General features: G+C 56.3%; 44 protein-coding genes (1 of these 44 running past the window's edge). 16 read left to right on the top strand and 28 right to left on the bottom strand.

Annotation, left to right across the window (positions count from 1 at the left end):
- Together CAUR_RS16255 and CAUR_RS16250 are read left to right on the top strand one after the other, a co-directional pair.
- A protein-coding gene (locus CAUR_RS16255; RefSeq protein ID WP_044233703.1) for an SDR family oxidoreductase crosses the window boundary here: on the top strand, positions 1-379 show its final stretch. The gene continues 473 nt to the left of window position 1, outside the view; only the last 379 of its 852 coding nucleotides appear in the window; the start codon falls outside the window, past its left edge; its stop codon occupies positions 377-379.
- Positions 380-1200: 821 nt separating this feature from the next.
- Complete coding sequence (locus CAUR_RS16250) at positions 1201-2274, top strand: HD domain-containing phosphohydrolase (RefSeq protein ID WP_012258942.1); 1074 nt, start codon at positions 1201-1203, stop codon at positions 2272-2274.
- Positions 2275-2598: 324 nt separating this feature from the next.
- Here the strand turns inward: CAUR_RS16250 and CAUR_RS16245 are convergent, their stop codons facing one another.
- The 6 genes from CAUR_RS16245 to CAUR_RS16220 all read right to left on the bottom strand — a co-directional run bounded on the left by CAUR_RS16245 (position 2599) and on the right by CAUR_RS16220 (position 9497).
- Positions 2599-3210: an SH3 domain-containing protein gene (locus CAUR_RS16245; protein ID WP_012258941.1), complete on the bottom strand. Its 612-nt coding sequence runs from the start codon at positions 3208-3210 to the stop codon at positions 2599-2601.
- Between the two features lie 91 nt (positions 3211-3301).
- Positions 3302-4240, bottom strand: a complete 939-nt coding sequence (locus tag CAUR_RS16240) for a heme-dependent oxidative N-demethylase family protein (RefSeq protein ID WP_012258940.1) — start codon at positions 4238-4240, stop codon at positions 3302-3304.
- Positions 4233-5192 (bottom strand): homocysteine S-methyltransferase, encoded by a 960-nt coding sequence (mmuM, locus tag CAUR_RS16235; protein WP_015909348.1) that lies wholly within the window; start codon positions 5190-5192, stop codon positions 4233-4235. Before mmuM ends, CAUR_RS16240 begins: the two co-directional genes overlap by 8 nt.
- Positions 5193-5793: 601 nt before the next feature.
- Positions 5794-6573 carry a glycosyltransferase family 2 protein gene (locus tag CAUR_RS16230; protein WP_012258938.1) on the bottom strand — a complete coding sequence of 260 codons (780 nt, stop codon included), beginning with the start codon at positions 6571-6573 and terminating at the stop codon, positions 5794-5796.
- 2 nt (positions 6574-6575) lie between these two features.
- Positions 6576-7628, bottom strand: coding sequence for a Holliday junction branch migration DNA helicase RuvB (gene ruvB, locus CAUR_RS16225; RefSeq protein WP_012258937.1), 1053 nt, complete (start codon positions 7626-7628; stop codon positions 6576-6578).
- A gap of 210 nt (positions 7629-7838) precedes the next feature.
- Complete coding sequence (locus CAUR_RS16220; protein ID WP_012258936.1) at positions 7839-9497, bottom strand: DEAD/DEAH box helicase; 1659 nt, start codon at positions 9495-9497, stop codon at positions 7839-7841.
- A gap of 239 nt (positions 9498-9736) precedes the next feature.
- Between CAUR_RS16220 and CAUR_RS16215 the strand changes: the two genes are divergently transcribed.
- Positions 9737-11050 (top strand): GGDEF domain-containing response regulator, encoded by a 1314-nt coding sequence (locus tag CAUR_RS16215; RefSeq protein ID WP_012258935.1) that lies wholly within the window; start codon positions 9737-9739, stop codon positions 11048-11050.
- A gap of 34 nt (positions 11051-11084) precedes the next feature.
- On the opposite strand, the gene CAUR_RS16210 is transcribed toward CAUR_RS16215, so the two are convergent.
- The 4 genes from CAUR_RS16210 to CAUR_RS16195 all read right to left on the bottom strand — a co-directional run bounded on the left by CAUR_RS16210 (position 11085) and on the right by CAUR_RS16195 (position 19894).
- Positions 11085-11282 (bottom strand): hypothetical protein, encoded by a 198-nt coding sequence (locus tag CAUR_RS16210; protein WP_157866468.1) that lies wholly within the window; start codon positions 11280-11282, stop codon positions 11085-11087.
- 18 nt (positions 11283-11300) lie between these two features.
- Entirely contained in the window at positions 11301-11630 is a 330-nt protein-coding gene (locus CAUR_RS16205) for a hypothetical protein (RefSeq protein ID WP_015909346.1), read from the bottom strand.
- 583 nt (positions 11631-12213) lie between these two features.
- Positions 12214-15993, bottom strand: coding sequence for an Ig-like domain-containing protein (locus tag CAUR_RS16200; RefSeq protein WP_012258932.1), 3780 nt, complete (start codon positions 15991-15993; stop codon positions 12214-12216).
- Between the two features lie 373 nt (positions 15994-16366).
- Positions 16367-19894, bottom strand: coding sequence for an ATP-binding protein (locus tag CAUR_RS16195; protein ID WP_012258931.1), 3528 nt, complete (start codon positions 19892-19894; stop codon positions 16367-16369).
- A 282-nt stretch (positions 19895-20176) separates the two neighbouring features.
- On the opposite strand from CAUR_RS16195, the gene tyrS reads away from it, so the two are divergent.
- Positions 20177-21349 (top strand): tyrosine--tRNA ligase, encoded by a 1173-nt coding sequence (tyrS, locus tag CAUR_RS16190; RefSeq protein ID WP_012258930.1) that lies wholly within the window; start codon positions 20177-20179, stop codon positions 21347-21349.
- An 11-nt stretch (positions 21350-21360) separates the two neighbouring features.
- On the opposite strand, the gene CAUR_RS16185 is transcribed toward tyrS, so the two are convergent.
- The 4 genes from CAUR_RS16185 to CAUR_RS16170 all read right to left on the bottom strand — a co-directional run bounded on the left by CAUR_RS16185 (position 21361) and on the right by CAUR_RS16170 (position 23457).
- Positions 21361-21705 (bottom strand): nucleotidyltransferase family protein, encoded by a 345-nt coding sequence (locus CAUR_RS16185; RefSeq protein ID WP_012258929.1) that lies wholly within the window; start codon positions 21703-21705, stop codon positions 21361-21363.
- Positions 21686-22123 carry an HI0074 family nucleotidyltransferase substrate-binding subunit gene (locus CAUR_RS16180; RefSeq protein WP_012258928.1) on the bottom strand — a complete coding sequence of 146 codons (438 nt, stop codon included), beginning with the start codon at positions 22121-22123 and terminating at the stop codon, positions 21686-21688. Before CAUR_RS16180 ends, CAUR_RS16185 begins: the two co-directional genes overlap by 20 nt.
- A gap of 66 nt (positions 22124-22189) precedes the next feature.
- Positions 22190-22840 (bottom strand): thiamine diphosphokinase, encoded by a 651-nt coding sequence (locus CAUR_RS16175; RefSeq protein ID WP_012258927.1) that lies wholly within the window; start codon positions 22838-22840, stop codon positions 22190-22192.
- Positions 22840-23457, bottom strand: coding sequence for a LysE/ArgO family amino acid transporter (locus CAUR_RS16170; protein WP_012258926.1), 618 nt, complete (start codon positions 23455-23457; stop codon positions 22840-22842). Before CAUR_RS16170 ends, CAUR_RS16175 begins: the two co-directional genes overlap by 1 nt.
- Positions 23458-23572: 115 nt before the next feature.
- On the opposite strand from CAUR_RS16170, the gene glgA reads away from it, so the two are divergent.
- Positions 23573-24799, top strand: coding sequence for a glycogen synthase (glgA, locus tag CAUR_RS16165; RefSeq protein WP_012258925.1), 1227 nt, complete (start codon positions 23573-23575; stop codon positions 24797-24799).
- A 661-nt stretch (positions 24800-25460) separates the two neighbouring features.
- On the opposite strand, the gene CAUR_RS16160 is transcribed toward glgA, so the two are convergent.
- Together CAUR_RS16160 and CAUR_RS16155 are read right to left on the bottom strand one after the other, a co-directional pair.
- Entirely contained in the window at positions 25461-27143 is a 1683-nt protein-coding gene (locus CAUR_RS16160; RefSeq protein WP_012258924.1) for a glycoside hydrolase 5 family protein, read from the bottom strand.
- Between the two features lie 95 nt (positions 27144-27238).
- A complete protein-coding gene (locus tag CAUR_RS16155; RefSeq protein ID WP_012258923.1) occupies positions 27239-29116 on the bottom strand; it encodes a sigma-54-dependent Fis family transcriptional regulator in 1878 nt (625 codons plus the stop codon).
- A gap of 342 nt (positions 29117-29458) precedes the next feature.
- On the opposite strand from CAUR_RS16155, the gene CAUR_RS16150 reads away from it, so the two are divergent.
- The 4 genes from CAUR_RS16150 (at position 29459) to CAUR_RS16135 (ending at position 34055) form a co-directional block, all read left to right on the top strand.
- Entirely contained in the window at positions 29459-30709 is a 1251-nt protein-coding gene (locus CAUR_RS16150) for an SH3 domain-containing protein (RefSeq protein WP_012258922.1), read from the top strand.
- A complete protein-coding gene (locus CAUR_RS16145) occupies positions 30706-31542 on the top strand; it encodes a 3'-5' exonuclease (RefSeq protein ID WP_012258921.1) in 837 nt (278 codons plus the stop codon). Before CAUR_RS16150 ends, CAUR_RS16145 begins: the two co-directional genes overlap by 4 nt.
- A 396-nt stretch (positions 31543-31938) precedes the next feature.
- Positions 31939-33084: an RNA polymerase sigma factor RpoD gene (gene rpoD, locus CAUR_RS16140; protein ID WP_012258920.1), complete on the top strand. Its 1146-nt coding sequence runs from the start codon at positions 31939-31941 to the stop codon at positions 33082-33084.
- 77 nt (positions 33085-33161) lie between these two features.
- On the top strand, positions 33162-34055 hold the full coding sequence (locus tag CAUR_RS16135) for a DMT family transporter (protein ID WP_012258919.1): 894 nt from the start codon (positions 33162-33164) through the stop codon (positions 34053-34055).
- 35 nt (positions 34056-34090) lie between these two features.
- On the opposite strand, the gene CAUR_RS16130 is transcribed toward CAUR_RS16135, so the two are convergent.
- The 11 genes from CAUR_RS16130 to CAUR_RS16080 form a co-directional block, all read right to left on the bottom strand.
- On the bottom strand, positions 34091-34903 hold the full coding sequence (locus CAUR_RS16130; RefSeq protein ID WP_012258918.1) for a slipin family protein: 813 nt from the start codon (positions 34901-34903) through the stop codon (positions 34091-34093).
- A gap of 53 nt (positions 34904-34956) precedes the next feature.
- Positions 34957-36288, bottom strand: a complete 1332-nt coding sequence (locus CAUR_RS16125; protein ID WP_242604946.1) for an NfeD family protein — start codon at positions 36286-36288, stop codon at positions 34957-34959.
- 432 nt (positions 36289-36720) lie between these two features.
- Positions 36721-36933 (bottom strand): DUF951 domain-containing protein, encoded by a 213-nt coding sequence (locus CAUR_RS16120; protein WP_015909342.1) that lies wholly within the window; start codon positions 36931-36933, stop codon positions 36721-36723.
- A 1-nt stretch (position 36934) separates the two neighbouring features.
- Positions 36935-38131 (bottom strand): nucleoside triphosphate pyrophosphohydrolase, encoded by a 1197-nt coding sequence (gene mazG / locus CAUR_RS16115; protein WP_012258915.1) that lies wholly within the window; start codon positions 38129-38131, stop codon positions 36935-36937.
- Positions 38128-39036: a peptidylprolyl isomerase gene (locus CAUR_RS16110; RefSeq protein WP_012258914.1), complete on the bottom strand. Its 909-nt coding sequence runs from the start codon at positions 39034-39036 to the stop codon at positions 38128-38130. Before CAUR_RS16110 ends, mazG begins: the two co-directional genes overlap by 4 nt.
- A 115-nt stretch (positions 39037-39151) precedes the next feature.
- Positions 39152-40975 carry a translation elongation factor 4 gene (gene lepA, locus CAUR_RS16105; RefSeq protein ID WP_012258913.1) on the bottom strand — a complete coding sequence of 608 codons (1824 nt, stop codon included), beginning with the start codon at positions 40973-40975 and terminating at the stop codon, positions 39152-39154.
- Positions 40976-41165: 190 nt separating this feature from the next.
- The gene (locus CAUR_RS16100; RefSeq protein ID WP_012258912.1) at positions 41166-42002 is read right to left on the bottom strand and encodes an ABC transporter permease; all 837 of its coding nucleotides are present in this window, start codon (positions 42000-42002) and stop codon (positions 41166-41168) included.
- On the bottom strand, positions 41980-42903 hold the full coding sequence (locus tag CAUR_RS16095) for an ABC transporter ATP-binding protein (protein WP_012258911.1): 924 nt from the start codon (positions 42901-42903) through the stop codon (positions 41980-41982). Before CAUR_RS16095 ends, CAUR_RS16100 begins: the two co-directional genes overlap by 23 nt.
- Positions 42904-42964: 61 nt before the next feature.
- Entirely contained in the window at positions 42965-43903 is a 939-nt protein-coding gene (locus CAUR_RS16090) for a diguanylate cyclase (protein WP_242604945.1), read from the bottom strand.
- Positions 43904-43942: 39 nt separating this feature from the next.
- A complete protein-coding gene (locus CAUR_RS16085) occupies positions 43943-46801 on the bottom strand; it encodes a PAS domain-containing hybrid sensor histidine kinase/response regulator (protein WP_012258909.1) in 2859 nt (952 codons plus the stop codon).
- 87 nt (positions 46802-46888) lie between these two features.
- Complete coding sequence (locus CAUR_RS16080; RefSeq protein WP_012258908.1) at positions 46889-48106, bottom strand: MFS transporter; 1218 nt, start codon at positions 48104-48106, stop codon at positions 46889-46891.
- Between the two features lie 190 nt (positions 48107-48296).
- Here CAUR_RS16080 and CAUR_RS16075 point away from each other — a divergent pair, with 190 nt between their 5' ends.
- The 4 genes from CAUR_RS16075 (at position 48297) to CAUR_RS16060 (ending at position 51887) form a co-directional block, all read left to right on the top strand.
- A complete protein-coding gene (locus tag CAUR_RS16075; RefSeq protein ID WP_012258907.1) occupies positions 48297-49874 on the top strand; it encodes an acyl-CoA carboxylase subunit beta in 1578 nt (525 codons plus the stop codon).
- Between the two features lie 17 nt (positions 49875-49891).
- A complete protein-coding gene (locus CAUR_RS16070; RefSeq protein ID WP_012258906.1) occupies positions 49892-50251 on the top strand; it encodes an OadG family protein in 360 nt (119 codons plus the stop codon).
- A 77-nt stretch (positions 50252-50328) separates the two neighbouring features.
- Complete coding sequence (locus CAUR_RS16065) at positions 50329-50718, top strand: biotin/lipoyl-containing protein (protein WP_012258905.1); 390 nt, start codon at positions 50329-50331, stop codon at positions 50716-50718.
- Complete coding sequence (locus CAUR_RS16060; protein ID WP_012258904.1) at positions 50718-51887, top strand: sodium ion-translocating decarboxylase subunit beta; 1170 nt, start codon at positions 50718-50720, stop codon at positions 51885-51887. The genes CAUR_RS16065 and CAUR_RS16060 overlap by 1 nt, the downstream gene beginning before the upstream one ends.
- On the opposite strand, the gene CAUR_RS16055 is transcribed toward CAUR_RS16060, so the two are convergent.
- On the bottom strand, positions 51874-52779 hold the full coding sequence (locus tag CAUR_RS16055) for an oxidoreductase (RefSeq protein WP_012258903.1): 906 nt from the start codon (positions 52777-52779) through the stop codon (positions 51874-51876). The genes CAUR_RS16060 and CAUR_RS16055 overlap by 14 nt on opposite strands.
- A 771-nt stretch (positions 52780-53550) precedes the next feature.
- Between CAUR_RS16055 and CAUR_RS16050 the strand changes: the two genes are divergently transcribed.
- The 3 genes from CAUR_RS16050 (at position 53551) to CAUR_RS16040 (ending at position 57380) form a co-directional block, all read left to right on the top strand.
- Positions 53551-54669, top strand: a complete 1119-nt coding sequence (locus CAUR_RS16050) for a L,D-transpeptidase (protein WP_012258902.1) — start codon at positions 53551-53553, stop codon at positions 54667-54669.
- A 277-nt stretch (positions 54670-54946) separates the two neighbouring features.
- A complete protein-coding gene (locus CAUR_RS16045) occupies positions 54947-56080 on the top strand; it encodes a hypothetical protein (RefSeq protein ID WP_012258901.1) in 1134 nt (377 codons plus the stop codon).
- A gap of 109 nt (positions 56081-56189) precedes the next feature.
- On the top strand, positions 56190-57380 hold the full coding sequence (locus CAUR_RS16040; RefSeq protein WP_012258900.1) for a response regulator: 1191 nt from the start codon (positions 56190-56192) through the stop codon (positions 57378-57380).
- The last annotated feature ends 291 nt before the right edge of the window (positions 57381-57671 follow it).

Here is a 57671-nt window from a genome sequence, read left to right as displayed (position 1 = left end):
CCCCAACATTGCCCAGGCTTACAGTGACTCCAAGCTGTGCAACATTCTGTTCACAAACGAACTGGCCCGTCGCTTGCAGGGCAGTGGGGTGACTGCAAACAGCCTGCACCCCGGCGCAGTCGCTACCAATTTTGCCGCCGACTCCCGTGGCCTGTTTGCCTTCTTCTTCCGCCTTGCTCGCCCCTTCATGCTCTCGCCGGAACATGGAGCAGCGACCTCGATTTACCTGGCTTCATCACCAGAAGTTGCTGAGATCAGTGGGCAGTATTTTGTGCGCAAGAAGCCTGTCAAACCATCAGCCGCAGCGCAAGGTGCAGCCCTGGCGAAGAGGTTATGGGAGTTTAGCGAACAACTGGTGCGCGAGAAGGTAGCAGCCTGATGGGATCGCATTAGACCGCACGATATTGCGCAGATTACCAGATCGCGGCAATAGCGCACAGAATAACGGGTGGGTGAAGGATTGCCTTCACTCATACGAATGTTGTTCACCTTAGCCCAGACGCCCGACGATCAGGCGATTCAACGACGTTTCAACAATTGGGGCAACGGTACACCCTGCGACCCACGCCTGCCAGTGCGTGCGGCGGATGGGGAAGCGTGGCTTCCCCACGCCAAACGATGCGTCACGGGCAATCCGACCTGAACACCGTATCCACGCCGGCACGTGATACCACGGTGTGTATAGGGGCGATGCTGTTCTCCGTCGTCGCGATCACTGCCAGCGTGATGGGGCACTCACAAGCGATGGCTTTTAGCAAACCAGATTTGATATTACACAGAGCGGCAGTGGTGTATGGATGAGCGTAGGCCACCCGTTTTCGGTACACAGCCTGAAGCGGGAGTTACGCTGTTGTCTGCCTGTTGATGCGATGGTGTCTAATATCGCAGTCTTCCCCCTTACACTCCGCTTGCAAACTGTTTGATATGGAACTATCAACAAAAAGCGTGATGGCTTTGGTAATATGATAGTAATTGTACTGGTCTAAAATGAGTAAAGGATTTTTACCGTGAAGTTCAAAATGTGTGATGATCGAGCAATCGCTTTACGATGTCGTCACTGAACACAGCCAGGCTATATATATTTACAGATGTGGTTGTGCCGAAATTTTATCAGTACGATTTGAACCCGATATACCACGTCACGCCATGCTACAATAAACATCGCAGCGACATCCGTTAAGCCGGAAAGCATCATAGCCTATGCAAAATCAACCCTATAATGTGTTGGTCATCGACGATGACCCTAACGTGCGTGATATTCTAAGTAGCCTGCTCAAACGTGAACGCTGTGTCGTCCGCACCGCAGCATCAGGGCAAATCGGCATTGCGGCTGCCAGGTCCGAGTTACCCGATCTCATCCTGCTTGATGTCATGATGCCCGATCTCGATGGGTTCAGTGTCTGCCGCATGTTGCGTGAAGATCCGCTGACGGCTGAAGTTCCCATTATTATGATTACTGCGCTTGATGATCGGGCTTCGCGGCTGGAAGGGGTAAAAGCCGGGGCTGATGAGTTTTTATCCAAGCCGGTCGAATTGAGCGAGTTGCGCCTGCGGGTGCGCACGATGCAGCGGATCAACCGCTACCGCCGATTAATTGAAGAGCGCGAGCGCGCAGCAGCTCAGGAGCGTCTCCTGACCGAGCAAGCCCGGCAGGCAGCCCAGGCGATTGCCGAAGCGTATGATCAAACGCTGATCGGCTGGTCACGTGCCCTCGATCTCCGGGACAAAGAGACAGAGGGACATTCACAACGAGTCGCTCAACTTACGCTGGCTGTGGCGCAGGCACTCAATATTCCTCCAGAAGAGCAGATCAATATGTGGCGCGGGGCGATGCTCCATGATATTGGCAAAATTGGCGTACCAGACGCCATTTTGCACAAACCAGGACCACTAACCGAAGAAGAATGGGAGATTATGCGTCGCCACACAACCTATGCCTACGAGTTACTCTACCCAATCGCTTACCTGCGCCCCGCCCTGGACATTCCATATTGCCATCATGAAAAATGGGATGGTACCGGCTACCCACGAGGCTTGCGCGGTGAACAGATTCCACTCGCGGCCCGTATCTTTGCCCTGGTTGATGTTTGGGATGCGCTGACCAATGATCGACCCTACCGCAAGGCTTGGAGTCGTGAGCAAGCCTGGCAATACATTCACGATCAAAAGGGTAAACATTTTGATCCGCAACTGGTTGATCTTTTTCTCTCCATTGCTGCACCTGACCTGACGAAGGTGATGGAACGCCAGGTTTCTGGAGGGAAAGAAGATTAGCGGTTAGCTCTTGTTTTCAGGACAGATCACACCACTGATAGCGGGTCACGTCTTCTCTACTTCCAGATATGATGTGAAATACCCCCCACCCTTCCCGCCCTGCCGGGGGCGGGAATTACCGGTGTGGGGACTCTCGCGTATGTACGAGTTTGTTCAGGGTTGCACTGCTCTACCGGAAGCAGGAAAGGCGTGCGGTTTCAGGTGGTGGACAAGCCGGCGGCGTGCACTTTCGGGGTGTCTACCGGCACCTCACAGGGACACCACCAGGGTTGATAGTTGCCGGTAAGGGCACGGCGTACCGTGCCCTTACGAACTGACATTGTTTTACTGAGCCGGGGCAAGAAAATCGACAGCGACGTACCCTTCCAGGCCATCGGGGGTGCGTACCGGTCGCCAGACAAAATCAGCACCGACAACATCATCGCCGATCTGCTCAACGCGGGTGCCATCAGGAAGCGTAGCAATTGGCTGGTTGTTGCGATTGGGTTGAGGGCGGAGGAAGAGACCCTGACCGCCAGTATTGATGACCACAAAGAAGCGCGGAGCGGGTGTTGGGGCTGCGGTGGGAGCTAAGGTGCCGGTACCACTTTGGATATCAGTAGCAGTTGTGGGTTGTTCAAGCATGGGGGCAGTAGGAACACCTAATGGTGCTTCTCGACGATCACCCCGTAGGAGAGACAGCGACAGAATAAAAATCAGGACGATGAGCACAAGGCCACCAATCAGGTACATCCAACCCCGTTGTTGTAACCACCGAATCAAAATCTGGGAAAAATTGCCGCTGTATGTAGTACCACTGACAGCAGATGTCGGTCGCCAGTGCGGCGCAGACGCTGTGGCGTCAAGACGTTCAGTACGTGCTGTGTCACGTCGCTGAGCCGCATCACCTGGTCGGGGATCGGTACCTCTAGTCTGCCGTTCTGGATTCTCTCTCATGAACGTCTCCTCCATTCGCCTCATCGCCGACATATGATAGCACATCTTTGTCTGGCAACTCAGCCTGTATGGCTAAGCGATGTGCGGCAGACTATGACACCAGATCGTACAGTCGACGATCCAGATGCTCTAGAAGCGGACGCAAGTAGGGGGTAATTCCTTTATAGTCGAGAATTGCCGGATCGAGCTGGCGGAGAAGCTGAGCCATGGCAGCCGTCCACTGCGGATTGCTGGTCAGTTGTGCCAGCGGGGCCACGTAGGTGCGCACCGTAAACAAGACGACCGGATGGCGGGCCATACGCACAAGTGTCTGTCGCTCCACACGGTAGAAGACACGTTCACCGGCATTGTCTGCGGTTACTGTGCTCTTTTGCTGATCGAGGGGACCGAGGCGCGGAGAGAGATCAAGATCGGGTAACACAACCAGTGACCAGTTACGCCGCCAGACGGGACGCTGCGGCTGCAATCGACTTATCAATTGATCAGTTGATCGGGCCAGTTGCGCGATGAAACCGGGCACCGGCCCGTGGATAGCGGCCAGCGGTAACCCCATCTTATCGGAGAGGCACCAGCGGTTGGGAAAGCAGAGCTGACCGGCAATGAGCGGATGCCCGGACGCTTCATCAACCGCCATCAGCAGCAAATCTTCCTGCACCTGGCGACCGAGCCAGTCGATTGGCAACAGACCGAGATCATCACCAATCCGAATTGTTGACACCTGGTTGGTCAGCCGATTTTCCCACTCCAGTTCTGCCCCACGCTGTCGCAGCACGAACCAATCAGGGTAGGAACGGTGTAGCTCAGCCAATCCCCATTCCAGCAGTTCCCACTGTGCCGGCAGACTCTCAGGGTATGCCTGCACATAGTACGAGTGGTCGGCAGCCAACAATGCCCGTTTCAGCATCAATTCGGCGTAATAGTGATCAGGATCGACGTGAAAAACCGGCGCGCCGTGCAGTGGGTATGCACCGACTCGTAATACCTGCGGCGAGGGAATAACGAAAGGATCGAACGGCCATGCCTCAATCATGATTCACCCCGGCAGCGGCCCAGGCAGCCAACGCTCGAATGTGGTCAGGAGTAGTCCGGCAGCAACCACCGATCAGCCGTGCCCCCATAGCGTACCATTGCCTGGCCTGGGCTACAAAATCGTCAATCTCAGTCGTACCAATCCAACATTGCCCAACCGGGTCATAGACTTCTCCCGAATTAGGGTAGACCACAATCGGCTTGTCGGTAACAGCCTGTACAGCGCGAATGAGATCGGGAAGGAAGCGAGGAGCTGTACAGTTAACTCCAATTGCGGCCACCTGGGGATGAGCAGCAATCTCAGCAGCACATTCGGCAATTGGTTCACCCTGAGCGGTGTGAGCACCATCGCGAGCACTGAAACTAATCCATGCGGTCAGGTGCGGAAATTCGGGCAGGAGCGCAACTAATGCCCGTGCTTCGTCGAGACAGGGGATCGTTTCACAGGCAAAGAGATCAGGCCGGGCAGCCGCCAGAGCAGCCATGCGAGGTCGATGGAACTCAATCAATTCAGCCACGGATAAGCCGTAGTTGCCGCGATATTCCGAGCCGTCGTGCAAAAATGCACCATACGGGCCTACCGAGGCTGCAACCAGTGGTCGTAGACGCCCTTCGCGATTCGCCGGGTCAGCCCAAAATTGATCACGCGCAGCCTGCGCCAATGCGACCGAGCGCTGTAAGAGCAGAATTGCCTGATCAGGAGCGATTCCACGCGCCATAAAACCGGGAATCGTTGCCTGATAACTCGCAGTAATGGCAACATCAGCACCAGCCGCAAAATAGTCGGCGTGCACAGCCTGGATCAACGATGGATTTTCGATCAACACCTTCGCCGACCAGAGCGGATCGGCGAGATCGCAACCACGCCGCTCCAGCTCCGTAGCCAATGCCCCGTCGAGGATTAGAAGTGGGCGTTGGGCAAGTGCAGCAGTTATCGGATTTGGCGAACTCATCTTGAGCATCTCTCTTTTCGGCGAGAAATAGGCTTTGCGAATCGCTAACTCCTCCGTGGCTTCGTCGCAGGAGTGGTACCGGCTCCAACCTGAGCCAGATGTTCTGCCTGGTCAGTCAGACCGGCCCCGTGCCGATAGCAAGCACCTGGTTCAGACGTCAGTTCGGATTACAGTTCCTGCACAACCGAACAGCGAATGGTGAGTGTCCTCTTATCTTACCTGTGTCATACCAACTCTTGCTCAACAACATGCACTGTTCAGATGTGATCCTTGTGCTGAAGCGCTACCAGGTCTACCACCGGCAAGTCGCTAGTGGCCGTAGGGGCGACGCATGCGTTGCCCCTACGGGCGTCCAGCAGTACATCGTTCAGGCGTAGCATCGAGATGATAGTCGGCTAGCGGATCATGACCTCTACAAGTTTGACGTTCATCATTCCAGGGTAACTGTTCGACAACAACGGGATAACGTCCGGGCGCCACCGGGGTTTGACTCCTTAACTAATCATACCACAAGTCACCTTCACGGGGTAAAAGTTGTTTTAAGAAGAGCGAGAAATGGCGACAGGTGGTGTGCTGGAATTGTTAGGCAGTGAGTCCAAGGTCACGGTCGTGACATATGCCGTAATCCGTACAGCATACAAAACTTCACCACTTCGTGCCAGGCCAGAGTGGCGCAGAGAAACAGCCCCAGCCAGGCATCCCGCCAACCGCCGAGCTGAACGTAGCGGCGCCAAAACTCACGCGCCGGCGCACCGATCAGATTACGCAGCCGCATCCGTCTACCATGCCGATACAGCGTCATTGCCTCGGCGAGCGCGTAGCGGGCCTGTTTTTGCCACAATTCATCAAGCCGTTCGATGTTGAGATGGAGCAGATGCCCGCGCAGTGTCCCGACGGTGCCATTCAGCGTTGCCACTTCGTGTACTGCGACCTGCTCATCGTAATGAGCCGCATTGCGCCGCAGCAGGCGAAGCTGAAAATCCGGGTACCAGCCACCACCACGCAGACGCCGACCAAAAAACAGGTTGTAGCGGGGAATCCGGTAGCCGGCAAGGTCGGGCGGAGGGGTTGTCTGCTTCCATGTGGCAAGTTCGATGAATAGTTCCGGCGTCAGGCGCTCATCTGCATCAATGAAGAGTACCCAATCGCCTCGACACCGGCGCAGCGCGAGGTTTCGTTGGGCACTAAAGCCACGCCACGGCTCAATCAACACCCGGCAACCGTGATCTGTAGCAATCGCTGCGGTAGCGTCACGAGTCTGGGCATCCACGATAACGACCACATCATCGCTCAGGCCGGCGATGCTGCGCAGACAACCGGCAAGATGACGCTCTTCATCACGGGCAATGATGGCAATCGAAAGCAAGGGATGGTGCGGCATAGTTAAAATAGTGTTGCCTGTTGCGGTCCACTCTCGTCATCAGCCGGTAGGGTGCGTTCGGGGTAGGGCAGGCCAAGATGTTCGTAAGCCCGCCGGGTTGCAATCCGCCCTCGTGGGGTGCGCTGCAAGAAACCGAGTTGCAGCAAAAATGGTTCGTACACGTCTTCGATAGCATCAACCTCTTCGGCCAGGGCTGCGGCGAGGGTACTGAGACCGACCGGGCCACCGTTGAACAGTTCAATGATTGCCCGGAGCAGACGACGGTCATTCTCATCAAGGCCCAATTCGTCGATCTCAAGCTGGGCCAGCGCATCCCGCGCCACCTGAAGCGTGATCGCGCCGTCGGCCACAACCTGAGCATAATCGCGCACCCGGCGCAAAATCCGGTTCGCAATCCGTGGTGTCCCTCTGGCGCGACGACCAATTTCGCGGGCACCTTCGGGGCTGATAGGAACGCCAAGAATGCGCGCTGAACGGCTGACAATTTCGGTCATCGCGTCATCAGAATAGAAGACCAGCCGATGCACGGCGACGAAACGGTCGCGCAGGGGTGAGGTGAGTAACGCCAAACGAGTGGTGGCCCCGATCACGGTAAAGCGGGGCAGGTTAAGGCGCAAGCTACGGGCACCGGGACCTTTGCCAACCACCAGATCGAGCGCAAAATCTTCCATCGCCGGGTACAGCACCTCTTCAACGGCCCGATTCAGGCGATGCACCTCATCGATAAACAATACATCATTGGCCTGGAGATTGGTCAGGATAGCAGCCAGATCGCCGGCCCGTTCAATTGCCGGCCCACTGGTAATCTTGATTTTGGCACCCATTTCGTTGGCCACCACGTTCGCCAGCGATGTTTTGCCCAACCCCGGTGGGCCATAAAAGAGGGTGTGATCGAGCGACTCATTCCGCCCACGAGCCGCGGCGATGGCAATCCGCAGTTGCTCGACAACCTTCTCCTGGCCGATAAACTCGCTGAGGGTGCGGGGACGAAGGCTCTTTTCAACCTGTTGGTCGTCGCTATCTGAATGTGGATTGACCAGCCGCTCGGCGCTCATGCCCATCCTTTCCATCATTGTTCGCACAGGTGTACGCATCTCGCCACTGATTATAGCATAGCCCGGCGAGGCTGAAAGGAAAGAAGCGGGCAAGCGCCCGCTTCTCTCTGCAATTTGGCAGAGCCGTGGTAGAGGCGATGGCAATGCTAGAGCGTTTGGATGATGGACGTGGATTGAAGCTGGTCAATCCCCCCCATCATAGCCAGCCGTTCAGGCTGCCACTGCCGCCTCTGCCAGGAGCACAGCCCGGACACGCTGACCGCGCAACGTTGTCCGATTAAGCGCCTGGAGCACCTGTTGGGCTGCCCGACGCGGTACTTCGACGACGCTTGTCCGTGCCCGAATTTCGATCTCGCCGATGCTGCGTCCGGGCAAACCGGACTCGTTTGCAATGGCGCCGACGATGTCAGCAGGGCGAATCTGATCGTTGCGACCAAGGTTGATCTGCAAGCGCACCATCGTCCGCTCAACACGCTCGCTGCGTGTGTCGGCTTTGGTGCGTGGCGAACGCGCAGATCGTTCCGAGCGTTCGCGCTGCGGACGCTCAGCAGGCGGTGGGTCGAGCCGGGTAATCGTATCCACCTGATCGGTCTGATCTTCGTTCAAGAGCAATTTCAACGCAGCGGCAGCTACCGTGCGCAGATCACCTGTGCCAGCCAGTTCGTCGACCAGGGTGGTGTAGCCGGCAAGCGCAGGATCGGCCATCGCCGTCCGCAATTGATCGACCAGCGCCGAACGACGGCGGGCCGCTACATCGGCCAGCGTCGGCATCTGGCAGCGCTCGATCCGGGTGCGTGTCACCCGCTCGATGATCTGCAACATGCGGCGTTCGCGTGGGGTGATAAAGGTGATCGCCACCCCTTCACGCCCGGCCCGTCCGGTACGACCAATCCGGTGTACGTAGCTTTCGGGGTCGGTAGGCACATCGTAGTTGATAACGTGACTCACCTCGGCGATGTCAAGGCCGCGGGCCGCAACATCGGTTGCCACCAACACGTCAAGTTGCCCTTCGCGGAAACGCCGCATCACCCGATCACGGGCGGCCTGGCTTAAGTCGCCGTGCAGCGACTCGGCAGCGTAGCCCCGGCCTTGCAGCCGTTCACCAATATCATCGGCCTCCTGGCGTGTTCGGCAGAACACAATCGCCAACTGAGGCATCTCGGCGTCGAGCACCCGGCAGAGAGCATCGAGCTTGTCGCGGGCCAGCACTTCGTAGTAGGTTTGCCGGATACGCGGGGTCGTTAATTGCTCGGCAGCAATGCTCACCCGCACCGGCTGGCGGGTATAACGCAGGGTCAGGTTTTGCACTGCCGGCGGCAACGTCGCCGAGAAGAGAGCGGTCTGCCGTTCCGTTGGCGTCAACTGCAAAATCGCCTCCAACTCCTCGGCGAAGCCCATATCGAGCATCTCATCGGCTTCGTCAAGCACCACCATGCGCAGGTGATCAAAGCGCAGACTGCCACGCTTCAGATGATCGAGCACCCGACCTGGAGTCCCGACCACGACCTGCGTCCCCTGAGCCAGCCCGCGCAACTGGCGCTCGATAGGCTGGCCGCCATAAATCGGTAACACGCGCAACGAACGGTGGCGACCATAGCGATGGATCGCCTCTGCCACCTGGACGGCCAGCTCGCGGGTAGGGGCCAGGACAAGCGCCTGCACCACCAGCGCGTCGGTGACACGTTCAATCATCGGCAACGCAAATGCTGCCGTCTTCCCGGTGCCGGTCTGGGCCTGAGCGATCACGTCGCGACCGGCAAGTAACAATGGAATAGCCTGGGCCTGAATGGGTGTTGGTTCGTCGTAGCCAAGCCCGCTCAATGTGCTCACCAGCGCATCACTCAGGCCCAACTCAGCAAAAGTCGTCATGGTATTCCGTTTCACATATCCAGATTACTTCGTGGCAAAGATATGCCACGCAAGATAGTAATTATAGCATACATTTCTGATTTTGAAAGACCCTTTTTAAGTCAAGACGGTATACAATTTTAGGATCAACGTCACCTTCACGGATCACCAGTGTGTGTGGTATCCTATAGTCATCAGAAAGATTTCGCTTTCATTGGGCATCTGCTCATATGATTCATATAATGCGGTAGGAGCGTGACATGACAGCACCGGCTCGCATTCTCGTTGCCGAAGATGAACCAGATGTGGGCATGCTCCTGCGGGAAATTCTAGTAAGCGAAGGGTACGAGGTAGAACTGGTACCTAATGGCCACCTCCTGGTGGAACGCGCCCAGGAACAGCCACCGGATTTGATCCTGGTTGATCTGCTCATGCCGTTGATGGATGGCCTGGAGGCAATCCGCCAACTGCGTAACGACACCCGCACGTCACACCTGCCGATGCTCATCCTCACCGCACTTGGCGAGTCGTCGCGCATTGTTGAAGGATTGGAGACCGGTGCCGATGACTATATTGTCAAACCTTATGAACGCGAAGTATTGCTGGCCCGTGTACGCTCACAATTGCGACGAGCATCGCAATTACCGGCCCGGAATCCGCTCACCGGCTTACCCGGCAATGTCTCCATTCAGGCCGAGATCAATCGTCAACTCCAGCAAGGGGCTAAATTTGCCCTGCTGTATATCGATCTCGATAATTTCAAAGCGTTCAATGATGTTTATGGGTTTGCACGTGGCGACAAGGCGCTACACCTCGTGGCCAGTGTCTTACAGGAACAGTGCCCTTCGGGAGACTTTATCGGTCATATCGGTGGCGACGATTTTGTGGTGATTCACTTCGGTGCTGACCCTGAGACGTTGTGCAAGCGTATTATCCAGGTCTTTGACCAGCGTGTTCGTACCCTGTACGACGAGGCAGATCTCCAACGGGGCTATCTGGTTGCCACAGATCGCTACGGTATTGTGCGTCAGTTTGGAATTATTAGCCTTTCTATCGCAGTGGTAACGACCTACACACGCAGCTTTCGCAATTATGACGAAATAGGGCGGGTTGCGGCGGAATTGAAGCAGGCGGCCAAGCAGATTGCCGGCAGTGCGTATAAGATAGATCGGCGCAGTGATGATGCAATCCCCCCCTCTCTCAACGACCGCCGCAGTGGTTCATCACCCGAAGCGCTTATCGTCTGTCATAATGACATTGTGCGCGCAGCAATTATTGCTACGCTCAATGTACGTGGCTATCGCCTGCTCATTGCCGATAACGAGATCGCAGCCCAGGGATTACTCGCTCACAATCCCCATCCGGCGCTTATTGTTGCTGAGTTTCAGCGATCCACACCAATTCAGATCTGGCAACAAGTGAATCACAATTCCACGCTGATTGCGTTGATCAACGATGACGAGGATGCCACCATCGCCCAGCAGGCTGGGGCGCAGGTTATCATTCGCCTGGACGGCAGTCCCCTCAATCTCTCTGATCAGTTGCAGGCGGCGCTGGCGACACTGGCACGATGAGGCAGTCGTTCCTGGCCGGTGCTGCTCCGGCGGGTTAAAACCCTGCCTCAAGCCACACCAGCCCCGGTGGGCTGGCCTGCCGGCGGAGTGTGGGGGCCTCTAGCCCTGGCGGGGCTGCCACGTCGTGAGGGAGGGCTTCAGCCCACACCAGCCGGTGGGTTGCCAAAGCCGACGGCGATAACGAACGCCTGGCGGCGACGCTGGTCAGGTTGCACGTCGTTGCCTTTGCCATCTTGTTGACTTGTCCCTTTCAGGTTTCAAGGTTCATAACAGTCTCTAAAGTAGCCAACGGGAAGACGGCATTATTAAACTGAGCAGTACGCCCGATGCAATCTATACGAACCGTTAAGTACGGACTGTCTGGGTATTTGCGCAACACCAACTCCACCTCATTTCCATTGAGCCACGTGTGAGATTCTAAAGACCAGCTCCTGGCCGGCTCCCAGACAACGACTCCGCTGCCGTTCTTGACAATACGAAAAGAGTTAATCCAGTGCGACATGCGCACCTCTTCCGACATTACTTCAATCGCGAAGCTGCCGTCAGGTGACTCGAAACGCTCGACATATTCACTATTCATAGGCATACTCTCTTTCATGGGCCTAACGCCAGGCATTAGCTGCTGGCGGATAAATGGTACAGGTGTCATAGACCGGTATAGCCAGCGAGTGAGACAACTTATCAAAAACACCCCGATTACCGCCAGTCAGCTACAGGTGATGTCAGGCTCCGTGATCGCCTATGACGATGTGTGCGGCTCAGATTCCGCAGTGCCTGGTCACATCACGGGCTGTGAATCGTGCATTCCGCTTCTTCCAAAAGCTCTTGTTCTTGATACCATACGATTGCGGTGAAGGCAATCAATAGACTCAAGCCAACCAGACCAGGATGAGGTAAGACAAATCCACTAAGAAGAGGCCAACGATTGTTAAACTCCAGCCATGGAACGAACCTGAACGCACTCTTATCCAGCCCCACCGGGGCTTTTACGTCGTGAGGGATGGCTTCAGCCCGCACAACCCGGTGGGATGGTTCCGGGCGCACTCTTGCCCGCGCTGGAGTGTCCCAATGCGGCAGAGGTTGTGTTAGCCCGGACATGCCGTCCGTCCCTAAGACATCAGCAGGGGAGAGGAACGACGGAACCTCTCCCCTGGAGCATACCTTTACTTGACGACCAACGGCAGGTTCACCCGATAGTTCACCTCTCCCAGCATTGTCACTCCCCAGCGCTGCGGTTCGTAGGCAACGCTTCCCCGCGGCCAGGCTGATCGGGTATCATGGGCAACCAGCATGCGCACAAATCGATCCCAACCCCCAAAGCGGTCAACCGCTATCTGCATTTCCGCACTCCAACTGGTGGTACCGGCACTTACCGCTCCGGTCACGCTCTGCGGGATCGGGTCGAAGACATCGTTCACACTGCCATTACCACGCCCACTGCGGACAACGCCATCGCGTTGGATCAGCATAATCAGGTCGTCCGCCTGTTGCAGTGCATCGGCACTGTTGTTGAGATCGAATTTCAAGATGGCTGCTTCCGTGGCACTTGTGCTGAGCGGTAGGCCGCTGAAGCAGGCATACAGGTACGCTCCTACGCGCACAAACCGCACCTGCGCCGCTGTTGCCGAGGGAGTGCCTTCATTGTAGCGGAGTGATACAGGGTGTGGATCGGCGTTGTAGGCAGCATCTTCACAGAAACCATCGACAACCGGTGCAGTACTATCATCGCTGATCCGTTTGGGTGAAACAGAGAATTGAATAGTATCCTCACCACTACCGCTATCGCTATCAGTTGCCTGGAGGCGAGCCGTGTAGAGGCCGGGCGGCAGGTTGAGCAGGGTTAACTGCCCGCCATCACCGGTAATACTGAGCGGGCCGGTAATTTGCCACTGCAATCGTGAGCCACTCAGAAAACCGTCTTCTGGATCGTAGGCCCGGCTCCGCAGGGTGATCGAGTCGCCCGGCGCAAATACAGGTCCGCCTTCCAGTAAGATCGACACCTCCGGTGTGCGACGTGCCACCGAGAACGCCGCAGATGTGGCAATCGCGGTATTCAAGCCGTCGGTGGTAATAACCTGCACACGTGCCGTGCCACCCGGTAAGCTGGCAATATCTACGTTGAGCGTATTGGCCGTCAGACCCTGAGCAATGACCGTCCAGGTGGTACCATTATCGGCACTGTAGCGCACCATATGATGCAGAACGCCACCATCCGGATCGCTGGCATTCCAGCTTACGGTCAGCGTGCGATTCACAGTACTGCCTGCGGTGGGCGCAGTAATCGACACTGTAGGCGGATTGGGGCTGACATTCAGCCCACCGATACTACTACCTCCCACCTGAACAATCTCGATCCGGGTAGGACGCTGCGTCAGATCGAGACGCTGGAAAAAGCCAATCAGATCCGGTTCCGATGTACCGGGCGCCAGATCACCGTCAGCCTCGGCAACACGCAACGGTCGGTCGGCGAGCAGTGTTGTGCCGTTGAATGCCCGAATACGATACTCAGAGCTTTCTACTGTACTGGCGTTGATCTGAGCAGTGACCTGGCTAAGCAGTGGTTCAGGCAACTGGAACGACTCGCGCATTTCAGCAACCGTCCCTGAAATGAAGCCGGTGACAATGAATGAGACGGTGGACTGAGCAATCGAAACATCTTCTCCGGTATCTGCGACCGCCAGGCTACGATTACTGATCTGGTTGAAGATGCCTTGCCAGGTATAATTCGATGTCCAGCGTGGTCGCGGAATATGATGCGCGTATGACATCAGATCGCCGGTTGTCTCTGGCAAGAGGAGACTCGGCGGTTGACCAAACCTGCGACTCAGACCGGAGTCGAAACCGAGAAACTCATTCGGGCCAGGAGTACCGATCTGGCAGGTCGGATGCGGATAGCTCCCATCAACACCATCAGGGGTTCCCACCGGACAGTTAATATGACCGCGACCATACGCATGAGCAATCTCATGCGCCAGGGTCACGCCACCACCCGGCACATTCTGGGCAAAATTACCATTAGGGTTCCAGAAGGTGAAAAACAGCACCGTGTCTTCAAGATTCATCCCATTGACTTCACGGTCGGGAAAATCCTGCGCCATCACGGTACGCAGCGTCCTGCCGCCATCGCTACACAGATTGCTATCGAAGAGAGTGTTGAGTTTGAGCAGGAAGAGCATCCATCCGCTATCGGCGTTGGTGCGCGACAGACCAAACGGATCGCTCTCAAAGAGATACCAGCGCGGTTTGCGCAATGGATCACCGCCACGCATAAAGACCCGCAGTTCATGCGTAGGTAACAACTGCTCTGCACGAACGAAGAAAGACTGGATGAAGCGCCGTGCCCCTTCATCGCGGGGCCATGCCGAAATGGTTACCCCACGCTCGGTGCTGACCGGTTTGATGTCCAGACAGATCGGGGCTTTCCGCACAAACGAGACCGTCCGTGACACTTCGTTATTAGTATAGTTGGTCTCAGTTTGCACACGGCGGGGATTGACGACAGCACGCAACTGTACTGTCCCATCTGCCCAGGAAGCCGGCAGGCGGAACCAGACCCCACTATTGATGTCGCGCCGATCAATGGTCGATCCCACACTACGCGCATTGCCGACGTAATACACCGGTTCAAGCGGCGAGTCGGGCAGCGGTGTACCACCGCGTGTCCCGTACAGCAGGACATTCGGCCATAGATCGACCGTAGCCCTGGACGGTGAACTACTGAGAATACGTGGGAAGACGCGCACAAACGTCTCCTTGCCACTTACCAGGGGCACATCGTTATTCGGGTTTTGAACTATCTGCACCACTTCCAGGCCCGTCACATCCAGATCAAGCGTCCAGGTCGAAGCATTGACCGGCAAACGGTACATTGTGCCGTTATTCCAGAAGAGGTAGCGGCCATTACTCGCCAGAGCCAGAGCAGCACCCTGGTTATCGGTAATTTGCTCTGGTGTACCACCACTTAACGCCAGCCGAAAGATAGGGCCAGTAGACCCACGCACCTCTTGCCAGTAGACATTCAGGTTGTCGACGGCAATGACCGGTGCTGTGGGGGTACCGGTGTTGCCCCGATTCGCCAGAGTCTCAACAGCGCTGGGATTGCTGCGCGGTGCACGTTTGATGACGAGGTTAGCGAGCCTCTCTGCCCAGTAGATATGAGAACTGCTAAGGGCATAGGAAGCAACACCGGCAATTCCAAGAAAGGTAGAGGTGAAGCCGGCACCGTCTGGAACAGTACGAAACAGGCTGCTGAAGAAGGTAGACACATAATACGCACCGCCAGAACCATCGGCGCGCAATTTCTCAAAATACCCTGCACCGAAGCCACTGATAGTACGTTCCGCCATCAGTTGTACTGCACCACCCGATTTTGGCATGCGAAACAACCGACCCGAAATCGGCGACGCAGTATTGCTCTCTATCCAGAAGATGTAGTTGGCGTCTACATCAATCTCGAAGCGCAGGGTTGAGGTGGTATACGTTGTGCTTCCGATCACCTCTGGCGTCGTCGTGGTTGTAGCGCTACGCGGTAAGCGTTTGATCTGGAAGTCGCTACCGATCCAGTATACATGTGTGTCGTCAACGGCGAGGTTCGATTTGATGAATGGTCCGGTATTGCCGGCATTGTGCAAGAGACGGGCAGTGCTTGTTGAAGGTGCGCCATTCGCAGTACGACTGGAGATTTGACAAGGATCAGGGAACTCTAACGTGGGTGAGCAGGATGGTGGCGATCCAGGCCAGAAGACAACGCTGTTGTGTAACGTTAACGGGAAATAGTATACGTCATCTGCCCAGGCGTCTGGAATGGTGGCAAGCGTGCCATTCACCGAACCGGTTTCCCCTTGTACCCCGTGCGATGCCGGCAGCGTATGCTGAGCAAAAGTCAATGACGCCGAGCTACTGATCAGGCTTATCGCAAGGATAAGATAGATGAGCTGTTTCATAGCAGATTCTCCTGGGTAAAGCAATTGCCGTCTACATCGTGGTTACTCAAGCATACCGAGGGTAGCGTCTACAAAGCGTCTACATGGCCGTGCATTTCATTTCGGCCATCCACTATCGCTTCAACACCCTGATGTAGATCGCTGACATCACCGGCAGATTCAAAATCTGCCTCACTCCATGGAAAGCCGTAAGGGCAGTGGGGCGGAGAGGCGGTAAATGAAAACCCTGACTCAGAACGTGGAAGGCCGGGATGGCCGGCCTGGTGGTGGGGTGTGAGGTCTGCCCTTGCTCTTATGCAATCCTCGCGGGGGCATCGTCAGGGAGAGCTTCAGACTCGTAGACTGAAGCTGGTGCTCTTGTGGAGTGATCATCTCATACTAACAGCGGCGGATCAGGCCAGACATCATTGTCGTAGGCGCACAGGATGGCGCGATTGAAGGTAAACACGGTACAGTACTGTTCCTGGTATTGTGCCGGCAGTTGATGTGTACTGCGCTGGAGACACTCCACCGCTGACTTCAAAGCTGCGACAGCTTCCGTCATGCGGCCCTGAGCACGCAGAATCTGGGCCCGTGCAAACCAGACTTGCTGCGGGTTCTCAATCTGCGGCACCCGAATCAGGTCTTCGACAGCATCCAGGCTATGCCTGTCAGCAGCGTCGATATCGCCGAGACGCAGACAGGCCATTGCCAGAAATGCCCGATCAATACTGACATCGAGATGCCCCTGTTCTGCCCGCAGCGCCAGGCCCTGCTCCATCATCTGGCGAGCTTCCACCAGCCGCCCCTGCTGGAGCAGCGCTGCGCCGAGGTTTGCCAGCGCTGCCGCCTGTTGAGCAGGCAGCGGAACGGCAACGGCCCGTTCATACGATTCACGCAGCCATACTTCAGCATCGGCACCACGACCACCCCATACCAGTGCTGCCCCGATGTTACTGGCGGCAACACACATCCCCCGGCCATCCTGGACACTTGCGAAGAGGTTGTACGCCTCACGGGCCATCGCTTCACCTTCAGCAAATGCGCCCAACCGTAGCAGCAGCGTCGCCATATTTACGCGACTGGCAGCCATACCCTGGCGCAGATCGATGGCGGCATAACCGGCATAGGCCCGTTGATAGGCTGCCAATGCCTCGTCATATTGATGTTGCCGCGCCAGCATCCGGGCAACCAGGACAGCGGCGGCAGCTTCTCGATCAGGCATACCACGTTGAGCAAAGAGGCGCTGTGCTTCCTGGGCGTAGAGCAACGCTTGCGTGAAGTTGTTACGGAGCGCAGCAATTGTCCCCAGTTGAAGCATGACCTGTGGCAGTAAAGGTGATGTCGGCTCAGACAACTGTACTGCCCGTTTGAGCGCACCCTCTACCGCCGCAGTGCGCTCGCGCATCTGTTCAACATCGGCATACGTACACCAGTAGCGAATCTGAGCATCGCGATCCTGGTGCTGCACGATCTGTTCCGTCTGACGGAGAACGTCCTCGGCTTCGCTCCATTTCTGCTGATGAGCGAGGGCACGAGCAAGTGAGCACAGAATAGCGCTATCACGATGCAAGGTGTGAGCCGCAGCCCGTTGCAACGCATCAACTGCTTCCTGCCAGCGATTACACACCAGGGCATAGCGACCACGGCGCTGGTAAACCTCAATCCACCATTCGGGATGATCGGGAGTCTGGCTGACAAGTTGTTCAAGCGCGTCAAGGGCCATCTGTTGTTCTGAACGTAACCCATAGTCGTGCGTTATGGTTTCTTGCTCACACAACAGATCAAACAGTGTCGGCCGCTCTTGGGCCAGGCCCAGACCACGCTGAACCGCATACAACGCTGCGTCGCGCACACAGATCGCGTGGGCACGGCGAGCAGCCTGAAGCCACATCCGGGCAGCTTCTTCCGGTTGAGCAGCCGCTTCCAAATGGTAGGCAATACGTGCCGGTTCTACATTCACCTGACGCAGCCATAATGCGGTTTGCCGATGCAGTTGCTGACGGCGCACCGGATTGAGCTGCGCAAGGATGGCCGCGCGAATTTCTGGATGGGCGATAAAGTAGTGGGTCTCGGTTGTACCAATCCAATTGAGTTGCTGAAAATATGTACAGGCTTCCTCAACCTCATCGCCGGTACAGCCACTCACCTGTTGAATAAGCAGGCCACTTCCACAGCAGATCACAGCCAGCACCTCAACAATACGCCGTAGGGCAGCATCACACATCTGCAACTGGAGATGGACTGCCTCCGCAAGCGATGAAGGTGGTGTAACCGAAGCGGGAGCCATTGTGATGGCGCGTAAGATTTCACGAATCGCCAACGGTTCGCCATGCGTTTGCTGCCAGAGTTGCTTACCGGCAGAAACACTCAGTCCTGCATCCTGCGCCAGACGGAGCACCGCCTGTTGATCGATGGGCGGAATGGTAAATGAACGCAGGCGATCAGGCATGCCTGAGTCGGCGATGATCTTCTTGATCGTACTATCATCACGACAGGTGACGAGCAGTGACACTTTGATAGCGGATAGGGAGCGGATAAACCAGGCAAACGCTTCTGTAGAAAGCGGATCGGTCTGATCAACGTCTTCCAGAACGATAAGAACAGGATCGGTACCAATGAGCGCCTGAAATGCACGCGGTATTGCCTGCAACAGCCGGCGATATGCCAGATGCGGCACCGTTTCCGAAGGAGCACGAAATGGGAGTAAGCGCGAAAAGATCGCCCGTAGTTCGGGTAACAAACGCACAACCTCGTTCATCCAGGGATCGGGTGGTGCCGCAGCCTGCATTGTGGTGAATGGCTGATTGAGCCGGTGACGCAAGGCCACATTAAACACATCGCTGACCATTCCGAAGGGGATGTACGTATCGAGCTGCTGCGCACTGGCCGTCCATATCTGTACCTCTGGCATCGCGCCCCGGATCGTCTCCAGTACCTGCCGTACCAGATAACTCTTCCCACTGCCGGCTGCCCCTTGTATGCAAACAACCTGCGGCGTGCCGGTCAATCCCTCACGCAACGGTGTCAGGAGTTCCGTCAGCGCCGGAAGATGAGTTATGCCTAAACCCGGTGGCCATTGACGCCGACTCACATCTCTCCTGCTGGTTTGGTATTTATGGTCACGGAACGCAAGATGATAAACATCCTCAATCTGATCATTCAAAATCGCCTGATACAACGCCGAGGTCATGGCTTCCGGATCAAGCCCCAATTCCTCGCGGAGCAACGCTGTGCAGTATGCAAATTGATGAATCGCATCGGCACGTCGTCCGGTGCGGGCGCAGAGCCACATCAATTTGCGGTGTAGCGCTTCGGAGAGCGGATCAAGTGCCAACGCATGCTCGGCTGCTGTGATCGCCCGTTCAAAATGAGCAATCGCGGTGTAACCATCAACCAGACGCCGCCATACATCGAGGTGAAGACGCGCAAAGCGTTCGCGCTGCTGCAATACCCAGTGTTCAAACTCTGTCGACTCGATGCGTTCTAACCCACTCAGCAATGGCCCGGTGTAAAGCTGCGTTGCTTGCTCGGCAACTCGAATACTCTCGCGATCAGGTAGTTCTGCAACCTGACCGGCCAACTGGACGAAGACACAGGCATCGATGTAACACTGGCTGGTATCGAGGGAAAGGATCTCGGCTTTTCCCCCGGGTTCATCACGCAACACGTTATCGGCGAGGGGACCAATCGCCTGACGCAGGTGCCAGAGCGAGCGACGCAGACGTTGCCGGCCAACCGGTTGGGGCACATCCGGCCAGAGAACATAGATCAGCTCATCACGGGTAACCGAGCGCTCGCTCAAGGCCAGCATTGCCATAATTGCCAGCGGTTGACGGCGCCGGAAGTGAATGTCGCGTTGATTGAAACGTAGACGTGGAACGCCGAATAAGCGAAATTCAATGATCGGTGCTGCATTCATAGATGTCTGGTACGTATTTCTGGAACTGATCCGGACGCCCAGTCATGCGAAATACGTTTTCACTTGCAAGCGCTGATATAACAAATCGATACTATCATTATAGCGATGTAGTCTATCGGCAGTATGACAATAAATTGACAACCATGACTGCATGGCTACACCTTCCTGTGAGGTGTCCGAATACTCCCAACATCCGCTCGCGTTTTCCGCTTGACACACACCCCGCTCCCTGTTAGCATAAACTACGTTTGCAGTCTTCATAAAGCGCTGGGAGCGTCTGGGATGGATCTGTCCGAACTACTACGGCGCGGCGTTGCCGAAGTGATCGTCGAGAGCGAACTACGCGCTCGCTTGCAAAGTGGAACGCCGCTGAGGCTAAAACAGGGCTTTGATCCCACCAAGCCCGATATGCACATCGGCCATGCCGTTGGTCTGCGCAAATTGCGTGCTTTCCAGGAATTGGGGCACCAGGTGGTGTTGATTGTTGGTGATTGGACGGCACAAATCGGCGATCCGAGCGGTCGCGACGAAACCCGTACCCGCCTGTCGGCTGCTGAAGTACGGGCCAACGCCGAGACCTACATGGAGCAGTTTTTCCGCGTGGTTGATCGCCAACGCACCGAGGTGCGCTGGCAGAGTGAATGGTTTGGGCAATTCACGCTGGAGCATGCCCTCGATCTGGCCGGTCGCTTCACCCTGGCCCAAATGCTGGCCCACGAAACGTTCCGTAAGCGGTATGAAACCGGTGCGCCACTGACCATCCTCGAATTGATGTATCCAATGCTTCAGGCGTATGACTCGGTGGCGATCAAGGCCGATGTAGAATTCGGTGGTACCGACCAGAAATTCAATATCCTCGCCGGTCGTGAATTGATGGCGCAACTGGGTATGACCCCGCAACAGGTGTTCCTCGTGCCGCTCATTCCCGGCACCGATGGCCGTAAGATGTCGAAGACGTTTAATAACACGGTTGATATTCGGATGCCGCCATCGGAAATGTATGGTCGCATTATGTCAATGAGCGACGAGGTATTACCTCTCTATTTTGAAGTGCTGACCGATGTGCCGCTGGCAGAGATAGACGAGATGAAGCTGGCAATGGCCGCCGGGCAGGTCAATCCACGCGATCTGAAAATGCGGCTGGCGCGTGAGATTGTGGCGCAGTTCCACGACCCGGCTGCTGCCGCTGCCGCCGAAGCTGCCTTCGTTCGTCAATTCGTTGAGCGCGAGATTCCAGAGGATATTCCAACGTTTACCCTCACAGCACCGAGCGGGATAGTTGAGGTGTTGGTCGCCAGCGGTCTCGCCCCTAGCAAGAGTGAGGCGCGCCGCCTGATTGACGGTGGTGGCGTGCGGGTTGACGGTGAACGGGTTGAGGACTACGCCCTAACCCTGTCGCCCGGTGCTAATGTCGTGGTACAGGTTGGTCGCCGTAAGTTTGTGCGCGTTGTGTAGGGGCAGGTTGTTTATCCTGCCCCTTTTGCTTCCTGGCATTGCTGTATGCCACGCTGTATCAGCACGCTGTCGCGTGCGATGATAGCCCGAAACCCCGCATCAGTTGTGGCCCAATCTACAATATCAACCTTCCAGGGTAAATCGGAATCGGTGAAATCTTCGGCCAGGCCCGCCAGCACGTCAAGCGCAAGCGGTTCATCGGTCATAATGACCAGATCAAGATCGGAGTACCGTCTGGCCCGACCTTGCACCCGTGAACCGAAGGCCCGGACATCGTAGTGGGGAACGTGTTTACGCAGAATCGCGCATACGATAGCCAGATGCTCCGGTTGAACCTCAATCGTTTGTCTGTTCATTCCGTCTATCCAGAGCTTTCAATACTACTTGCGCTTCGGCAAGTAGTTCACCTGCATGTTGACATACCATCAACGCTTTCGCACTGTCGTATGTGTGAGAAGTCATATTACGCAACAAGCGATAGCGAAACCAGGCTTCGACATCGGTGATGAGACCCTTTTCGGCCGCTGTACGGATGAAGTTACGAAAATTACTGACATCAACCTCTTCTGGAAAAGCAGCATCCAGTTCAAGCCGCCGCCGTATCATCTTGATACACAATTCGTACACGAACTCGAAGTTTTGCACGACACCGGCCATGATGGTCTGCTGAACCTCCGCGCTCTGCGCATCGAACCACGACCGATCATTCACGATACGCAGCGCAGCATCGAGGGCTTGAATCACGCGAACCAGTGAGGATAGGTCGAGAAGCATTGCGATATTCCTCTCGAAAACGCAAGGCTATTCGTCGCCTGTGGCACACCGGCGCAGACCAACTCCCTACACTGGCTCAGCCTGCGTCGTCAGTACCACTAGCAGCATGCCCTGCCCAACCGAAACGCGCGCCGGCAGGTTATTGATAACATTGCTCACGCCACGTGCCCGGTCATGGTAAAGCGTTCCATTCGTAAGCGGATAGGCCAGTCCTGCGGTCGTGATACCGTGGGCATCGCCGCCAAACGGCAGCAACGAGACGGTATCACCTACGAGGCCGGGGATGATACTCTCACGATCCACCAGCCAAATTTGTTGCGGAACGTCGAGCAGACGAACCCGGCGGCCACGCAGCTCCGGCATCCCCAACAACATGACGTTCGCCAGCGATTGATCCCAACGTCCACCCAGTGCCCCGATCACGTCGATCCGGGTCGCACCCATAGCGGCTGCGGCCAGCAACGCCAGTTCGAGATCGGTCTCGTCTTTGTCGGGGCGATGCCGTTCAATCGCGACCCCTTGTGCCTGATACGCAGTCAGCGCTTCCGCAGCAATTGAGTCGAGATCACCAATGATCACGTGCGGCGTGTAGCCGCCGGCAAACAGGGCAGTACCGCCGCCATCTGCGGCAATCAGCCGGTCGGCAAGCGTCAGCAACCGCTGGTACGGCGTGAGATCAATCGCCGGTGCATTTGCTACAATCACTGTGTACGTCATCACAGGCCTCTACTCAACAAGGCGGCTACCCCAAACCCGATAATCACCAACCCTGACACCAGATTGATCACCCGCAACACCGGCACGGTCACCCGCCCGCGTACCAGCGCAACCCCACTGCTCAACAACGTCCACCAGAGCGCCGAGCCGAAGGCAACCCCGGCAACCAGCGTCATCCCGTTGAGCCAGTTACCGGCAGTACCCAGGCCCAAACCGGCAAAGATAACGGTGAAGATCAAGATGGTCGCCGGGTTGGTCAGTGTAAGAAAGAAGGTTGAGAGATATGCGCCAAGCAAGCCTCGCCGGGTGATGGTCGGTTGGGCAATAACCGGGTCAGGTCGGGCAAGCATGATTGTCAGGCCGATCCAGATCAAGGCGATACCACCTGCAAGCTGAAGCAGGGAACTTAGCCCAAGCAGGATCAGGCTCATCGCCTGTAAACCCAGCGCGGCAATACTGCCGTAGAGCGCATCCGCCGTGGCAGCGCCTAACCCGCTGATGAAACCGGTTAATCGCCCGTCGGTTATCGTGCGCCTGATACAGAGCAAGCCAATCGGCCCGACCGGTGCCGCAATCGCCAGCCCAAACAAAAGACCGCGAACGAATAACTCAAGCATTGCAGATATCCTCTCCGGTGCATGACATGATATGCGATCCAGGCTGTTCTTGTTGGCGCAAAACCATGTATACTGAAGAAACGAGTTCATCATACCATGAGAGAAGAGGCTTGCTATGCCTGAACTGCGCCGTGTGGCCCTCTTTACGAATGAGTACCCACCGTATATTTATGGCGGAGCCGGTGTCCACGTCGAGTATCTGAGCCAGGCGCTTAGCCGGATGGTACCGGTTGAAGTTCGTTGCTTTGGCGACCAACACGTTGACACAGCCAACCTGAAGGTGCGCGGCTATCCCCGCTGGGAAGAGGCACGCCAGAATACCGATCCCCGCTTTGCCGGTGCGGTCGACGCAGTTGCCCGCTCGCTGGCGATGGCAAAAGATACGCTCGACGCCAGCGTGGTTCATTGTCATACCTGGTACACCGACCTGGCGGGTCTGTTCGCCAGCAAGCTATGGGGGATTCCCTACGTATTAACCATCCACTCGCTCGAACCATTACGCCCCTGGAAGGTTGAACAACTGGGCAACGCCTACCATCTTAGCTCGTGGATCGAACGCACGGCGATTGAGCAGGCCCATGCCGTGATCGCCGTTTCCAAAGAGACCCGCGCCGATATTCTGCGCCTGTTTAATATCAATCCAGAGCGTGTCCACGTCATCTACAACGGGATCGATCTCAACGAGTACCGGAAAACCAGCGCAACCGATGCCCTTGAACGGTACGGCGTTGATCCAACCCGCCCCTTCGTGCTCTTCGTCGGACGGATTACGCGCCAGAAAGGGATTATCCATCTGGTGAATGCCATCCCGCACATCGACCCGACAGCGCAAATCGTGCTCTGCGCCGGCGCTCCTGATACGAAAGAGATCGGGATCGAGATGGAGGAACGGGTCGCCGCCGTGAGCGCCCACCGTCCCGGTGTGATCTGGATTCGCGAGATGCTTCCCCGCCAGGATGTGATTCAATTCTACTCGCACGCCGCCGTCTTCTGTTGTCCGAGTGTGTACGAGCCGTTCGGCATTATCAATCTTGAGGCGATGGCCTGTGAGACGGCTGTGGTGGCTTCGGCGGTCGGTGGTATCAAAGAGGTTGTCATTCCTGAAGAGACGGGGTTGCTGGTCGATCCCAATCTTAAGCCGGGCAGTTTCGATCCCGTCGATCCCGCCGCATTCTCGGCAGATCTGGCGGCTGCGATCAATCGTCTGCTGGCCAATCCCGACCTGCGTTATCAGTTCGGTCAGGCTGGTCGGCGTCGGGTCGAACAGGTATTTAGCTGGGACGCAATTGCCCGCCAGACGATTGAGTTGTATCAGGCGGTGATTGAGTCGTTCGCGGGTTGAAGGGGGAAGGGTAGGAGATAGGAGATAGGAAATAGGAGTTAGGAAAGAGGAGGTAGGATGCAGAAGAGTGTGTATCCTACTCCCAGGCTGCCGGTATAGTAGCGGGGATGGCTGCTGATCATCTGCGGTACCATCACGCACTGGATTATGTACCTTGCCCGCTCGTTGTGCGCGTGTTGCGAAGTTTGGAGTGCGGCAGCCATGCTGCCGCACCAGCCGTACACACGATATGGCGCGTGTCACGTCGTTGATCCGGATGGACACGAGGATGGTGTGTGCTTGTCACGATTACGGAACCGGTAGGCAATGAATGAGATACCTTCTCGTAGATGTTTTTTGAAATAGGCTCTAGCCTGCTCCCAGGCTGCCGGTATAGTAACGGGGATGGCTGCTGACCATCTGCGGTGCCATCACGCACTGGATTATGTACCTTGCCCGCTCGTTGTGCGCGTATTGCGAAGTTTGGAGTGCGGCAGCATGGCTGCCGCACCAGCCGTGCTTCGTACCAGGTGCGTGTTACGCTGTTGACCGTGCTGGTCACGTGGATGCCACATCAGAACTCTTTCCACGGCCAGTGGCGCGTGGAAGCTACGCTACCGCACCAACTGTGCTCTTGACTGTCATCTCTGGTTAGCGTTCGGTCATCTATATCCTGACCGGTTCATCGTGTCGCCGGTATGGTGTGCCGCAGCCACACTGCCGCACCCGCCGTGATCTTGACTGTCATCTCTGATGCAGTGCCCGGTCGTGTGTCGCCGACCGGTAATGTGTAATAACTACCATCACCGGCTTCACCGACCAATGCAGCAATCTCGCCAATGATCAACTCTCCCACACCACTCCACCCATCATACTGATCGTCAACCACAATCGCCTGCAATGCCAGTGGTGCATCGGGACGCCGATTGCCCTCACCAGAAACATACCCATACTGGAGCGCCCGATACCCGATTGGCGCCGATAAAACCTGATCCGCTTCCGGGCCAATCATCCCAACGGTCAGCGCGAAACGTTCACCCTCGGCGTCGCGTACCCAAAGACGCAGATGATGCGCACTGCCATCGCCAGACAGACGCACCATCAATGCTCTGGTATGGGCAGGCAGTGCGATTGGTTCCCGCAGCTCAAAGGCGACGTAATCATTGGCGCGGGTGGTGAACCGATACGCAATATGCAAGCCGTCCTGTGCTTGCCGGATCGATCCATTTGGTTGGGCGGGACGTTGCCATGCCACCTGCCGATCAAGCAGGTGAATGGTCGTCACTGGCATAGCTGCGTCCACCGTGGGCATAGATGCTGCCAGATCGCGCAGGGCAGCCGCTACCGGCTTGGCGCGACTGAAATCGGCCCGTCCGCTGCCATACGCGAACAAGCCATACGTGTTGTGCGGATCATCTTTCAGCGCGTACCAGAAAACATGGCTGACTCCGCCCTGCCAGAGGGCATAGTACGCCTGCGGCAAATAGGCCGCCTGTTGCGCAGCATCAATCAGCGCCAGCGGATCGCGGTCGCTCGCCCCACTTGCCCAGCCAACTTCAGTTGCCCATACCGGTTTCCAGCCATAGCGCGCGGCAATAGCTCTCACCCCATCAGCCGCAGCGATCAGGTTGCCTTCTACCGGGTTCAGCGGATCGACATAGGGATGGATGGCAATGACATCAAAGGCATGCCAGCCCCCATAGGCTGCAATCGCCCGCAGAAAACTGGTCTCAAACGGATTAATCCCTCCCAGCACAATCGTCGCCGTTGGATCAATTGCCCGGATCGTCCGTGCTGTTGCGGTCAACAGGCGCGTATACTGCTCAGGATCGGGAGCCGGTCGCCAAAATAACGCCTGATCCGGCTCATTCCAGACCTGCCAGTGTTTCACGACGTGCCGGTAACGTTGCACAACCGCTGCCACATACGCCACAAATGCGGCCTCGTCTGGGGCAGCAAACGAGATATGGTTGGGATGATCGGTAGGATCGGGCGTGGCCCATCCGACTGCCGGCCCCAACACAGCCAGTACCTGCAAGCGCTGCCGGTGCAATGCCGAGAGTGCGGCATCGCTGAATGTCCAATCCCAGGTGGCGGGATCGGGCTGAATCCGGTGCCAGTGTAAATCTTCGCGCACCCATTGCACACCGAGATCAGCCAGGATCGCCGCCGGAATTGGCATTGTAGCCGAATCGGGGTAACGGGTAGTGAGATGGCTGTTGATCCCAACTGCACGCGACTCCGCCAGGGCGCGGATTGCAAATGGTTGTGTAACCCGATCATGCGGGATGAGCGCGTCAGCACACAACAACCCGGCAACCAGGCACAGCAATACCAGACGACAGGGGCCGGTCAATTGTCGCATAAAGGGTCTCAACAATAACGTTTGGGATGCTGCCAGACGGTAGTCCTGTTACATCATACCAGTTGCGCACAACTCGAACACAACCACCCGTCGGACTACGGTACCATATCCTCACGCGAAATTCGATAACGGGTCATCTTACGCCAGAGGGTGGCCCGACTGATCCCCAACAACGCGGCTGCCCGGCCTAACCGCCCGCCCGCTGCCCGCCCGGCCCGTAAGATGGCGTCTCGTTCACTCAACTCCTGGGTTTCGGCCAGACGTGGGCTGTCAGAGATGAGTAACGGTGTGGTGTGGCGAGCAATGGCCGGGGGCAAATCCGACACCGTGAGCACACTCTTGGCGTTCGTCTGTACCATCTGCTCCAGCACCACTTCCAGTTCACGGACATTCCCCGGCCACGGATACGTCCGCAACGCAGCTAACGCATCTGGATCGAGCGCCACTTGTCGCCCGAACTGTTCACTCAACCGCCGGATCATATGATTAGCCAGCAGGATAATATCGTCGCCACGCTGCCGCAGCGGTGGAATATCAACCACAAACGCACTCAGGCGGGCGTACAGATCGGCGCGAAAACGACCCTCTTCCACCAGTTGCTCAAGACCATGACCGGTGGTAATCACCCGCACATCAACCGGTATCGGGCGCGCTCCACCGGTACGGATCACCCGTCCCATCTCTATCACCCGCAGCAGACTGGTCTGTTGATCGAACGAGAGGGCATCGATAGCTTCGAGATACAATACGCCTCCATGGGCCAGCTCCAGCTTCCCAGGGCGTCCAGGCTGACGATCCGTCCCCTCCACCCCAAATAACTCGCTATCAATCAACTGGCGAGGAATTGCCGCACACGAGACGCGAATGAACGGGCCGCCGGCGCGACTACTGGCATTGTGGATCGCCTGGGCAAAAATCTCCTTGCCGACACCGGCTTCACCTCGCAACAAAATTGCCCCCCGACCGGCAGCCGCCAGCCGCGCCTGGCGCATTGCCTGCCGCATACTCTCACTCTGACCAACAATATCACGAAACGTAAATGCCGCCCGTGCCCCGACCACTTGTTGGACGAGTTGACGCACACTTTCAGTTGGTCGCAGCGTGATCACACTGCCCAGGTAGCGACGGCTGCGATCCCACACCGGGCGCACCCCACAGATAACCGCCTGTGCTCCGGTCGGTGTTTGCCAGATCACCTCTTGCTCTTCGAGCGTACTGAGTTGCTGGAGCGCAGCGGCAATTGCAGGTGGCGGTGAAATCACACTGGTCAGCGGGCGCCCGGCAGCCGAGCGGACATTGATACCCAGAATGCTGGCGACACGCCGACTCAAGCGCCGGATTTCCCCGTTAGGGCCAACAAAGATCAACCCTTCGTTGATCGTATCAAGCGTCGCGTAGAGTTCGGTAAGCTGATCGTTCGCTTCGTTCAGTAACCGTTCAGCACGTAATTGACTATGAAATGCCTGCGCTGCCGCGATAACCATTCCAAGCGCATACGGATGCCGCTCTTCGGCCAGGCTGAGGATGGCTAGCGCACCTAATGCCCGACCATCAGGGCTAAAAATCGGTGCCGCAGCCAGCGCAAACGATTGTAACCACTGACAGTAGTGGTCATCACCGGCGGTCTGACAGGGCAGAGCTTCGCGCAAAGCCAGATCAACTGCATTAGTACCGGCATACTCCTCGGCCAGCGTGATCCCATATCCAATCCCATACTGCTGCGCCTGCGCCATAATGGCGCTATCCCCGGCCATATCGATGATCGTTCCCTGATCATCACAAATGACCACCACAAAACCGGGATGGTCACTAAGTTGATACAAATCTTCTATTGACGAACGAACCAGGGCTTGCAGATGGCTCCACCCACTCAGATTAATCATCCCGGTTTGCGGTGCACACGTCGGGTCTAGCCCACGTGCCTGACAACGTGCCCACGAACGCTGAATCGGTGGGATGGATGGTGTCGCCATGGATAACCTCGTGCTACTATTCGGCTATCAATATTATAGCCATTTTTGCCTGTACATCATCCACGACGGCGTGCTATCGCTCACGCAGCAACAATACAATGAATGACTGTACCTTCTCGCGTGCACAGCGTCGCCCTGCCCTGGGAGCGATCCCCGGTATCGTTTTGGGCAAGATACGTCTGACAGACCGACGATTTGGCGAGCCGGCGAAATAAAACGCTGCCCCAATGCCGGAAAGTGCTGATCTTGTGATAAATTCTACTATTTCTGCTAGTACGAGTTGCAGATACTGCCGGATTCGCATATTATAGGCATTCGAAGCGATTGTATTCGAGGTTACGCATGCAAACAACGCTCAATCAGATGCCAACACCACTAGCCATCGGGCTTATCATTCTTGGACTTATCGTTATTCTGCTGGTCGTCATCCTGATTCGTCGCCGTCGTTCTGCTCAGCAATCGGCACCTGAACTGGAACTTCCTCCGGCAACGCCGATTGATTACACGGCGGTACCGCTGGAAGAACCACAAAGCTGGCAAGATCGACTGCGTAATCTCTCCCTGGCAGCCAAAATCCTCTTTGTGCTGATCCCGGTATTGCTGTGTCTGGGAATTGGGATACTGGTATTGAGCTTAAATAACGATCAGACTGCCGGCCCACCACCAACACCCACACCTTCACCGGTACCGGTCACCATTACGATAGAAGATGCAGCCATTGTCCGTGCCGATCCGCTGACCATCGGGGTGCGAGTGCGTAGTACCGGTCTGCCTGATGACAGTGAGTTGCAAGTTGAACTACGCGCCGACGGACAACCACTGAGCTGGATCGATCCTGCTCAGACCATTCGTATTCGCCGCGACCGGGGTGATTTGCGCACCGAAAAACTCCCTGATGGCGATCCAACACCGCGTGGACGACGCTATACCGTCGTCGTCAGCACACCAGACGGTAGCGTAAGCGCTGAAGCCGAGCTGGAGGTGCTGGCAAACTTCGAGTCCGCCTTCTATGGGGAAACAGGTGGCGTGGCAGAGGCACCTTCACCTACCGTATCACCAACGGCCACTCAGCCTCCGGCAGCGCAGACAACCCCAACTCCACCGCCGTCGCCAACGGCAACCCCAACCCCAACGTTGCCTACCGGTCAACCGGTCGCCGTCACCAATGGTGGGAATGTGCGCAGTTTGCCGTACACGGGTATTGACAACGTGATCGGCGGGATCAACGCCGGTGAACAGGTCCAAATCCTGGCCCGTACTCCCAATGCCCAATGGTATTATGTACGCACTGTTCGCGATGAAATAGGTTGGGTCAGCGTAACCCTCATTGCCGTCACCGACCTGATCGCTGCCGAAACACCGGTAGCCAATGTCGTGACGGTCTTTGTCAGCGGTCCGCTCTACCTGGCTGCCGATCCGGCCAGTGCGCAAATTGATCGGGTTGAGGTCAATGAGGTGGTCGAGTTGTTTGAGCGCACCGCCGACGGCACCTGGTATCGAGTACGCAATGTTCGTGACCGTGAGGGTTGGGTACAGGCAAGCCTGCTAGGCATTCCCGACGATGTTGCAGCGCAGGTGCCGGTGACACAATGACAGGCATTGAACTACAACAACCCATTACCGACGTGCCGCTCATCTTCTTCGATGTTGAGACGACCGGGCTTGAGATTCAGGCCGGTCATCGCATCTGCGAAGTGGCCATGCTCCGCTGGGAGCATGGCCAGGAGGTGGGCAGGATTAATACGTTAATTAATCCCGAACGCGAACTCGATCCGCAGGCAGCCCAAATTAACGGTCTTCAGCCGGCAGAACTGAACAATGCGCCTTTATTTACCGACATTGCGCCACAGGTTGTTCAACTCAGTCAGAATGCGGTGCGTATCGCCCACAACCTTCCCTTCGACGAGTCCTTTTTGAATATGGAACTGTGTCGGGCCGGTTATCCACCCTTTACCGGCCCGGCGCTCGACACCCTCGAACTGGCCCGACGCCTCGGTATCCGTCGCGGTTCACTGAGCCTGGCGGCACTGGCCACGACGTTCGGCCTGCCGGCACCCACCCATCGGGCAATGGATGACGTGTTGACCCTACGCGCACTCTTTGATCATTTCGTCAATGAAATGATTAGCTTCGGTATCATAACCCTGGGTGATGTTCTCCGTTTTGCGCGTGGTCTGCGCCCCAATGACCCTGAACCGGAAGCCCCGCCGCCACTGGCTGCTGCACTGGCTACCGGTTCTACCCTGCGTATTATGTATACTTCTAATAGCAATCCCCACCCCCTCGAACGCCGCATTCGTCCGATTGAGCTGGTTGTCGAGCCTAACGGTATCAGTGTGCGCGCCTTCTGCTACCTGCGTAACGATATTCGCAATTTTCTCCTCTCACGCATTAGCGCGTATTTGCCCGACACGCAGCCAGAGTGACCAGCTCAAACGAACAATAAGATCATTTATCACATGTTTTTTCAGAATCAGTCCAAAGAGGGGGTTGACTCTGATACTCCAACAGTGCTATAGTAGCGTTAGTTACGTCTAATGGGGTGCCACGTTTGCGTCCCTCTATCGCGGTGACAGCTTGGGGTTTGAGGGCCTTCTCTCAACCCCATTCCTTTGCCGAAGCAACAGGGAGTACGCGACGTGTAAGGCCCGGCGTTTCAGTAGTGTCGCTGTGGCCTTTCAATATTCCTGAAGACGAAAAAACCGATTGCAGCAGCCCGCCGTCTCATCAACGGCCTAGTGATGGTCGTCACGCCAGCCTGACGCCATCAACAGAGTACTGGTTGAACGATGTTGAGCAAAGCTACACCGGAGTCAGAGGCAATGATCGAGCAATTGCTCGCCGCAGCTCGTGTGCGTGGCTACATCACCCACGCCGACATTCTTGCTACTTTTCCAAACCCAGAGCACGACATTGCTGAGATCGATCAGCTTTATGCGATGCTGCAAGCTGAAGGGATCAAAGTAATCGAGTCAAGTGATGAACTCGATGGCCCGACCGATTTTGAACCTGATCCAGATGCTGATCTCATTGCTGATTTGCCTGATTTGGGCGATATTGCATTTGATGACCCGGTTCGCATGTACTTGCAAGAGATCGGGCAGGTACCGTTGCTGACTGCCGAACAAGAGGTTGAACTGGCAAAAGCAATGGAAGCAGGTGCTGCTGCTCGCCAGCGCCTTGATCGCGAAGAATACACCTCGGCCCGCGAGCGGTTCGAGCTTGAACGGGCAGTCCAGCAGGGACAGGATGCCCGCCATCATCTCATTCAGGCTAATCTGCGCCTGGTCGTCAGTATTGCCAAGAAGTACACGTCCTACGGCCTGACGATGATGGATCTCGTCCAAGAGGGAAATATTGGCCTGATGCGGGCAGTTGAGAAATTTGATTACAAAAAGGGGCATAAGTTTAGCACTTACGCAACGTGGTGGATCCGTCAGGCGATTACTCGTGCGATTGCCGATCAGAGCCGCACGATCCGTCTCCCCGTCCATATGGGTGAGGCAATTAGTCAGGTGAAGCGCACGTCTCATCGCCTCCAGCAGACGATGCAGCGTGAGCCAACGCCGGAAGAGATCGCCGATGCAATGGGTATCTCTGCTGGTAAAGTACGGCGCACGCTTGAGGCGAGCATGCATCCCCTTTCCCTGGAGATGCCGGTCGGGCAAGAGGGTGAAGGACGGATGGGCGATTTTATTGAGGATGATCGTATTTCCACTCCCGCCGAAGCGGCTGCTGCCTCGTTGCTGCGCGAGCAGCTCGAAGAGGTTTTGATGAAGCTGCCCGAACGCGAGCGGAAGATCATTCAATTGCGCTACGGTCTCAAAGACGGTCGTTACCGCACGCTCGAAGAGGTCGGTATCGAGTTTGGGATTACCCGCGAGCGCATTCGCCAGATTGAAGCAGTTGCCCTTCGCAAGCTCCGCCATCCCCATCTCGGTAAGAAGCTCCGCGGCTATCTGGATTAAGCTCTTTATCGCTTGTGTGTAAGCCTTAATAGCCCCCGTGACGATTGCACGGGGGCTAGTATGTACCTGTGACTGTTATGCAACGCCTCGATGAAGCACAACGTCCGCTCGATGTAGCAATGGTCGTGATCGCTGCACTTAGCTGGGGAACTATTGGGGTCGCGGTTGGCTGGCTCTACCGCTTAACGGAAACCAATTCCCTCTCAATTGGCTTTTTACGATTGCTCCTCTCGGCACCAGTGCTCCTGATAACCGCCCGCCTCCTGGCCGGACAACAGGCATTCCGCATTCAACCGCGCCATCGCTGGACACTGGGGTTGATCGGTGGTGCCTTTGCCGGCTATCAGGTCGCCTATTTTGCCGCCATTCCCTACCTCGGCGTGGCAGCGGCTGTGCTGATTAACATCTGTAGCGCGCCGATCTTTACCGCGCTCCTGGCGCGTGCGTTCCTCGGCGAGCGACTACGACCTGCGACCTGGCTGGCAATTGGCGGTGCCGTAGTCGGTGCCGGTCTCCTGGTTGGTGGTGCGCCCCAGGTGGAATCCACTGTCGATCTGCTGATCGGGACGGCGCTGGCCCTCACTGCCGGCTTCTCGTACAGTCTAGTCGTGCTTGGCGCACGCCTGATTGCCGCCGATTACCATCCAGTTGTGCCGGTTGCCCTATCCTTCACGCTGGGTGCCATCCTGCTGCTGCCGGCAGCACTCTCCACCGGCCTGGTGGTTGATTATCCCGTGCAGGGCTGGCTGGTGCTGATCTACCTCAGCATCGTACCTACGGCCATCGCGTATGCACTGTACGTGCGCGGCATGCGCAGTGTGCGCGCGACCACTGCGGCCACCATTACGCTCCTCGAACCACTTGGCTCGGCGCTGCTGGCGATTCTCCTCCTCGGCGAACGCTTTACCGCTACCGGCATTGTCGGAGCCATCCTTCTCATTGCCAGCATCGCCATCATTGCGCGCAAATAGGGGCGAAGTACGCTTCGCCCCTATCCCCTGTACGGTTATGCCTCTTCACTCCGGACAATCCGCCGCTCATCACTGGTAGCCCCGTTGTTTGACGCCAGGAAGGTCTTGAGCATATCAATCGGCAGCGGGAAGATAATCGTACTGTTCTTCTCGGTAGCGATCTCGGTCAACGTCTGCAAATAGCGCAACTGCAACGTCGTCGGTTCACTGGCCAGCACTCGCGCTGCCTCCGCAAGTGTACGCGACGCCTGCAACTCACCATCGGCGTGGATCAGCTTGGCCCGCTTCTCACGCTCGGCTTCGGCCTGACGCGCCATCGCCCGCTGCATGTTCTGCGGCAGCTCCACGTCCTTCACCTCCACAATCGTCACCTTAATCCCCCACGGCTCGGTCTGCTCGTCAATAATCTGCTGCAACTTCTGATTAATCTTCTCGCGTTGCGCCAGCAATTCGTCAAGCTCGACCTGACCAACAACACTGCGGAGCGTCGTCTGCGCGATTTGCATTGTCGCCCGGATATAGTCCATCACCTTTGTCACTGCCCAGTTCGGATTGATCACCTGGAAATAGAGCACCGCATTCACCTTAATCGTGACGTTGTCAAGTGTAATCACCTCCTGAACCGGCACGTCCATCGTGATCACCCGCATATCTACCCGTACCATCCGCTCGAACACCGGAATCACAAAGAAGATACCCGGCCCTCGCGGCCCCATCAACCGACCCAGACGGAAGATCACCCCACGCTCATATTCAGGCACAATTTTGATTGCCGACAACAGAATCATCAGGGCAATAAAGGCAAGTACCGCCAGACAGGCCAGTACAAAGAACGTTGCACTTCCCATAGTCCTGCTCCTTTCTATCCCAAGCTTGTGATAAGAGTCATGACACGCCACACTCACAATTGTGGCGGCGAAGATTCGCCGGTATCAATCCGCCGCACCGTCAACCGCAGAGCATAGATACCGGTGACGCGCACAAATTCACCTTCCTCAGCAGTTCCATTTTCGCATACCGCCCGCCAGAGCGCACCTTCCACGAAGACCATACCCTCTGGATCGAGCCGTTTGCGCACCTCAGCTAACCGACCGATCAGACCCTCTTGACCGGTCGTGACCGGACGGTTCCGGGAACGTAACGCCAGCCAGACCCCACTAATCGCAAAGATTGCAATCAACACTGCCACCAGAATGACCGCCCACAAGGCTACCGTAACCCCAGGTGCCTGTACTTGATCGAAGAGCGTTAATGAGCTGGCGATCATAATGCCCACCCCAATGACTGTCAACGTACCATGCGATGGCACAAAGAGATCCGCCGCTACCAGACCAAAGGCGATAAGAATACCCAACACACTGAGCCACTGCACCGGCAAGGCAATCATGCCCACAATCGCGCCGGCCAGCAAGATCACACCTAAACCGGCCAGAATACCAACAGTTGGACTGAGAAACTCTGCATAAAAAGCCAGCCCGGCCATAATCAACAGGATAAAGACAACGGTCGGGTTGGCCAGAACCAGCAAAACTGCCTCGATAAGATTCACTTCAACGACCCGTGGCCGTCCCCCAAGCGTTGCCAGTGTGACCTGAGAGCCATCAGCGAGGGTAATGACACGTCCTTCCAGCCGCAGCAGAAGCTCGTCTACATCACGCGCAACAATGTCGATGATCGGCGGTGAACCCTCGATAGCCTGCGCTGCGGTTGCAATAAATCCACTGCGTAAGGCAACATCAGCCCAACTCACATCCCGTTGACGGGCTGCACCCCATTCTTCAAACTGCTGTAATTGCTCGTTAAGCAAAAGTTCCTGGGTCGTTTCGCTCACCCCCATTGCAGGGACGAACAACGGTGCCGCAATCCCAAACTGGCTCTCTGGAGCCATTGCCGCAACATGCGCCGCCGCCAGTAACCACGTTCCGGCAGCACCGGCATCGTGACCGGCTGGACTGATAAACACAACAACCGGCACCTTCGCTTCGGCAATCTCTCCCGCCAGCGTGCGTGCCTCTTGCATAACCGCACCACGTGGCGTAAGCTGGACAATCAGCGCCTGGGCATTCGCCGCCTCCGCCTCACGCAGCGCACGGCGAAGATACCCGGCAGCATAGCTACTCAGCACGCCATCGTACTCGACGAAATAAATCGGTTGTACCGATTGAGCTGCCACACCGGTTGCCAACAGCATCCATAGCAGCCCAACGAGCATTAACCGGTATATCCAGGTCACCAATCCTCGATCAGTGGTGTTGCCATCAAGGTGTAAACGGCCTTGTCTGAAACAGTATCTCATATAGACGTACAAACCTGATCTAAACGCGATACTGCCATCATACCGTGACTATCGCTAACCGGCAAGCAAGGATAGTACTAAGGGCTGGTATGGACGTTGTCAGAGACCGCAGATAGGACAGCGTTTCCGCTTTCAGGCTGGATTGCCCGTGACGCATCTTTGGAGTGCGGCAGCCACGCTTCCGCATCTACCGCACGTATGGCAGGTGCGAGTCCCAACACGTACCTGAGCCGGTACGTGACCCTGGTGGGGCAGGCTGTCAGCCTACCCCACTATCGAGCACGCTATGACCTTATATGACGGCAGATTTGAAATGATACCACGCGAAGTACAGGCGAAATATGCCCACACACGGCGACAATCCGTCACCTACTCAGCACCCTGCGCATCTTCGCTCCGCACCACAAACCGCTTGATCCGACGTTCGACCTCTGAGCGTGGCAACAACACGCGCCGACCACACGTTTCACAGCGCAGACCGATGTCGGCACCCAGCCGCACGATCCGCCAGGTATCACCACCACAGGCGTGTGGCTTCCGTAACTGCACGACATCGTTAAGCGCAAGCGGCATGGGTTTCATCTCACCATCCGTTGCCCAGGGTTTTGGCTTCTGCCCACCAGGCCATCATTTCAGCCAGTGAACAATCCTGCAATGCACGCCCGCTTTGCGCAGCCATCTGCTCAACGAACTGAAAGCGTTGTTTGTAGCGCATAGCTGCATCGCGCAAAGCTATCTCGGCATCCAGCTTTAACCAGTGCGCCAGCGTTGCCAGCGCAAAGAGCAGATCGCCTAATTCGGCCTGTTGCGCCGCCGGATCAGCGGCAGTGCGCAATTCATGCAACTCTTCGGTGACTTTGGCCCACACCTGATCGAGATCGTGCCACGTGAACCCTACACGGATGGCTTTGCGGGAAAATTCCTGCGCCATCATCAGCGCCGGCAGCGCCGCCGGCACACCATCAAGCGCACTGTTGCGCACCTTGCCCTTCGCCGCCTGCTCTTGCGCTTTGAGCTGATACCAGTTGCGCAATACCTGTTCAGGACCATCAACCTCAGTTGTAGCAAAGACGTGCGGATGACGGAATACCAGCTTATCGGCCACCGTCTGAATGACATCTTCAATGGTGAACGTGCCCACCTGCCGTGCCATCTCGCTATGCACAAAGACCTGCAAGAGCACATCCCCCAACTCTTCACAGAGTTCCGTCATATTACCGGTATCCAGCGCCTCAACCGCTTCGTAGACCTCGGCGATGAGGTGTTGCCGCAGGCTTTGATGGGTCTGACGCACATCCCACGGACAGCCATCAGGGCCGAGCAAACGACTGACGACCCATTGCAGACGCTCAAAACCACGTCGATCATCGGCCAGCGGTAGAGCCGGAACCACGAGTGCAACCATTTGCGCATCGGACAGGCTCACCGTTGGCAGATCACGCAACTGGCAGGAATGCACAGTATCACCCGGTAAGGTAATGATCGTCAACGGATGGTGATCGGGATAACGCTCACCAAGCACTGCTGCTAACAGACCAACGTTAAAGGACGCAGCCGATCCCCAGATCAATGCCGGGGTATGGCGCGCCAGCGGATAGGGCAGGCGCGGCGGTTGATACCTGCCCAATTTCTGTTCTTCTACCCAGGGCAATACCTTCTGCGCAGCAGGCAACGGTGGCGATTGTAACACCGAATCGATAGCGAAAACCTGCATTGATACCGGATCGATCAACCCACGTGCTATCGCCACGTCCAGTAGGGTAGAGAAGGCATTATTCATGGTGTTTCCGGGAAGGGTATCGGCAACGTATTGGGATCAAAACCGGCAGCAATCTGCAACTCACCACTCAGTTCGGCTTGCCGGCGTAGCTCCTCGTACCAGGGCACAAATGTCTCTTGATAAAACTGGCTGGCGTTGCGCCGTGTGCGCAGATCGTCGAAAGATGAAAATGGACGCTGACTCTCACGCTCCAACACCTCAACAATATGAAAACCAAAATCGGTTTGCACAATTTGCGGTGTATTGAGCGGTAGTGAGAAGATCGCCTCTTCAAACTGGGGCACAAACTCACCACGTGGCGTCCATCCCAGATCACCGCCATTGGCCGCCGACCCGGTATCCTGCGAACGTTGGGCAGCCAGCGTTGCAAAATCGGCACCGGCCTGCAATTCGGCCAGCGTTGCCTGCGCTGTAGCCTCATCGGCAACCAGAATATGGCGTGCCCGCGCCATATCGGCGCGTGTGTTGCGGGCAATCACTGCAAAGACGATCTGCTCACGCGCCAGCACGTTGCGCAAATCCTGCACCTCCGCCGGGTCGGCGTCAGCCGGCAGGCGGGCGGCAATTTCAGCATCGAGTGCTGCCGGATCAATCCCGATCCCATGCTGGCGTGCATATTGCAACAGCAGCTCATTCTGGATCATCTGCTCGAAAATCTGGCGACGCAGATCATTCTCGACCACAATCTGTTCGACCTGCTCACGTGTCTGACCACTGGCCAGTGCATTCGCTACCCCATCACCAATCGCCCGCTTGATCTCAGCATTGACATCGGCAACGGTGAAGACTTGTGTACCCAGCCGGAATGCGACCGGTGAATCGACCGTTTCCCACTGCTGACCCTGAACGGCACTCTGACACCCGGCCAGCACCAGAAGCGCAAACAACCATAGCAGACGACGCATCGACGGCTTCTCCCCTTACACAGCACACATGCTTACCAGCTAGAGAACCGCTCAGGCAGCTTCCTTCGCAAAAATACGAGGCGAATAGACATTCGCCTCGTTCATCCTCACAACCCTACCGCTCACGCTCGCTACCCGTTTCATTGAGTGACAGGATCGCCATGAAGGCTTCCTGGGGAATCTCCACACTCCCCACCATCTTCATGCGCTTCTTGCCCTCTTTCTGCTTTTCGAGCAGCTTCCGTTTGCGCGTGACGTCACCACCGTAACACTTCGCCAGCACATCCTTGCGCAAGGCGCGGATCGTCTCGCGGGCAATCACCTTCGAGCCAATCGCGGCCTGGATCGGCACCTCGAACATCTGGCGCGGGATCAACTGCCGTAGCCGTTCCACCAGATCACGACCACGCTGGTAGGCAAAATCGCGATGCACAATCAGCGAGAGGGCATCAACCGGTTGCCCGTTGACCAGAATATCCAGCTTCACCAGGTCAGCTTCCTGATAGCCGGCCAGATGATAATCGAGTGAGGCGTAACCTTGCGTGCGGCTCTTCAGTTGATCGTAGAAATCGATCACGATCTCGGCCAGAGGCATCCGATATTTCAAGAGCACCCGTGTCGGGTCAAGATAATCCATACTGATGAACGTCCCGCGTCGGGTCGTCACCAGCTCCATAATCGTCCCGATATAGCGCACCGGTGCGATCACACTAATCTCGACCACCGGCTCCTCAATCGCTTCAACCCGCGACTGATCGGGCATCTCCGATGGATTGGCGACGGTCACAATCTCGCCATCAGAGAGCAAAACCTGGTATTCGACCGAGGGTGCGGTGATCAGCAGATCGAGCTTATACTCGCGTTCAAGCCGTTCACGCACAATCTCCATGTGCAAAAGGCCGAGAAATCCGCAGCGGAACCCAAATCCCAGCGCCGCCGAGCTTTCCGGCTGAAACGAGAGCGCCGCATCGTTCAGTTTCAGACGTTCGAGCGCTTCACGCAACTCAGGATAGGCATTCGAGTCGATGGGATAGAGACCGGCGAAGACCATCGGTTTGGCCGGGCGATAACCGGGTAGCGGCTCGGCAGCCGGGGCGTCGGCCAGAGTGATCGTATCACCCACCTGACAGTCGGCCACGCTCTTCAAGCCGGTGGCAATATAGCCCACTTCACCGGCAACCAGTTCATTCAGCGGAGTCATGGCCGGGCGGAAGATGCCGAGTTCGAGGGTTTCGGCCTGGGCACCGGTGCCCATAAAGCGCACCCGATCACGACTGGTGAAGGCACCATCAACAACCCGAACATAGGCAATGACACCTTTGTACGGATCGTAGTGCGAGTCAAAGATGAGCGCCCGTGCCGGCTGCTGGCGTTGACCACGTGGCGGTGGAATACGGCGGACAATCGCCTCCAGAATCTCGGCAATCCCGATTCCTTCCTTCGCCGAAGCCATGATCGCATCCTCGGCGGGAATACCAATCACCGTCTCAATCTCCTGCGCCACCTCTTCGGGATGCGCACCGGGCAGGTCGATCTTGTTGACGACCGGAATAATCACCAGATCATTTTCCAGCGCCAGATAGGTATTGGCGAGGGTCTGCGCCTCAATCCCCTGCGAGGCATCAACAACCAGCAACGCCCCTTCGCACGCTGCCAGCGAGCGGTTGACTTCGTAGCTAAAATCCACGTGACCGGGCGTATCGATCAGGTTAAGCTGGTAAAGCTGACCATCGGCTGCGCGATACTCCATGCGCACCGGCTTTAACTTGATCGTGATCCCTTTTTCGCGTTCCAGATCGAGCGAGTCGAGCAGTTGCTCGCGCTGTTCACGCTCGCTGATCGTGCGCGTTGCTTCAAGTAAGCGATCACTCAGCGTTGTTTTGCCGTGATCGACGTGAGCGATGATGCTGAAATTACGGATGTGCAGTTGATCTGACATGTGTACTTCAATCGGCGGCAATACCGCAAATATCCCTTCGTTTCTGCTATGCAGTATACCATAGACACGGCCTCGCTGTTGGGTATGGCGACACACCTAACTTTCTCAAGGTGAGCGACAAGGATTGAGCCGACAATCTTGATCCTCTCTAGCCCGGCATAGCGACGCCGTCCTGCCGATCAATGCAACCTCATACCACCCGCCGTCTCACCAGCCTCGTCCAAAGCCAGGCTCCAACCGTAACATCACGCTGCTCAAAGCTCACGATTGCCAGCAAATAGAACACCAGCGCTGCACCACTCAATACCAGCAGATCACTCGCTGCCGGCCCACCGTCTAGGGCGTCAGGCGTTGAAGGGCGATAGTGAAATGGCGACAATGGCTGCAACCACTCCAGATCAGGCGACATACCGACCAGGTTGTAGCCAAGAAAACTCACCACCAGCACAACCGCTGCCAGCGCCAGCGCCACCCGTCGCGAGGGGGTCACCGTGCCCAACCACAAACTAATCATTTGGAAGAGAAAAACCAATGGCCAGTGCGCGATGACCGCACGAAAGAGGTCGCCGGCATCGAGATTAGTGGTGAGCTGAGAGCGAATCGCCAGAAAGACCAGCGCGGCAGCGATGCCAGCCATCGTCAACACAACCAGCGCAATGGCTGCCAGTTCCAACACCTTCGCCGTCACCAGTTGCCAGCGTGTCAGCGGCAGCGCCATTTGCAATTCGAGCGTACCGGCATCTTCTTCACCTGCCAGCACACCGGTGCCGGTGACAATGGCTAACACTCCGATCAGGACACTAAAAAAGTGGAAGATGGTCGAGCCAATATACCCCTCAAAGGTAGCCATGCTGAGATTACCAAATGCCCGGTACAGTTCAATCGCCTGCAAATCGAGGTTACGCATTTCAGCGGGCAAAGCTGGATAAAACGCCAGGTAGACACTGAAAAAGACCAGCAGGCCACTGCCCCAGCCGATCAACAGCATACGCCGCATACGCAATTCATGCCAAAACAGGCTGAGCATGGTTTTCTCCTTGTCCACCGTAGTAGGCCAGAAAGACCTCTTCCAGCGTAAGCGGGATCGTCTCCAGTTCGATCACTGCTTGCTCGGCGGCGATCCGTAGCACATCCGCCAACCCTGATCGTACTTCAAGCATGATGTCGTTGCCGCTGTGCGCCAGTATCGTGACACCGGGCAAGGAAAACACGGTAGGTGGCAATTGATGGGCAAAGCGCAGCCGCATGCGATGCACCTGTTGCCGTTGCAGCAGCGTGTCGATGCGCTCTACCGTCACCAGTCGACCCTCACGAATAATCCCTACCCGGTCACACACTGCCTGGACTTCAGGTAACACATGCGAAGAAAAGAAGACGGTGCGTCCCTCACTCCGTGCGGCCCGTACCAGCTCGATCACTGCCTGCTGCGCCAGCGGATCAAGCCCACCAGTTGGTTCATCGAGGATCAGCAAGCGTGGACGGAACATAAAAGCGGCAATCAGGCCCACTTTCTGTTTATTTCCACGCGAATAGGTACGCAGCGGACGATCCAGATCTAATTCGAGTTGATCACACAGTTGTTTCAGATAGGCCGGCTCAACGACCCGGCCACGCACTGCATCGAGCATTGCCAGATACTGACGAGCAGTCTGCTGGGGTGGCAGATTCAGCTCGCCAGGGAGATACCCCACCTGCCGGCGAATGGCCGGCCCGTGCCGCCGGCAATCCTGACCAAAGATAAGCGCCCGACCGCGTACCGGCCTGATCAGATCGAGGAGCACCCGCAGGGTGGTCGTCTTGCCGGCCCCATTCGGGCCAAGAAAGCCGAACACCTCACCCGCCTCAACTGCCAGATCAAGCCCTTCAATACCACGCCGCCGCCCATAGTAGACCGTAAGGTCGTGGAGTTCAATGACCGGCATTGTCATGCGCGTTCTCCTTGTTTTCAGCACCTCGGTGAGGAAGGATAAGAGGAGTGGGAGCAGACTCTTACACCCCGACCACACAGTTACGCCCTTGCCGTTTCGCAGCGTACAATGCCCGATCGGCGCGATCAATTAAACGCTCAATCGTGGTATCAGTTGACTGGCGTTCAGCCACGCCGACACTGATCGTTGCTGTGACAATGCCCCTATCGGTGTGAACCTGTAAATCGGCAATCGTTACCCGCAAGCGTTCGGCCAGCGTAAGTGCAGAAGGGAGATTCGTGTTCGGCAACAACAGAATGAATTCCTCTCCCCCAAAACGACCGATGCTATCGGCAGTGCGTATCTGGTGCGCGACAGTTTGAGCAACCGCCCGTAAGACCTGATCACCAACCAGATGACCATAGCGATCATTAATCTGCTTAAAGTGATCAACATCGAGCATACACATCGTCAGTGGTCGTTCATAACGGGTAGCAATCGCAAACTCGTGGCGGGCCAGCTCGTAGAAATGGCTCCGATTATACACGCCGGTCAGCCAATCCATCCGGGCCAGCTCAGCTTCACGGGCCAATGCTCGTTGGAGTTCGCGATTGGCAGCTTCGAGAGCTTTGCGCGCCTGGGCCAGCGCCAGGTGGGTGCGCACCCGTGCCAGTACTTCGAGAGGTTGAAACGGCTTTGCAATATAATCCACCCCGCCACACTCAAATGCCCGTACTTTATCTTCAACGTCATCCAGTGCGCTAATGAAGATCACCGGTATCTGCGCTGTTTCCTCATCCGCTTTCAGTTGCTGGCAAACCTCGTAACCATCCATATCCGGCATCCGAATATCAAGCAAGACGAGATCGGGGCGAATGGTGCGGATTGCCGTTAAGGCCGCTGTCCCCTGAGTGACCGGGCGCACATCGTAAGACTGCGCACTCAGAAGCTGGGTGAGCAACAGCAGATTCGCCGGAGTGTCATCAACGACGAGAATGACAGGTGAACGATTTGTGGTCATGGATAAAAAAATAGTATATGCATTTTTAACCTGCATATACTATACAACACGATCCACCGTTTGAGAAGAAACCAACCGGTCAAGCCACTGTCGCACTGCCTCGTAATCGAACGTCTCGATCCAGTTGCGGAGCTGCCGCGCATCATCAGGACGTTGATCCTCAATCATTCCCACTAATTCCTGCAACCGCTGAAAATGCGCAACCTGGACAGCCTGACGCAACGCCTGACACCACGCCGGGTGATACCCCTGATCGTGAATTGCTGTTTCCGGCACCTCACGTATCACTACACTGGCATACTCAAATTGCACATTCAGATGTTGTTCGATCAGTCGAACCACCTCGTGCTCAGGAAACGGTTTCGCCAGAAATTCATCGCAACCGGCAGCCAGTACACTCGCTGCCGTGTCACCCAGCACATGGGCTGACAGCGCAATAATCACCGGCTGCAATAATCCTGGTTCAGTCGCACAGATTGCGCGAATCTGCCGCGCCACCGTCAATCCATCCATCTGCGGCATCCGCAGGTCAAGCCAGATCATATGTGGTTGCCACTCACGCCAGACGGCCAGCGCCTGCTCACCATCAGTGACCGATTGAACCGCAAAGCCCAATCGTCGCAACAACGAAATCAGCAGTAAGGCATGGGTTGGTTGATCATCGGCCACCAGCATGCGGTAGACCGGCTGATCGGCACGTACCTGAATAGCGCGCTTGACCGGCTCTGCCGGCAATACAAATGATGAGGTGACGGGGGTACGCAATGGCAATGTGAGCGTAAATCGAGCACCCTGCCCCTCGCCCGCACTGTACACCGAGAGATCACCGCCGATCAAACGGGCAAACTCATAACTGATACTCAACCCCAAACCAACCCCAGTATCTGAAGACGCATTGGCAGTCTGTTTTCCTTGAAAGAATGGCCGAAAGAGGTACGGTTGCTCAAGGGGCGAAATGCCAACACCGGTATCTTCTACAATAAAGTACATCTGTTGTTTATCGGTATCAGCTCGCAGACGAACACTGCCACCATGAGTAAACTTGATCGCATTTCCCAGTAAATTGATCAAAATATGGCGAATCTTGGCTTCGTCGCTCACAATCATCGGCGGAACTTGTTCTTCACAGGTGACGATAAGTTGTAATTGTTTCGCTTCTGCTTGTGGCCCAAACAACGCTTGCAGATCGGCCAGTAATCGTCGAACGTCGAGCGGATTTGGTGTGTAGGTGTAGCGCCCGGATTCAATCTTCGCCAGATCAAGCACTTCATTGATCAGATGTAAGAGGTGCTCGCTGTTCCGATTGATAATTGCCAGATACTCATGCTGAGTCGCCGTTAAATTATCATCACGGCTCATCAACTGGGCAAAACCAAGCACGGCGTGGAGCGGAGTCCGTAACTCATGACTGACATTCGCCAGAAACGCACTCTTAGCTCGATTGGCCGCCTCGGCCTGCTGGCGAGCCAGGCGCAACTCTATCTCGGTCTGCTTGCGTGCAGTAATATCGCGCGCTACACCCAGTACCATCAATTGACCTTCTTCATCGCGCACAAACGAGGTGACGATTTCGGCCTGTACGATCTGTCCATCACGATGAATTAGATCGATCTCGGCTGTCCATGGTGGCGCGTTCGTTAGTTCTCCTTCCCACTCGTGAAGCATGTAATCGAGCGCTGTCTTGACATGCTGTATCGAATCTGGCTTCAGAAAAGCTGACAATGGCAGATCAAGCGCTTCGGCTGCCGAATAGCCGATCAGTTTTTCTATCGATGGGCTGAAAAAGGTGAACTGCGATTTGAATGGATCGTACAGCCAGATCACATCGGTTGTGTTCTCGGCAATCAGACGGTACCGGGCATCACTACGCCGCAATGCCTCTTCCATCCGCTTTCGTTCGCTGATGTCATGGACAATGCTAATCGCGTGTGGTACACCTCTGATCATTACCACTTGCGATGAAAGGATGCAGGTGCGAAAGGTACCGTCACGACGACGAAAATCAAATTCCATGCCGCTACAGGCACCCTCACGACGCATGATCTCAGCCCATCGCCGACGATCCTCTGGTGAACGCCAGAGGTTGAGCGTGAGCGCATCTTTGCCGATTGCCTCGTCCGCGCTGTAGCCACTAATCGTCGTGAAGCCGTGATTGACCTTCACGAACACACCATCTGTCAACCGCGACAAGAGCACGGCATCGGGTTGCGCGGCAAAAATCTGCTCAAGTTGCTGGACAGCTTCATGCTGCCTGTTGACCAGTTCCTGATTGACCAGCAAAATCAGACCGAATGTCCATAATGTGGTCGTTGCTATCGCAACCAGATAGGTGGCAGTTTGCCATGGCGGTGAAACTGTTAACCAGTCTGATTCTGCTACCGAGGCAACTGCACGCAATGCGAAAAAGGTGCTGTTAACGAGAAAGACTATCGCCAGAAACAGCACGACCGGCCTTGTATCAGTTCGTAACTCGCGTAGTAAACGCTGGGCAATCAGCATGGAGACCAGAGCAACCACAACTGAAAACAGGATGCGACGGAGCGGTGGTGCATCACCGGTGAACACCAGCATCAGATTGGCGGCAACGATCAGGCCACCGGCCAGCCAGAACCATCGCCGACCGCCACTATCACCGAAGAAGCGGCACACGCCGTAGTGAAGCAAGAGCATGCCGATCCCCACCAACGCATTGCTGATCGCGTGTAGTTCCAGCGCTAGTAGGGCTACATCACGTAACGTGGTCAGGATCAGACCTGCTGCCAGCACTCCCATACCGGCAGCCCACCAGACTGGCCCAACCCTGTCTCGGTTTGCCAGCGCCAGCCCGGTAAGCGCGGCACTTTGCAGAAGGTTAGCAAGATTAAGCGCAATGGATAAGGTAAGGAGGTCAACGGACATGCGCCACTCCACCCGATTGGCTAAGAGTTATTATTGCATTATGTCATTGTATGACAGAATCCAATCGGCTGCATGCCCTTTCCGCTCTTATCCACGTCCACCCGCCAGCCGTGCCGCTGCCGGCGAACGCCGCAGCGTCGCCATCGCCCAAATCCCGATTGCCGGGCCAACTGCCAGCCCGGCAAAGGCCCACCGCCAGCCAACCAGATTGACCAGTGGTGGGATGAGCCAGATGGTGATCAGGGTGAGCAGAAACCCCAGACTGGTCTGCAACGTCAGCGCCGTACCGGTACGGCCCGGCGGTGAGAGTTCGCTTACCGCTGCCGAGAATTGGGCCGAGTCGGCAACAATCGTTAATCCCCATACCATCGCCAGTACAGCAACCACCCATGGTTCTCCGCCAAAGGTAAAGCCTATCGCGAGTGCGCAACTGCCACTCACCGCCATTGCTGCTATCGTGATGGTCGTTCGCCCGATCCGGTCGGCAAGCAGCCCGGCCAGCACACTCCCCAGCCCACCCATTGCAATCGCGGCAAAAGCCACCAGGCCCGCCCACGACGCCGCGATACCGCGCTCCTCGAAGCTGGCCAGCAGGAAAAGCGGCAACCATGCCCACGCCGCGTACAGCTCCCACATATGGCCCAGATACCCCAGATTCGCCAGCAACACCGGTCGTTCACGTGCCACGTCCACCACCTGCGACCAACTGAAACGCGGTGCCGCTGTGCGTAGTGGCCCTTCGCGTACCATAAGCGCAACGATCAGCCCACCCACAACTGCCAGACCGGCAGCCATCAACAACGTCCGCCGCCAGTCATCAATCCCACCCATAACATTCAGCAGATGCGGCGAGGCCGAACCGACAGTCAGTGCTCCGACCAACACCCCGATTGCCAGCCCACGCCCCCGTTGCGTCCATGTCGCCATGATTTTCATCCCAACCGGATACACTCCAGCCAGTGCCATGCCCGTCAAAAAACGCAGTGGTAACGCCAGTAGAGGGCCATTGGCCCACCACGCAATCAACGCCGTACACAACGCCGCCAGCAAGGCTGAACCGGCAAAAAACCAGTGGGTCGGCCAGCGATCCGCCAATCCCAGCACTGCCGAGATAAACGCGCCACAGGCAAAACCCAACTGCACCGACATCGTGAGCCATGCCCGAACTGTGTCGTTCAAGGCCCATTCGGCAGTCAATGCCGGAATGACGGCTGAAGCGGAAAACCACGTCCCTTTCGCCAGCAGCACTGACACTGCCAGCACCGTTACCACAAACCCTGCTTGACGAAATGGAATGGTTGTCATCTGTTCACTCCGTGAATACAACGACAATGCACAGTTAGCAAAGAATGACCCGATCTTACCGCTCGCAACAATTGCGAGTGCTATACTGACTTCTGTACATCCCCCACAGCGCTCAACCCTGACACCGATGTTCACTCCCTGCATAGACAGCGCCAGGCGAGTGAAGCAATGAATCCAAGGGAGGGTTGCGATGACTCAACAAGAGCTGGCCCGACAAGCACCGCCAACGATGCGTGCTCGCATTGAATCCCTGCGCCAGTACCGGCAGCGCCTGGAACAGGGCGGTGGCCCAGACCGTATCGCACGCCAGCATCAAGCCGGTAAACTGACTGCCCGCGAACGTATTCACCTGCTGATTGAACCGGAAACGTTTCAGGAACTCTTCCTCTTTGCCCGTCACCGCTGTACCGCCTTTGGCATGGCCGACAAGGAGATACCGGCTGAAGGCGTCATCACCGGTTGTGGCAGTGTTGATGGCCGCCAGGTCTTTGTTGCCGCTCAGGACTTTACCGTTGCCGGCGGCTCGGTCGGCGAGATGCACGCCGATAAGATCTGTCAGACGATGGATCTCGCGTTCAAATGCGGTTCGCCGTTTATCACCATCAACGATAGCGGCGGTGCTCGCATCCAGGAGGGCATTGATGCCCTCAGTGGCTATGGTCGCATCTTCTACCGCAACGTCCTGCTCTCCGGAGTAGTACCCCAAATCGCCATTATCGCCGGGCCATGCGCGGGCGGTGCCGCCTATTCGCCGGCTTTGATGGACTTCATCATCATGGTGCGGGGCAGCGAGATGTTCATCACCGGCCCGGAAGTACTCAAACAAGTGACCGGCGAACACGTCACCGGTGACGAACTCGGCGGCCCTGAAGCTCAAGTACGTAGCGGCGTTGCCCATTTCATTGCTGAGAACGATGTGGAAGCAATTGCAATCTGCAAGCGACTGCTGAGTTTCCTACCGGCGAACAACCTCGAAGACCCACCTGATCGCGGTGACGGCGAACTGCGCCTGTTCAACGATCCGGTGCTCGACACCATCATCCCCGCTGATCCACGTGAACCATACGATGTCATACCCATCATCAAGCGGATCGTTGATGATGGGGACTTTCTCGAAGTCCAGCGTGGCTTCGCCGACAACGCCGTAATCGGGTTTGCCCGCATCGACGGCAGTACCGTTGGAATTGTTGCCAATCAGCCGATGGTGATGGCAGGAGTACTCGATATTGACGCTTCGGATAAGATAGCGCGTTTTGTCCGTTTTTGCAACGCCTTCAACATTCCACTCATCACATTTATTGACGTCCCAGGCTTCCTGCCCGGCGTTGCCCAGGAACGCGGCGGCATCATTCGGCACGGCGCGAAGATGCTCTTCGCCTACTCCGCCGCAACCACACCGAAAATATCAATCATCCTGCGCAAAGCCTACGGCGGCGCCTACCTGGCCATGTGCGGCAAAGACCTGGGGGCGGATCGGGTAGCCGCCTGGCCAGGCGCCGAAATCGCGGTCATGGGGCCAGAGGGCGCGGTTAACATCATCTACCGCGACCAGATCAAGCAGGCGGACGACCCGGCTGCGGCGCGTGCCGAATTTGTACGCCAGTACCGGGCTGAGTTTGCCTCACCCTACGTCGGTGCCGGTCGCAACCTTATCGATAGCATCATTGCCCCCAGCGAAACCCGCCGCTACCTCAGCCTGGCCCTGGCCTCGCTGCGCACCAAACGTGAGTTCCGTCCGCAAAAGAAGCACGGCCTGGTTCCGCTCTAAATCTCAAAGGAGAGTCTATGGTCGATCCTGGCGCTAATCCGCTCCTGACCGGCTTGCAGATCGCGATTACCGGTATAAGCATCGTCTTCATCGTGTTAATAATTGTGGCTCTGGTCTTAGGCGCACTCAATGCCACGCAACGACTCTTCCGCTCAACCACGCCAGATACTATCACACCGCCATCCAAACCAGAGAGGAATCCTGTCGCTGCCGATCAACTCGATCCCCAACTCATTGCCATCCTGACCGCAGCGGCAGTGACGGCACTCGACCAGCCGGTACGTATCTTGCGTGTGCGCTACTACCGACAACTATCGGTGAACTGGGCACGACTGGGCCGCATCAGCGTAATGGCTAATCGCCAGTTACGCCGATAAGATTGCATCAGTCGTTGCAGGATATTCGCTAAACGGGCGTGTAGATCAAAAGGACGACCCTGCATGACGGAGAGCATATGAAGCGCTTACGCATCACTGTCAACGGTATCACCTACGAGGTCGAAGTCGAGGTATTAGCCGACGATGACGAGCCAGCGTTGCATGCTCCAACCAGTGTGAATGCCGTACCACCGCCACAATCGCCGACACGCACCGACTCTGCACCAAGGCCGACCTCACCAAATCCAACCGGCCCAGGCGTGCTGGTATCACCCATTGCCGGCATCGTGGCCGAAATCAAGGTAAATGTCGGCGATCAGGTAAAGGAAAATGATCCGCTGGTCGTGATTGAGGCAATGAAGATGAATTCTAACGTTAGCTCACCGATTGCCGGCACCATCCGTGCCATCAATGTGAAAGTCGGCGACTCGGTGCGTCAAGGTCAACCACTCCTGGAGTTTGCCTGATGGAATGGCTGATTGGTTTTTTTGAAGCAAGCGGGATTGCCCATCTGGCATGGGGCAATCTGTTGATGATCGTCGTCGGCTGTGTGTTCGTCTATCTGGCAATTGCCCGCAACTTCGAGCCACTCCTCCTGGTACCGATTGGATTCGGCATCATTCTCGGCAATATGCCATTTGAACCAGGCATGGGGCAGGGTGTCTACGACCAGGGCAGCGTCTTGAACTACATCTACTTCGGAGTCATCGCCGGCGTCTTCCCGCCCCTCATCTTTCTCGGCATCGGGGCAATGACCGACTTCTCGGCCCTGATTGCCCAGCCGCGCCTGATCTTGCTCGGTGCTGCTGCTCAGCTCGGTATCTTCTTCACGCTCTTAATGGCTGTCTTTCTGGGACAGTATCTCCCGTTCCTCGATCTGGCCGACGCTAACGATCCTCTTCGTTTGCTGCGGGCTGCGGCGGCAATTGGGATCATCGGCGGGGCTGATGGGCCAACGGCCATTTTCATTGCCTCACGGCTCGCACCTGATCTCCTCGGCGCGATTGCCGTCTCTGCCTACTCGTACATGGCCCTGGTGCCGGTCATTCAACCACCGATCATGCGCCTGCTCACCACCCGCGAAGAGCGCCTGATCCGCATGCCACCACCCGCCGAGGTCAGCCGCACACAACGTATCCTGTTCCCGATCATTGGCCTGATCGTCTGTGTGCTCATCGTCCCGGATACATTACCGCTGCTTGGCATGCTCTTCTTCGGCAATCTCCTCAAAGAGAGCGGTGTCACCGAACGACTGGCCAAAACAGCACGCAGCGCCCTGATCGATAGCGTGACCATTATGCTCGGTCTGACCGTCGGTGCCAGTACGCAGGCCAGCAACTTTCTCACCCCGCGATCTATCGCCATCTTTGCCCTTGGTGCCTGCGCATTTGCCATCTCGACCGCAGGCGGTGTCTTGTTCGCCAAATTTTACAATCTCTTTACCCGTAACAAAATCAATCCGCTGATCGGCGCGGCTGGCGTGTCAGCCGTCCCAATGTCGGCACGAGTTGCGCATACCGTTGCGCAGGCAGAGGATCGGCACAACTTCTTAATCTGGCAGGCAATGTGTCCAAACGTTGCCGGCGTGATCGGATCGGCAGTGGCGGCAGGAGTCATGCTGGTCATTTTACGCTGACCATTCCCAGCACCCGGCGTGCCAGTTGCGGCCATTCAGGCAAGAGCCGCAGAGCGGTACACAGCATGACCAAATCAACACTTCCGTCCTGAATGGCCGCATCGGCCAGCCACGGATCACTCAATTGCCCGGAGCCAATCACAACTGCTTCACTGGCGATACGATGGATACTCGCAACCAGGGGGAGCGTCCAGCCCGGAAAGCGTGCTACATCAGGCGAATAACGATTAATCGTCACATCCAGAAATTGCGCACCGGCAGCCACGGCCCGTCGGGCAATCAGCCGGGCATCCTGGTGGGTCAGGCCATCCGCCACCAGTTCCGCTGCCGGCATACGCAACCCAACCCATATGTGACGACCATAGTTTCGGCGAATCTGTTCAATGATAGTCAGTAACGGCAGAATACGTTCAGTGATCGGTATTTGCCTGCCGTTACCCGACTGCCGATTTGCCGCAATGATCGTCGCTAACAATCCACCATCGGCAACCGAGATGAATACGCCATCTGCACTGGCGGCTAATGCACGCCAGGCACCCTGTACGTAGCTCTCAACGAGCATGGGCATTGCTATATCAGCAAGCGGAACTTCCAGCAAAAAGACAATCCGGCTCCCAAACGCATGGGCTGCGGCTGAAAGCCGCCGGAGTGCAGGAACAAAACAATCGTGCCAGATACCGAGATGACTCGTCGGTGTTGATGGCGCACAAATAAGCATCGGTTCAGTAACAATCAGACCTACCCCGGCCTTTGCTCGTCGCTCGTAATAACTGATCAGAGCGCTATGGCAAAAGCCATCAGAACCGGCCAGCCCACTCGGTGCCGGCGCCATCACAATCCGATTGCGCAACTGCCGACCGGCAACCTGTAGCGGTGTGAAGAGATCGGCCATATATGACGCTCACTGCTTACATGTATGGGTGCCTGAAGATGACGCCATGCGTTTGCCACCAGCCCCGAATGACCGGTGCACTACCATCGTAATCGTTCGCATTGCGTGTAGTATAACGTGAGTTGAGAATATCGAATGTGAACATTGTCAGGCACGTAGCGTTGGGGAGATAAAATTGGAGGTAGAACTTAATTTCACAAAAGCTGTACTATCGTGCTCCCAGCCTGTCGCACAAGCGCATGAACGCTTACCAATCACTAACGACAGCCTACCCTGCTCCTGACCCATTGGCAGAGCGCAGCTCCGGTCGTGTCATCAGGCGTCGGATGGGGTACCTTGCCCGCTTGTCATGCGCGTGTCGCAGCGTGTGGAGTCGACAGCCGTGCTCACGATCCGGCGCGTGGCTTGCCGTTAACCCTGCCGGTCACGGGGATACTGTGTGTGCTCCTCACGATCATGTGATCCGTCAGTAATTTGAGACAACTTCTAGTTGGCGCTAATTTATGTCCCCACACCGTCACATCCCGGCTGATCACAAACGAAAACCATATTGAAAAAAGTTTTAAGCGATTTTGAAGAAAATAACCCATCTTAACCTGATATAATACCTGCGTGATCGCCCGAAGTGAATAAGTACACAAGCCAACACAGAGAAAAGCCGCACATTGAGACGAGTCACAATCTCGCCCGAATTACACCATTTCTCGAACGGATGACAAACTCAAAGACGACAGTTTTTCCACCAACGAGCGCCATTGTTCAGAGTTGCCTATGCGGATTGGTCGCCACGCATCACCCACTCAATTTATCCTGGCCGGTTTGATCGGATGTAGCCTGCTACTCTGGTTGTACTGGATCAACCCGGCTACGGCAGGATCAGCGACCTGGTCAAAACAATTACCGGTCGTTCGCACCGTCTACTTTCCAGCTACCGGCCATCATCTCTCAAACCGGGTCGGCTTTCTCGATTTCTGGCGGGCTAATGGTCAGCTTCACACCTTCGGCATGCCGATCAGTGAAGAACTGGTCATTGATGGCCGGATTGTCCAATACTTTGAACGTGCCCGTTTTGAGTACCACCCCGAATACGCCGGCACACCTCAGCAGGTGCAGCTTGGTCTGATCGGACGCGAATGGCTGGCACACCAGCCCACAATCCCTCCGCCCGCGACCGACACCGCAATCGGTGCCTTCTTCCCGGAAACCGGCTACACTCTGCGTGGTGAATTCTTTGAATTCTGGGAGCGCCATGGCGGCTTGCCGGTCTTCGGCTTTCCCCTCAGCGAAGAACGTGACGAGAACGGCACGCTTGTCCAATACTTCGAGCGCGCCCGTTTTCTCTACCGACCGGAATCACTCGCGCCTTTCTTCCGTCAACAGCAAGCCATCTACGGCCTCGATCTTGATAGCCTCTTTGAAGTTCAAATTGATGATCTCGGTCTTCAAATCGCCACATTGCACGGCATCAACACAACACCGGTTGCCCGTCTCCCTGGTGCCGTTGATTGGAGTCCCGGTTTATGGTCACGCCGCATTGAAGTCGATCTGGCGCGCCAATACCTCTTCGCCTACGAGGACAACCTGTTAGTCTTTTCAGCACCGGTTGCCACCGGACGCGACGGTTTCAATACACCACGCGGCGATTTCACCATCTACTACCGCTTACCCCAACAAACAATGAGTGGCTGCCTCGGTGGTGAATGCTGGTATGTACCCAATGTGCCGTGGGTTCAGTATGTCGTCGGTGGAGTTGCTCTCCACGGAACCTACTGGCATAACGCCCACGGCAGTGGCGTGCGGATGTCACACGGTTGTATTAATTTACGGATCGATGATGCCCAGTGGCTTTACGAATGGGCCGATCTCGGCGTACCGGTCAAGATATACTGACGAGACATACATCAGGTTATCTCACCAATGCTGTGAAAACCGTGATCGATAATTGCAGTAACGTAGTCCAGATATTAGCCTGTAGGCAATCGTTGCCCAAACATTGCAAATGAAACGAGTCATGCATCACCAGGCGCAAAAGGCTCGTCATCTGACAGATCACTACTCGTGAACGCACGAGATGAACGCTGATAGTAAACTGTACCTTGCGTGTCTGCACTGCGAACATGGTATAATTGCGCAGAGTTAACACCCCTGCACCACACACGGAAACACTATGCTGTACGTACCCGATGGTGTACCGCCGGTTATCAAGAGCACGGTAGCTCGCCTTGATCGCACACTTCCCCAACCGGGGGAAATTCTGGTTAGACAGGGTGGTCGCGTCGAGCCTGACGATATTGTGGCTCGTGGTCAGAAGCACAATCCTCCATACATGATTAACCTTGCGCAGGCACTGGCGTTACCACCCGATCAGGCCGCTCGTGCCGTCGTCGCACCGATAGGTCAGCCGGTAAATGCCGGTGCCGTCCTGGCGCGCCGGCGCGGCCTGCTGAGTCGCCGTGTCCTTAGCCCGGTTAATGGCATCCTCTACGCCGTCGATCCTGCAACCGGTTATGCAATTCTTCAGCCAGAACCACAGCAAATCACCGTAACAGCCGGCATTCGCGGTATTGTGATGGAAATCATCGATCAACAACGGGTAGTCATCGAAACCCCGGCAGCCCAAATCTTCGGGATCGCCAGCCTGGGAAATGATTGTTACGGTGTCACCCGCCTGCTCACCCTTGATCCGGGCGAGCCAATCACCGAGGCGATGATTGATGCGCAAAGCATGTATGCTGTGCTCATCGGGGGGAGCGGGATCAGTGCTGCTGCACTCCGCAAAGCGGTTGAAAATCAGGTTCGTGGCATCATTATCGGTAGTATCAGCGAAAGTGTCCTGCGTGAGTTTTTCCAATGGACAAAGCGTCTGCCTTTTCTTCCCGGTCTGCGTAACTGGCAATGGGTTTCCCAGACTGACTCGCCACTGACAATTGTGTTGACCGAAGGGATAGGCAGTGCACCGATGGCAAAACCGTTGTTTGAATTACTTGCCGGCAATGATCGGCGCGAAGTCTACATCGAGAGTAGTACCAGTCTTCGCCATCCACACCGTCGACCACGAGTCATCATCCCCCTGTCCCGAAGCAGCAACGCATCACTTGAACCACCGCGGCCACCATTACGGATCGGGGCCACGGTGCGACTGCTCGACCACGATCACCTTGGGCGGATCGGGCGTGTGCGTAGCCTGCCTGCTCTCCCACAACGCATCCCTGCCGGTATACGCACCGCCGCCGTTGAAGTGTTGCTGGACAGCGGTGAAGCTATCTGGCTACCCAGAAGTTGTGTCGAGGTGATCGCGTAAACAGTGGTAATCTTGCCTCTAAAATTTGCTTCAAGTTGTAGCTATTTCGAGTATACTAGTGAACAGTAGTAGATGGTTTCTACTTTGAGCGATAGTGTGAGAGAATTCAATGACGTATCGTATCGTCGTAGTCGCCCGCGCTAACCCAACGCTCCGTAGCCTACCAGAGGCGCTGGCCGGCGACGCTGAAGTACAAATGTTTACATCGGCAAACGATGCCTTGTGGTCGATCAGTACCGAACCACCTGATCTGGTACTGAGCGAGATTGATCTTGACGAGATGAGCGGTCTTGATTTGGCTGAAATTGTGCCAAATTTTGACCCGAACACCCGTGTCCTTCTTTGGGGAAACAACCTGAGCAGCACCGACCGCGAACGTGCGCAAACGGCTGGCGTTAGCAGTGTACTCACCGGTGAGTTGAGTCTGGACATGGTACGTCACGCAATCCATACAGCCCTTAACACACCACGAACTGAGCCGCTGCCGGCAACTCCAGCACCTGCCCCGGCACCTACCGAAGCGGTACGCGAAGTAGCCAAACCGGTAGAGAGCACACCGACACCACCTGCAAAGAGTGAACCAGTACGTTCAACATCAGGTGAAACACCTACCGATTCATCACCACGGCGGCAATTTACACCGGCACGAGTCGTCTTACCTTCCCGAGCTGAACGAGAAGCCGCTGAAAGAGCTGCTCGTGAAGCTGCCGAGCGCGAAGCTGCTGAACGAGAAGCCGCCGAACGTGCGGCCCGTGAAACGGCATCGACACGTGGTGGGTTGGCAGCTCGCTCACGTGCAGCTGCTGAACGCCGCACACAATCGCCGGCCCCTTCATCTGCTCCAGGATCAACCTCAACCCCACCACCTGCACCGCCATCAACCTGGCGCAGCGATGGTCATAACCTGATCGTTACCGAGCAGAATATCGCAGCTATCCGCAGTGTTATGAGCCAGTTGGGGCAAGACCTGGGCACTCAAAGTATTATGTTAACTGATCGTGCAGGCATGATCCTGGTCGAAACCGGCGACAAGGGCAACCTGCCGTTGATGATCGTCTTACCACTCCTCTCAACCGGCTTTTCAACCACCGGTGAAGTGGCCCGCCAGCTCCGTGAAGAAGATGCAACAAGCGTCTACATCCACGAAGGGGTAAATATCGATCTCTACTGCTTCGACGTAGCTCAGCGATTTCTGCTCGTGTTGGTTTTCAACAAGCGTGTCGCCAGCTCGAAAATCGGTGCCGTGTGGGTCAACGCCAAACGTGCCATCCGGGAATTGCGCGACGTACTCGCCCGCTAAAACACGTTCCTTCCCTGACCCCTGCTTTGTGCAGGGTGTCAGGGTAATCCGCATATCTGTCATCACCTGCATCACTCGAGTCACCCCCCCCACAACCTGACACAGCACGCTCTATCGGCGTGATGACCACCGCCAGGTGTAGATGGCATCACTATTGACGGCATCGCCACATTCATCCGCTCACTCTGCGGCCATCCGAGTCGTGGCGGTAATCCCCACCGACTGTCACTACAGCAACAGATAATCACCGATCACGGCATATTCGTGGTCAGGCAGTGTATACAGGATTCG

It is taken from the genome of Chloroflexus aurantiacus J-10-fl, from assembly GCF_000018865.1.
Lineage (GTDB): Bacteria > Chloroflexota > Chloroflexia > Chloroflexales > Chloroflexaceae > Chloroflexus > Chloroflexus aurantiacus.
The sequence above is the reverse complement of the archived record's forward strand: the minus strand, read 5'-3'. Positions and strand labels throughout refer to the sequence as shown.

What these genes read in the sequence shown, in the direction of transcription:
- CAUR_RS16240 (WP_012258940.1), bottom strand. Translation starts at nt 4,240, where the DNA reads ATGATTGAGGCATGGCCGTTCGATCCTTTCGTTATTCCCTCGCCGCAG.
- CAUR_RS16070 (WP_012258906.1), top strand. Translation starts at nt 49,892, where the DNA reads ATGGTCGATCCTGGCGCTAATCCGCTCCTGACCGGCTTGCAGATCGCG.
- CAUR_RS16075 (WP_012258907.1), top strand. Translation starts at nt 48,297, where the DNA reads ATGACTCAACAAGAGCTGGCCCGACAAGCACCGCCAACGATGCGTGCT.
- CAUR_RS16080 (WP_012258908.1), bottom strand. Translation starts at nt 48,106, where the DNA reads ATGACAACCATTCCATTTCGTCAAGCAGGGTTTGTGGTAACGGTGCTG.
- CAUR_RS16205 (WP_015909346.1), bottom strand. Translation starts at nt 11,630, where the DNA reads ATGAATAGTGAATATGTCGAGCGTTTCGAGTCACCTGACGGCAGCTTC.
- CAUR_RS16065 (WP_012258905.1), top strand. Translation starts at nt 50,329, where the DNA reads ATGAAGCGCTTACGCATCACTGTCAACGGTATCACCTACGAGGTCGAA.
- CAUR_RS16175 (WP_012258927.1), bottom strand. Translation starts at nt 22,840, where the DNA reads ATGACGTACACAGTGATTGTAGCAAATGCACCGGCGATTGATCTCACG.
- CAUR_RS16200 (WP_012258932.1), bottom strand. Translation starts at nt 15,993, where the DNA reads ATGAAACAGCTCATCTATCTTATCCTTGCGATAAGCCTGATCAGTAGC.
- CAUR_RS16250 (WP_012258942.1), top strand. Translation starts at nt 1,201, where the DNA reads ATGCAAAATCAACCCTATAATGTGTTGGTCATCGACGATGACCCTAAC.
- CAUR_RS16220 (WP_012258936.1), bottom strand. Translation starts at nt 9,497, where the DNA reads ATGACGACTTTTGCTGAGTTGGGCCTGAGTGATGCGCTGGTGAGCACA.
- ruvB (WP_012258937.1), bottom strand. Translation starts at nt 7,628, where the DNA reads ATGAGCGCCGAGCGGCTGGTCAATCCACATTCAGATAGCGACGACCAA.
- mazG (WP_012258915.1), bottom strand. Translation starts at nt 38,131, where the DNA reads ATGAATAATGCCTTCTCTACCCTACTGGACGTGGCGATAGCACGTGGG.
- CAUR_RS16135 (WP_012258919.1), top strand. Translation starts at nt 33,162, where the DNA reads ATGCAACGCCTCGATGAAGCACAACGTCCGCTCGATGTAGCAATGGTC.
- CAUR_RS16050 (WP_012258902.1), top strand. Translation starts at nt 53,551, where the DNA reads ATGCGGATTGGTCGCCACGCATCACCCACTCAATTTATCCTGGCCGGT.
- tyrS (WP_012258930.1), top strand. Translation starts at nt 20,177, where the DNA reads ATGGATCTGTCCGAACTACTACGGCGCGGCGTTGCCGAAGTGATCGTC.
- CAUR_RS16055 (WP_012258903.1), bottom strand. Translation starts at nt 52,779, where the DNA reads ATGGCCGATCTCTTCACACCGCTACAGGTTGCCGGTCGGCAGTTGCGC.
- CAUR_RS16090 (WP_242604945.1), bottom strand. Translation starts at nt 43,903, where the DNA reads ATGACCACAAATCGTTCACCTGTCATTCTCGTCGTTGATGACACTCCG.
- CAUR_RS16215 (WP_012258935.1), top strand. Translation starts at nt 9,737, where the DNA reads ATGACAGCACCGGCTCGCATTCTCGTTGCCGAAGATGAACCAGATGTG.
- CAUR_RS16085 (WP_012258909.1), bottom strand. Translation starts at nt 46,801, where the DNA reads ATGTCCGTTGACCTCCTTACCTTATCCATTGCGCTTAATCTTGCTAAC.
- CAUR_RS16195 (WP_012258931.1), bottom strand. Translation starts at nt 19,894, where the DNA reads ATGAATGCAGCACCGATCATTGAATTTCGCTTATTCGGCGTTCCACGT.
- CAUR_RS16045 (WP_012258901.1), top strand. Translation starts at nt 54,947, where the DNA reads ATGCTGTACGTACCCGATGGTGTACCGCCGGTTATCAAGAGCACGGTA.
- lepA (WP_012258913.1), bottom strand. Translation starts at nt 40,975, where the DNA reads ATGTCAGATCAACTGCACATCCGTAATTTCAGCATCATCGCTCACGTC.
- CAUR_RS16095 (WP_012258911.1), bottom strand. Translation starts at nt 42,903, where the DNA reads ATGACAATGCCGGTCATTGAACTCCACGACCTTACGGTCTACTATGGG.
- CAUR_RS16145 (WP_012258921.1), top strand. Translation starts at nt 30,706, where the DNA reads ATGACAGGCATTGAACTACAACAACCCATTACCGACGTGCCGCTCATC.
- CAUR_RS16160 (WP_012258924.1), bottom strand. Translation starts at nt 27,143, where the DNA reads ATGCGACAATTGACCGGCCCCTGTCGTCTGGTATTGCTGTGCCTGGTT.
- CAUR_RS16100 (WP_012258912.1), bottom strand. Translation starts at nt 42,002, where the DNA reads ATGCTCAGCCTGTTTTGGCATGAATTGCGTATGCGGCGTATGCTGTTG.
- CAUR_RS16210 (WP_157866468.1), bottom strand. Translation starts at nt 11,282, where the DNA reads ATGGCAAAGGCAACGACGTGCAACCTGACCAGCGTCGCCGCCAGGCGT.
- CAUR_RS16180 (WP_012258928.1), bottom strand. Translation starts at nt 22,123, where the DNA reads ATGCTTCTCGACCTATCCTCACTGGTTCGCGTGATTCAAGCCCTCGAT.
- CAUR_RS16060 (WP_012258904.1), top strand. Translation starts at nt 50,718, where the DNA reads ATGGAATGGCTGATTGGTTTTTTTGAAGCAAGCGGGATTGCCCATCTG.
- CAUR_RS16150 (WP_012258922.1), top strand. Translation starts at nt 29,459, where the DNA reads ATGCAAACAACGCTCAATCAGATGCCAACACCACTAGCCATCGGGCTT.
- CAUR_RS16185 (WP_012258929.1), bottom strand. Translation starts at nt 21,705, where the DNA reads ATGAACAGACAAACGATTGAGGTTCAACCGGAGCATCTGGCTATCGTA.
- glgA (WP_012258925.1), top strand. Translation starts at nt 23,573, where the DNA reads ATGCCTGAACTGCGCCGTGTGGCCCTCTTTACGAATGAGTACCCACCG.
- CAUR_RS16230 (WP_012258938.1), bottom strand. Translation starts at nt 6,573, where the DNA reads ATGCCGCACCATCCCTTGCTTTCGATTGCCATCATTGCCCGTGATGAA.
- CAUR_RS16040 (WP_012258900.1), top strand. Translation starts at nt 56,190, where the DNA reads ATGACGTATCGTATCGTCGTAGTCGCCCGCGCTAACCCAACGCTCCGT.
- mmuM (WP_015909348.1), bottom strand. Translation starts at nt 5,192, where the DNA reads ATGAGTTCGCCAAATCCGATAACTGCTGCACTTGCCCAACGCCCACTT.
- CAUR_RS16120 (WP_015909342.1), bottom strand. Translation starts at nt 36,933, where the DNA reads ATGAAACCCATGCCGCTTGCGCTTAACGATGTCGTGCAGTTACGGAAG.
- rpoD (WP_012258920.1), top strand. Translation starts at nt 31,939, where the DNA reads ATGATCGAGCAATTGCTCGCCGCAGCTCGTGTGCGTGGCTACATCACC.
- CAUR_RS16110 (WP_012258914.1), bottom strand. Translation starts at nt 39,036, where the DNA reads ATGCGTCGTCTGCTATGGTTGTTTGCGCTTCTGGTGCTGGCCGGGTGT.
- CAUR_RS16155 (WP_012258923.1), bottom strand. Translation starts at nt 29,116, where the DNA reads ATGGCGACACCATCCATCCCACCGATTCAGCGTTCGTGGGCACGTTGT.
- CAUR_RS16130 (WP_012258918.1), bottom strand. Translation starts at nt 34,903, where the DNA reads ATGGGAAGTGCAACGTTCTTTGTACTGGCCTGTCTGGCGGTACTTGCC.
- CAUR_RS16170 (WP_012258926.1), bottom strand. Translation starts at nt 23,457, where the DNA reads ATGCTTGAGTTATTCGTTCGCGGTCTTTTGTTTGGGCTGGCGATTGCG.
- CAUR_RS16245 (WP_012258941.1), bottom strand. Translation starts at nt 3,210, where the DNA reads ATGAGAGAGAATCCAGAACGGCAGACTAGAGGTACCGATCCCCGACCA.